Raw genomic sequence first — 57,671 nt, forward strand, 5'->3', positions numbered from 1 at the left:
GACGACACTCCGCTTCATTTAGACCGCCCTCAATCTGCACCGCAATGAACTTGGTTGCGCCCTCAGCGTCCCGCACAATGGCCAAGGCCAAGCTTTTGCAGGCTTCGTTCAGCGCCGCTTGAAACAGCGGCCAATGTTCAGACTCTTGATCCAAAACCAGACCACTTTGCCCCGTGGCCACCAACAGACACGCATCGTTGGTGGAGGTATCGCCATCAACAGTAATGCTGTTAAAAGACGGTTTTACTGCCGTTTGCAAAGCCTGTTGCAGATCCTCCTGAGACACCTCAACATCGGTAGCCAAATAGGCCAGCATGGTGGCCATATTGGGGTGGATCATGCCTGAACCTTTGGCGATACCGGTAATGGTCACCGTCTGGCCGGCCATCTCGAATTGCTCAGAAAACCCTTTAGCGCAGGTGTCGGTGGTCATGATGCCCTGCGCCGCCTCTGCCCAACGATCTTCATGCAGCGCCGTCAGTGCCTGCGGAATGCCCAGCTGAAAACGGCTCATGGGCAACCGTTCACCAATCACACCTGTGGAGAAAGGCAACACCTGTTCCACGACCACACCCGCTTCAGTCGCCAACCAAGCACAGCACTGTTGAGCGTCAGCCAAACCACCTTGCCCCGTACCCGCATTGGCGTTACCGGAATTGATCAACCAGTAACGCGGAGCCTGCTGCGCCAGAAAATCTTTAGCCAGCGTCACGGGCGCGGCACAAAAGGCGTTTTGAGTGAAGACCGCTGCGGTGGTCGAGCCTGTGGCCAACTCCATCAACACCAAATCGTCAACACCGCTCTTTTTGATCCCACAGGCCACGCTGGCCAAACGCACTCCGGCCACCGGATGCAACTCGGGCATCACTGCTGAATTTACTGCCATGATCGTATTCCAATGTTCACTTATTTCAATTTACCGTGGCACTGCTTGAATTTTTTCCCCGAGCCACACCAGCACGGTTCATTGCGTCCCAGTTTAGGCTGTTCACGCACGTAAGGCGTATGAATCTCTTCATCATCAGCCTGCACGTCTTCTTCTGCAACCCCGCTCTGGATTGCTGAATTGGCTTCTGCATGTTGGTAGTTCATCGGTGCCGTCTGGCGCTGACTCTCTTCAAGCCGCTCCGCATCGTCGTTTTGCACCTCCACCCGCGACAGCACCACCACCACCTCTTGTTTCACTTGATCCAAAAGCTGAGTAAACATCTCAAAGGATTCACGTTTGTACTCTTGTTTTGGGTTCTTCTGCGCGTAACCCCGCAAACCGATACTTTGTCGCAAATAATCCATCGCCGCCAAGTGATCTTTCCATTGGGTGTCCAAAACCTGCAACATGACCGCTTTTTCAAAACGACGCAGCGATTCCGCTCCCGCCATATCCTCTTTGGCTTGGTAACGTTCTTCTAAAGTCTGCACAATGCGCGCTCGTAACGCTTCTTCATCCAGCTCTTCGTCCTCTGCCAACCACATAGGCAGATCCATTTTTTCACCCAGCTCGTGCTCCAGCGCATCACGACAGCCTTCCACATCCCACTGTTCATCCAGTGAACCCGGTGGAATGTACTGATCAATAATGCCATTGACCACATCCACTCGGATGGCTTTGATGATCTCCGAGGTGTCCTCGCTCGCCAACAGACTGTTGCGCTGCTCATAAACCACTTTACGCTGATCGTTAGCCACATCGTCGTATTCCAGCAGATTTTTACGCATGTCGAAGTTATGTGCTTCTACTTTACGCTGCGCATTTTCAATCGCTTTCGTGACCCACGGATGTTCAATCGCCTCACCCTCTTCCATGCCCAATTTTTGCATCAAATTGGCGACCCGATCTGAGGCAAAAATGCGCATCAGATTGTCTTCCAATGAGAGATAGAAACGGGTCGAACCCTCATCGCCTTGGCGACCGGAACGCCCGCGTAACTGATTATCAATCCGCCGCGATTCGTGCCGTTCGGTACCGATGATGTGCAGCCCACCGGATTTTAAGACCACGTCATGACGTTGTTGCCACGCCGTTTCCAACTGCTCTTTTTCCGTGCTGCTGATCTCACCCTTCTCTTTTAACTCCACCACCAAGCTGCCACCCAACACAATATCCGTACCCCGACCGGCCATATTCGTAGCGATGGTGACGGCACCAGAGCAACCAGCATTGGCAACAATGCCCGCCTCACGTTCGTGCTGTTTGGCGTTCAATACTTCGTGTTTCAACGCCTTCTTTTTCAACAGCGAAGAGAGGTACTCAGAGGTTTCAATCGAGGTGGTACCCACCAACACCGGTTGCTGACGTTTCACACACTCTTCAATGTCTTCAATAATCGCCTGATATTTCTCTTCTGTGGTCAAAAACACCAGATCCGGCAGATCTTTACGCTGCATTGGCAAGTGAGTTGGCAACACCACCACTTCCAAACCGTAAATCTGTTGGAACTCAAACGCTTCTGTATCCGCCGTCCCAGTCATGCCAGACAGCTTCCCATAGAGGCGAAAGTAGTTTTGAAAGGTGATCGCAGCCAGAGTTTGGTTCTCGTTTTGCACCACCACATCTTCTTTTGCTTCCACCGCTTGATGCAGGCCTTCCGACCAGCGCCGTCCTTCCATGGTGCGACCGGTAAACTCATCCACAATGACGATCTGACCCTCTTTAACAATGTAATCCACATCCTTTTGATAGATCACATGCGCTCTCACAGCGGCATTGATGTGGTGCATCAAGCCAATATGAGCCGCGTCATAAAGACTCTCACCCTCTTGCAACAAGCCTTCTTCGGCTAATAGCCTCTCAACGTTTTCATGACCCGCTTCGGTGAGATAGACCTGTTTGCTTTTCTCCTCGATGCTGTAATCACCGGGACCGTCTTCCTCTTCTTGCAAGGTTAAGTGCGGCACCAATAGATTGATGCGTCGATACAATTCAGCATTATCATTGGCGGGACCAGAGATGATCAATGGGGTGCGCGCTTCATCAATGAGGATCGAATCCACTTCATCGATGATGGCAAAATTCAACTCGCGCTGCACTTTTTCCTCTTCAGAAAAAGCCATGTTGTCACGCAAATAATCAAAGCCAAATTCGTTATTGGTGCCGTAGGTGATGTCCGCTTCATACGCCGCTCGACGTTTTTCTTGATCCATATTGGCAACAATAACGCCGTAACTCAGCCCCAAAAAATGATAGAGCTTGCCCATCCAATCGGAGTCACGATGTGCCAAGTAGTCATTTACCGTCACCACATGCACCCCCTGACCCGACAGCGCATTGAGGTAGACCGCCAAAGTTGCCACCAAGGTTTTACCCTCACCGGTACGCATTTCGGCGATTTTGCCTTCATTCAAGACCATCGCACCAATCAGCTGCTCATCAAAATGACGCATACCTAAAGCGCGTTTTCCCCCTTCACGCACCACTGCAAAGGCCTCTGGCAATAGGTCTTCTAAGGTTTCCCCTGCTTGCAAACGCTGGCGGAACGTTTCAGTTTTGGCTCTTAAATCATCATCGCTCAAGGACTCACAATCGGACTCTAAAGCCGAGATCGCGCCAACCTCTTTTGAGAGCTCTTTAATCACGCGATCATTACGACTGCCAAACACTTTTTTAAATAAATTACTGATCATGAAGTTACGGCCTGTGGAAGTTCAACCATAGAAAAACCATTCAGACATTACAGCTGAATGGCAATCGTTATGTGTCTAAAAAAGGGAGTATGTTAATGCCTGTGGCGCTTGAATCCAACCGGATTAAGTATTGCTTGTCTTGTTAGTCGCTTTTTCGTCGAGATCGAACGAATTTGACCGGGTTAATCTGGCGTCCCTTTTTGAGTAACTCAAAATGCAGATGCGGTCCGGTAGAGCGACCACTGGAACCCATTTTAGCAACCTCCTGCCCCTGACTGACCAGATCACCCTTCTGCACCAGAACTTTGGCACCGTGTGCATAACGGGTACTGTAACCGTTGCCATGCTGAATCTCGACCAACTGACCGTAACCGTGCCGCTTGCCGGCCCAACTCACCACACCACTGGCCACTGCATAAATGCTGCTGCCCATTTTACCAGCGAAATCAATTCCCTTGTGCATCTGTGGTTTGCCCGAAAAAGGGTCGGTTCTGATCCCATAAGCCGAAGACATCCAGCCTTTTTTAATCGGCCGACCTGCGGGCAAAATTTCATTGCGCAAACGGCGTTCAAATAACACCGACTCCAGAATGCTCAATTTTTCTTCACGCAACTGCATCTGCACCTGTAAAGTTTGAGCCATTCGCCCCAAGTCTGACAGCGTGTATTCGGCGATTTGCGCATCGGATACCGGCCCACCCAAAGGAGGCACTTGGCTAAAGTCAAACTCTTGGTCGTCTAATTTTGCCACTTTCACCAAACGCGCTCCTAACGCATCCAAACGGGTCATGTACGCTTGCAGTTGACCTAAATGGCGTGTCAGAGCCGTGACTTCTGATTTTGCCTGCTGTAACTGCTCTTGACTCTCACGCTGCTGACGAATATCAGCGTAATTCAATTCAGGCATTTCATTTGAGTTTTGATGCACACCCAACTGATACCCCCAATAAAGCGGCGTGATCAACAGGGATAAAAACAAAAAACCCAATAGCAAAAACTGCACAGGGGAGTTGATTTGCCGTGAGCGAGCGCCCGACTTACTAAAAATAATAATGTTCATAACAGAACCGCGCTGACAAACAGGGGTGGCCACCACCCTCTTCTGTGGGATACTCTATTCATTATGAGACTCAAACAAAAATCAATTGATTAGATAGACCATGCAAAACCTCTACCTCCTTGTACCCAAAAATGTGGGGCGTAAAGCCTCTCGACTCGCCATATTAACCCAGCGCCTACACCACTGCTTGCCCATCGAGTGCCATTCACACTGCCAAGTCATTGAGCTGGTCGGGAAAAAATTAGAAATTCTTGCAGATTCACCGGCTTGGGCAACACGCATTCGTTTTTATAACAAAGAAATTGTCCATAACCTCAACAAAATTGCCGCCATTCACTTACAGACAATTAAGGTCAAAGTCGGAGCAAAAAAAACAGTTCTACGAAAACCTGCCACGAGCAAAAAACGCTCAGCAATCAAGTCAACCCAAGCCGCCGTTTCACTCCAGCACTTGGCCGAGAGCATCAACGACCCAAAACTAAGTCAATCACTGCAACGTCTGGCAACCCACGTCGGACAAACTGCGAAAAACCAAAAGAACCCTTTTTAAGTCAGCTCTGTCTCAATAAGCGGTTCTATGTAAGAAATAGGCAGATCTGCCACGTCTTCAAATACCACCTCTTCCCAAGCAGACTTATCCTTAAGCAACGACCTTAACAAGCGATTATTCAGGGCATGCCCTGATTTATGGCCAGAAAAAGCCCCAATCAAACTGTAACCCAGCAAGTAAAGATCACCAATCGCATCAAGAATTTTGTGTTTTACAAACTCATCTTCATAACGCAGGCCGTCTTCATTCAAAATACGGCAATCATCCACCACGATGGCATTGTCCAAACTGCCACCCAGAGCCAAATTATTTCGACGTAATTTTTCAATGTCCTTGGCAAAACCAAAGGTGCGGGCGCGACTCACCTCTTTAACAAATGAGGTAGTGGAAAAATCAATCTCGGCTTTTTGATCGACATCCTTAAAGATAGGATGATTAAAGTTAATGGTGAAACTGACCTTAAAACCGTCAAATGGCTCTAACTTCGCCCATTTCTCACCATCTTCAACGATGACCGTCTTTTTTATCCGAATAAATTTTTTCGCCGCATCCTGCTCAACAATGCCAGCAGACTGAATCAAGAAGACAAAAGGACCTGAACTGCCGTCCATAATAGGCACTTCCGGCGCGCTCAAATCAATATAAGCGTTATCAATTCCCAATCCCGCCAAAGCCGACAACAAGTGTTCAACAGTGGAAACCAACACCCCATTATTACTTAAGGTTGTCGATAGCTCCGTGCTACCCACATTTAGGGGATGCGACCTAATCTCAACGTGCGGTTCCAAATCAACACGACGAAAGACAATACCGGTATCAATCGCTGCGGGTCTGAGAGTCAAGTAGACCTTGTCCCCCGTATGCAGCCCAACGCCCGTAGCATGAATTTTATTTTTTAATGTGCGTTGCCTAATCAATGGATGACCTCATTCGCTCAATTTTTCACGTTATCGCAGCGCCTAGCTCCATTATCCTCCCTATCCCACATGGTTCTCAGGAACCAATGACAACGCCGACGGCTGCCGATTCTATCTAATTCAAACCGACATCTCCATAAAAATAACAAGAGGAGAGGCAATGAAACCTCGTTCCTTGCATTAATCGGCCTGTCTACGCAAAAATGCAGGAATATCGAGATACTCTAGATCGATTTCAGACGAACTTTTTTTACGCCCCATATCCGTTGCTTGATGACGAATGACCGTTGGTTTATCGTATTTTCCGTAGTCCATCTCACCGTTGCTGGCGGGTTTCAATGAACGTGCGGGTGTCGTGGCTTCCGAAGCGTTGCCCAATCCGGTTGCCACCACCGTGACTCTCAGCTCTCCCTCCAACTCGGGTTCAATTGAAGTACCGACAACAACCTCAGCCTCTTCGGAAGCAAACTCTTTAACCGTATTACCCACCGTAGCGAACTCTTTCATGGTGAGATCCATACCGGCAGTAACATTAACTAAAATCCCTTTCGCACCGGCCAGGTTGATGTCTTCTAATAGGGGACTCAAAACCGCTTTTTCAGCCGCTTCTTGTGCTCGATTATCGCCGGTGGCCGAGCCAGATCCCATCATTGCCATGCCCATCTCTGACATCACCGTTTTTACGTCAGCAAAATCCACGTTGATCAAACCGGGGTTGGTAATCAATTCCGAAATGCCTTGCACTGCCCCTTTCAAAACATCATTGGCCGCCTTGAACGCATCCAAAAGACTCGTGTTTTCACCCAAAACCGTCAACAGCTTTTCATTCGGAATGGTAATCAGAGAGTCAACGTGCTGCGCCAGCTCTTCAATGCCCGTCATAGCCGCCTTCATCCGCTTTTTACCTTCAAACGGAAACGGTTTGGTCACCACCGCCACGGTCAGAATACCCAGCTCTTTAGCCAACTGAGCAATCACCGGAGCCGCTCCCGTACCGGTACCGCCACCCATGCCCGCAGTAATAAACAACATGTCTGTGCCTTCAATAATCTCTTGAATGCGCTCCCGATCTTCATGCGCCGCCTGACGTCCCGTCTCTGCATTGGCACCCGCCCCCAGACCTTTGGTGATACTCGAACCAATCTGGAAGGTGGTTTTAGATGATAAATTCTTCAACGCCTGCGCATCTGTATTAACACAAATGAATTCCACGCCTTCAATATTGGAACGGACCATATGCTCGACAGCATTCCCGCCGCCACCGCCAACACCGATCACTTTAATCACTGCGTTCTGGACGTAGGAATCTTCTAATTCGAACATGACTCTCTCCTCGTGCTGCTTAGCACATCGCGTAATGCGAAGTTATACTCATAAAATTTAGCTCAAAAATTGCCTTTAAACCAGGATTGCATACGATGCCATATCGTGACCGACTCACCGTCTTCTCCAGATTCTAAACCAACATCCATTCGATTCTGATAGCCAAATTGCAATAATCCCACCCCAGTGGCATGAATTGGATTACTGACCACATCGCTCAACCCCGATACATGTTGCGGCACTCCCAATCTTACCGGCATGTGGAAGACCTCTTCCGCCAGTTCAATCACTCCTTCCATTTTCGAACTTCCACCCGTTAGAACAATGCCTGCCCCAACAATATCCTCGAAACCACTGCGCCGCAACTCCACTTGTACCAAGTTCATCAATTCTTCATAACGAGGCTCAACCACATCGGATAAAGTCTGACGAGCCAAACGCCGCGAAGGGCGATCGCCCACTCCCGAAACATCAATGTTCTCATCTGCCCCAACCAACTGTCTCAGAGCACAGGCGTATTTAATTTTAATGTCTTCCGCATTTTGCGTCGGGGTACGCAAAGCCACGGCAATGTCATTGGTAACCTGATCTCCAGCAATGGGAATCACTGCCGTATGTCGAATGGCACCTTCGTTAAACACCGCAATGTCCGTAGTACCACCACCGATATCAACCAAGCAGACACCCAACTCTTTTTCATCGTCGGTCAAAACAGCATAACTTGAAGCCAACTGCTCCAAAATAATGTCATCAACCTCTAAACCACAGCGGCGCACACATTTAATAATATTTTGTGCCGCACTCACCGCCCCCGTGACCAAATGCACTTTGGCTTCTAAACGCACTCCAGACATGCCAATGGGCTCACGAATGCCATCTTGATTATCGATTATAAACTCTTGTGGTAAAACATGAATAATTCGTTGATCTGCCGGAATCGCAACGGCTTTCGCAGCCTCGATCACGCGACCCACATCAGAAGTACCTACTTCACGATCCTTAATGGCCACAATACCGTGAGAATTCAAACCTTTAATATGGCTGCCAGCAATGCCGGTAAAAACGGACCGCACCTGACAGCCCGCCATCAACTCTGCTTCTTCAACTGCGCGTTTAATGGAGTGTACCGTCGCTTCGATATTGACCACCACACCCTTCTTTAACCCGCGAGAAGGGTGGGTACCAATACCAATAATTTCAATACCGTCGTAACCGGCCTCACCCACAATGGCACTCACCTTTGAAGTGCCAATATCCAAACCAACAATAACGCGCTTTTCACCTACTTTAGACATCTATGCATACGCTCCTAAGATGGCTCCCGCTGCTTAGGCTTCCACTGCACAGAAAAACCGTTTGTATAACGTAAATCCACACTCACAACCCCTAAAAACCGTGGTTTTAATACTTGGTAAGCCCAGACTAAACGTCGCAAACGACTCATCATTTGGCTCCTACCAAGATAAATTTTCATACCGTTATTCAATTCCAATAACCATGAACGACGCTCATTTTGTACAATTCGACGAATTTCGAGACCCATTAGCCTCACAATCGCATTAAACTGGTGAAACCGACCCATCACATTTTGTTGCTGATCCAAAGGCCCAGAAAGCACCGGCAGAGCCGCCAACAGTACATCTTCTTCTGCTAATGACCGAGGTGCAAACAAAACACCTTCGTCGCTCAGCAATTCATCTTCATTCCAATACGCCACCGGCCGATGTTCCGTAACATAAAGGTGCACCGTATCAGGCCAAATTCTACGCACAGAAACGGTTTTAATCCATGACATGCGTTGCAACGCATCATGCAACGCATTCAAATCCAAAACAAAAAAGCTGCGGTTCATAAAACGACTCACCACTCGTTGTAGCTCATCTCGATCCACATGGCTCAATTCTCCTTCCACTTTGATCGAATTGACAGGGAAACGTCGCGCATCATCTGCCACACGGCCCGCCCAAACCATTAAAGAGACCACCAATAAAACCAACAATACTTTCAAAAAAGCACTAAAAAACGAATCTTTGTTCACAATATTCAAACGCAGTACATCAATCAATAGCATAACGTGCCCGAATCATATATTTCTCACTTACAGCACAAAATACTTAAAACCAGCGTATCAAAGTCCAACCCCGCCGCTTTTGCAGCCATCGGCACCAAACTGTGATCTGTCATTCCAGGTACCGTATTCACTTCAATCAGCCATGACCCGCCATCTCCATCACACATAATATCAACCCGCCCCCAACCACGAGCACCGACGCTCTCAAACGCAGACAACGCCAAAAGCTGCATATCCTGCTCTTCTTCTCGTGAAAGACCCGAAGGACAGTGATAAGACGTACTTTGAGAATGATACTTCGCCTCATAATCGTAAAACGAATGGGGTGTCTGCAAACGAATCACCGGCAGCGCTTCAGCGTTTAAAATGGCCACCGTGTACTCTTTACCATCAACAAACTGTTCTGCCATCACCGCGCCAAATTGAGCCGCAGCCGCATAACCCTCACGCAATTCAGTCAATGAAGTCACTTTGCTAATGCCAATACTGGAGCCTTCTAGAGCCGGTTTCACCATCAAAGGCAGGCCCAGAGCCAGTGCCAATTGACAGTCATCCTTGCTGTTTAACGCCATCCAACGAGGCGTTGGCAGACCCAAACCGTTCCACAGTTGCTTGCAACGCTGTTTATCCATCCCCAACGCCGAACCTAAAATACCGCTGCCAGTGTAAGGCAACTGCATAATTTCCAGAGCACCTTGCAGTTGACCGTCCTCACCACCACGACCGTGCATAACCACAAAAACACGATCAAATTCAAGCAACGCCTGCAAACCATCACGCTGAAAATCAACCCCATGAGCATCCACACCCGAACGCAACAAGGCCGCCAACACGGCTTCACCGCTGTGCAGTGAAACCTCCCGCTCTGCCGACCAGCCGCCCATTAAAACAGCAACCCGACCTAAAGCCTTAATCTCTTCCGCCGTTGGCACAACAGAACTCACAACGTCACCCCCACCATGCGTACCTCCGGCTGCAACACCACCCCCTGCTTCTGCCTCACTACCCGCTGCACATGGGCGATCAGTGATTCGATATCAGCCGCCGAAGCTTGATCCTGGTTAATAATAAAATTGGCGTGTTTCTCTGACACCACGGCACCACCGAGACAAAAACCTTTCAAACCCGACAGCTCAATCAAACGCGCAGCGTAATCACCCTCAGGATTGCAAAACACCGAACCGCAACTGGCCAAGCCAATGGGTTGGCTGGCGGAACGTTTGGCCAACAAGGTTTTTATTTCGGTGCGAGAAGATGGGGAATCAACAACAGAAAATTCCATTTCAACAGCCACAAACCACTCCTTTTCAGGCCCGACTAGCTGACGATAAGTAATCCCATACTCCTCCGGAAAACGACAACGCACCTCACCCACACGGTCAATCACATAAACCTTTTTCACCCACTGCCACGTTTCCGCGCCAAAGGCACCGGCGTTCATCGCCAAAGCTCCGCCGATCGTACCGGGAATACCGGCCAAAAATTCACCACCTACCAGACCATGCTGAACGCAAAAGCGCGCGACTTTAGCACAACTTGCCCCCGCGCCCAGCAATAAATTCGTATCTGAAAGAGACTGCAATGAGTTCAACACCCCAGACATCGCAATCACCGTCCCAGCAATACCACCGTCACGCACCAACAGATTACTGCCCAAACCCAACCAGAACAGTGGCTCTTCCGCTGGTAAAGAGGCCAACAGCGCCTGTAAATCCTTTTGATCAGCGGGCTGATAATAACGCTCAGCCGCACCACCCACTCGCCAAGAAGTGTGTTTGGCCATCGACTCATTCAGCGACAAACGACCCCGTAAAACATAATGACTGTTTGCCTGCGGCCAAACATCACTCATGCAAATCGACACTAGCGCACCTGCCAAGCGTCGTTTAAAGACGCTGCCACCGCACCGATATTACCGGCTCCCAAAGTCAATAAAAGATCCCCCTCTTGCAACACCCCCGACAACACCTCTGGCAAGGAAAATACATCATCGACAAAAATCGGATTCACCACACCACGGGAACGCACCGCTTGGCAGAGCGCCCGCCCATCAGCACCGACAATCACACGTTCACCCGCCGCGTAGACCTCACACAGCAACAACACATCCACCGAGACATCACTCAAAACCTGAGCAAAATCATCAAACAGATCATGGGTACGGCTAAAACGGTGCGGCTGAAAGGCCAACACCAAACGCCGCTGTGGCCAACCGGCACGCACCGCCTCAAGAGTGGCGGCAATTTCCGTTGGATGATGGCCGTAATCATCCAATAACAACACCGAACCAGACCCCGATGACAACTCACCGTAAATTTGAAAACGGCGCGAGATACCCTCAAAACCCGCCAAAGCTTTTTGCATCGCCGCCACCGAAACCACCAACTCATTGGCCACCGCAATCGCCGCCAAGGCGTTCAAGACGTTGTGCTTGCCTGGCAAATTAAGCGAAACCGCCTGCATTTTTTTGCCCTCAGGCAACAGCACATCAAAATAACTGAAACCGCCTTCTTGAGTCAGGTTCACCGCCCGCACATCGGCCTCTTTGGAGAAGCCATAGGAAAGCATCGGACGCGAGACCTGCCGAGAAATCTCAGCCACCACCGGATCATCAATGCAGAGCACCGCCAAACCATAAAAAGGCAAATTGTGCAAAAACTCCACAAACGCCCGTTTCAGACGCGAGAAGTCACCCTCATAGGTTGCCAAGTGATCGGCATCAATGTTGGTCACAATGGAGATCATCGGTTGCAGGTGCAAAAAAGAAGCGTCACTCTCATCGGCTTCAGCAACCAAATAGTCGCCGCTGCCCAAACGAGCGTTGCTGGCCGAACTGTTCAGGCGACCACCAATTACATAGGTCGGATCCAAACCACCCTCGGCCAACAGACTGGCAACCAAACTGGTGGTGGTGGTTTTGCCATGAGTACCCGCCACTGCAATGCCGTGGCGAAAACGCATCAACTCCGCCAACATCTCCGCTCGGCGCACCACCGGAATGCGTTGGCACACCGCCGCCACAATCTCAGGATTTTGACGTGGAATCGCGGTAGAAGCCACCACCACATCCACACCCTCAACCTGCTCCGTCGCATGGCCAACAAACACCGTTGCTCCCAAGCTGGTCAAACGCTGAGTCAGGGCATTTTCCCCTTGATCTGAACCACTCACCTCGTAACCCAAATTCAGCAACACCTCAGCAATGCCGCCCATTCCAACACCGCCAATGCCGACAAAATGGATGCGTTTAACACGACGCAAACTGTGGGGTAACGCCATCTGTACATTCATACCTTAAGACTCTCTCCGCTGCGCCAAACACAGCTCTGCCACTTTATCGGTAGCGTCTAATTTTGCCAAACGACGAGCCTGCACCGCCATCTGCAACAACGGTTTTGGTTGCTCCAGCAACCCCTGCAAGTGCTCTGCAAAAACCCCAGCCAATAAATCCTGCTGAGCCACCCGCAACGCCGCACCGGCATCCGACAAATAATGGGCATTCAACGTTTGGTGATCGTCCACCGCCGAGGGCAACGGCACCAGCACCGAAGCCACCCCCACCGCCGCCAGCTCTGCCACGGTCATGGCGCCAGCCCGACAGATCACCAAATCAGCCCATGCGTACTGCTCGGCCATATTGTCCATAAAAGGCACGACTGTAACCGCTAAATCGGTTGTGCTATAAGCCTGCTTGGCAACCTCAACCCCTCGCACACCCGATTGATGGCGAACATCCAACCGACAGCCTGCCGCCAGCGTCACCTTTGCCAACAGCTCTGGCAGATCGCGATTAAAAACCAAGGCTCCCTGACTGCCACCGACAATTAATAAACGCCGAACCGAAGGATCCCGCCCAAAAAAACGCACCTCAGGCAGAGGCACACCCATCACTTCGGCACGCAACGGATTACCCAAACAGAGCGCCTGATGAGAGCGGGGAAAAGCGCCAGGAAAGGCCTCAATGGTTTGGGTGGCCAAACGCGCCAACAGACCATTGGTCAAACCCACTACTGCATTCTGCTCATGAATCAACAGAGGCGTACGCAGCATCCAACTCATCAAACCACCTGGGCCGGAGACAAAACCGCCCATGCCCAACACCACACTGGGACGACGGCGACGCAAAATGCGCCACGCCTGCCAACACGCTTTGAGCAGACGAAAAGGGGCGAACAGCAAAGCCAATTTACCCTGACCACGCAGACCGGTAACGCTGATCCACTCCATCTCAATGCCCGCAGCAGGCACCACGTCTGCCTCTATGCCTTGATGCGTTCCCATCCAGACAATGTTTTGCCCCTGCTCCCGCAGCCGTAAAGCCACCGCCAAAGCCGGAAAAACATGGCCACCGGTACCGCCGGCCATAATTAAAATCGGTTGATCCTTTTTTACCGCAGCCCCCGTTATCACGATGCTTTTTCCTTAGGAGTCGTGATCTCTGACGGCAACTCATGATAAACCCTCAACAACAGACCGATCACCAAACACATTACCAAAGTACTGCTGCCGCCATAACTCATCAACGGCAAGGTCAACCCTTTGGTGGGCAGCACCCCCATATTGACGCCGATATTAACAAACGCCTGCAAGCCAATCCAAATTCCCAAACCGTAAGAAAGATACGCCGCAAAAGGTTGTTCAGCCTGTAGAGACCAGTGAGCCAACTGAAACGCCCGCCAAACCAAAAAAGAGAACAAGACAATCACCATCGACACCCCAATCAGACCCAGCTCTTCAGCTAAAATCGCAAACAGGAAATCCGTATGCGCCTCCGGCAAATAAAACAATTTCTGCACGCTGCCACCCAAGCCTGTTCCCGTCCAAGAGCCACTGCCAATGGCAATCAACGATTGGGTTAACTGAAAACCCTTATCATAAGGATCTGCCCACGGATCCAAAAAAGAGGTGATGCGCGCCAAACGATACTCAGCCGACACCGATAACCATAAAACCACAGCTGCTCCAAGCGCTGAGAGAATACCAAACAACCAAAGACGAGCACCGGCCAAAAACACCACCCCCATCATGGTGGCCAATAACACCACCGCTGCACCAAAATCAGGCTCAATCAACATCAAAATAGCGACTAAAACAAACACCAACAACGGCTTTAGTACCCCCCAAGGTTTCTGACGCACTTCCTCTTGATGGGCCACCATATAACCGGAGAGATAGACCAACATCAACAGCTTAACCAACTCCGAAACCTGAAAACGAAACAGACCAAAATCCAACCAACGGGTGCTGCCATTGACGGTTTTACCCAGACCAGGCACAAACACCAGCAGCAATAAAACCAACGAAATAACCAACATCCACATGCGCATGTTTTGCCAGTTGAGCAGGGAAACACGCCCTACCACCAGAATCAAAAACAGACCCATAAAAGCAAACAAAGATTGTCTGATCAAATAGTGATAAGGGCTGCCAAAAATCCTTTCAGACATGGAAAAAGAGGCTGAACCCACCATCACCACACCCAGCAACATCAAGATCAACGCACAACTGGCCAACAGCCAGTCAACGCGCAAATCAAAACGAAACAGCGCTAAATCTGAGGTCACTGCATCAAACTCCGCACTTCAGCGATAAAACAGTTGCCTCGCTGTTCGTAATCGGCAAACTGATCAAAACTGGCACACGCCGGAGAGAGCAAAACCGCATCGCCTGCGTGTGCCAATTGAGCCGCTCGCTGCACCGCCAGCGACAAACTTTCGGCGTAATACACCGGCACAACTGGCTCTAAAACCGCAGCCATTTTATCCGCATCTCGACCAATCAAAATGACCGCTCGCGCTGATGCTTTTAGTGCCTGACGCAACGGAGTAAAATCAGCCCCCTTACCTTCTCCACCAGCAATCAAAACCAACGTCTGTGGCATTCCTTCAACGGCCGCCAAAGTCGCCCCCACATTGGTGCCTTTAGAATCATTAAACCAACTGACACCGTTAATTTCGGCCACCCACTGAGTACGATGCTCCAAACCGGTAAAGGCTCTCAAAGCAACCAACATCGCCTCCAGAGGCAAATCAACCGCCTCACCCAACGCCAAAGCCGCCAACGCATTGGCCTGATTATGTTGCTCTGGAATTTTCAGTGCTGACACCGGCAACAACGGCTGCTGCCTGTGAGCCAAACAGAGTTCATCCACTTCATTTTCCATAAGGTGATAATCAGCCGCCACACCCTCAGTCAGGCTAAACCCACAACGCATCCCCTCCGTCGGTAAAGCAACAACCACGTCATCATCCAAATTGACCACACAGACGCTTGCCCCTTGATACACCGCCCCTTTGGCCAGAGCGTAATCATCCAAACCACGATAACGATCCATATGATCAGCGGAAATGTTCAACACCACCGATGCAGCAGCACGCAAAGAATAGGTGGTTTCTAATTGAAAACTGGAGAGTTCCAGCACATAAAAATCAGGAATAGGCTGTTGCAGCAATTCCAAAGCAGGAACACCTAAATTACCCCCCAACAGCACCTGCCGTCCCGCCGCCAACCCCATCTCACCTAGCAACGTCGTCACCGTGCTTTTGCCATTGGAGCCGGTGATCGCCACAATCGGCGCTTGAGCGACACGAGCAAACAGTTCGATGTCACCGATCACCTCAACCCCTGCGACCACTGCCGCTTGAATCGCTGGCTCTTGCAGACTCACCCCAGGGCTGACAATCAGCCGTTTAGCACAACTCAACAGCGCAGCGGAAAAGGCTCCGCAATGACAAACAACCTGCGGAAACCGCTGCTGCAATTCACCCAGACCAGGCGGCTGCTCACGGCTGTCCACCACCGTACATTGCCCACCCAAACCGAGCAGATACTCAACACAAGAGAGGCCGGTTTTACCCAGCCCAATAACCACATCTTCCGCGCTATTTTGCATCATCAGGACACTTAACGAAGTTTTAAGGTCGCCAACCCCACCAAAACCAAAATCACAGTGATAATCCAAAAGCGCACAATCACCCGAGGTTCAGGCCAGCCCTTTAGCTCAAAATGATGATGCAACGGAGCCATGCGGAACACACGGCGACCGGTCAATTTATAAGAAGCGACTTGGATGATCACCGATGCGGTCTCCATCACAAACACGCCACCCATAATCAAAAACACCAACTCTTGGCGCACCAGCACCGCCACCACACCCAGCGCCGCACCCAGAGCCAGCGCGCCCACATCGCCCATAAACACCTGTGCAGGATAAGTGTTAAACCACAAGAAACCCAAACCGGCACCGGCCAAGGCCATACAAAAGACCATCAACTCACCCACACCTGGCACATACGGAATCACCAAGTAGCTGGCAAAATAGAGATGGCCGGTTAAATAAGCGATCAAACCCAAAGCACCGGCCACCATCACCGTTGGCATAATCGCCAAACCGTCCAACCCGTCGGTCAAATTCACCGCGTTACTGGCACCGACAATCATCAAATAAACAAACGGCACAAACCACCAACCCATATCCCAGTTAAAGGCTTTAAAAAAAGGGCACGATCAAACTGGTTTCCGCACTGCTCTGCGCCGTGAAAAAGATCACCAACGCCGCCGCCAGCGCAATCACCGACTGCCAAAAATATTTAGATCGAGCCGACAACCCTTTAGAGTTGCCTAAGGCCAATTTTTTATAATCGTCCACCCAACCCACAGCACCAAAAGCAAGCGTCACCAACAGCACAATCCAGAGCTGCTTGCTGGCCAAATCACCCCACAACAGCGTGGTGATGGTCACCGCCATCAAAATCAACGCCCCACCCATCGTAGGCGTACCCGCTTTTGAGTAGTGACTCTCTGGGCCATCGTCCCGCACCACTTGACCAATGTTATTCCGGCTCAAACGCCGAATTACCTTAGGGCCGATCAACAACGCAATACTCAAAGCCGTCAACGCACTTAAAATGGCACGCAGAGTCAAATAACGAAAAACATTAAAGCCATCATGAAACTGAGTCAAATAATCCGCGAGATAGAGCAACATCTAAAAAACATCCTCAATAGAACCTGAGTAACTCCCTGCTTTTAACACCAGTTGATCCACCAACTTATCCAACCGCATACCCCGAGATCCCTTTATCAGTAATACGTTATTTTTACCCAATTGACTCTGCAACGCGGCGCTTAGAACAGAAAGGTCAGCAAAATGCTCCGCACCTTGACCAAAACCAGCACAACTGTGACGGCTCAATTCACCCAAGGCAAACAGACGTTTTACCCCAGCGCGCTTAGCCTGCTGTCCCGCTTGGAAATGAATCGCACTACTCTCCTCACCCAGCTCCAGCATGTCCCCCAACACCAACCAAGGTTCACCATGCTGTTCACAGATCACATTCAGAGCCACGCTCAACGAGGCAAGATTGGCATTATAACTGTCATCAAATAGGAGCGAGCCATTAATTCCCTGCCTCTGCTGCATCCGACCTTTGACCGCCCGCATGGAAAGCAACCCTCGCTTGATCTGCGTCATTCCGACCCCCAAAGCCAAAGCAGCCGAACTGGCCGCCACAGCATTGCGGGCGTTATGCTCCCCCAATAACGGCAAATCCAATTCAATCAATTTGGCTTGATAACGAATCTGCAATCGACTGGGAGCCATCCAACGACCACTAACATCAGCGGCCTCTTGCAAACCAAAGGTCAGTTTTTGATGTTCGTTAGCCAAAGACAACCACAGCGGCGCAAAATCATCGTCCACGTTAATCAGCGCAACACCGTCCTCTGGCAGATCAGCGTAAATCTCCCCCTTGGCGCGTGCCACGCCCTCAAGCGAACCAAACCCCTCCAGATGCGCCGCAGCAGCATTATTAATCATGACCACCTTCGGTTTAGCCAAAGAACAGAGGTAAGCAATCTCCCCTGCATGATTCGCCCCCATCTCCACCACGGCAAATTGATGCTCTGGTTGCAGAGCCAACAACGTCAGTGGCACACCAATTTCATTGTTAAAGTTGCCCTGAGTCGCATGAGTCAAACCCACTTGACTCAAAATCGCCGCCAACATCTCTTTCACCGTGGTTTTACCGTTGCTGCCGGTAATTGCCAGCAACGAAAGAGTCTGCAACGAACGCCAATAAGCCGCCAAGCGACCTAGAGCCAAACGGCTGTCGTCCACCAGCAACTGAGGCGCTGCAACATCTAAAGGCCGCTCCACCATCAAAGCGACCGCGCCCGCATTCAGCACCGATTCAGCAAAGTCATGGGCATCAAAACGATCTCCACGCAAAGCAACGAACAGATCACCGTTCTCCACCTGCCGACTGTCGATGCTGACACGATGAAACAGAACATCTTCGCCCAACACCTTCGCCCCAAGAGCCTTAGCCACTTGCTGCAAACTCAGCTCAAACAAGAGCCTCTCCTTGTAACCCCAGTTGCACCGCATCACGATCACTAAAAGAAAAACGTTGGCTGCCCACCCATTGATAATCTTCATGGCCTTTACCCGCCACCAACACCACATCATCGGCTTGGCTCTGCTGTAAAACCCACTGAATCGCCGCCCCACGATCATGCTCACAATGGGCTTTTTCAGGTGCTTTCATCCCCGCTAAAATGTGCTGCATAATCAACTCCGGCGCTTCAGAACGTGGATTATCATCACTGATTACCACCTGATCGGCCAACTGCTCGGCCACCGTCGCCATTAAAGGCCGTTTGCCCACATCACGGTCACCACCGCAACCAAACAAGCAAAATAGCCGACCTCGGGTATGCAGTCGCAAGGATTTTAAAGCGGCTTTCAGCGCCTGTGGCGTGTGGGCGTAATCCACCACCACCAGCGCTCGATTTTCAGCCTTAAACGACTCCATGCGCCCAACCACCGGTTTCATGCCTTGCAAACGCCGCACGATCTCATCTAAACCAAACCCCAAAGCCAACAAACTCGCTGCCGCCGCCAGCAGATTGCTGACATTAAAACGCCCCAGCAAAGCCGTGCTCAACGGCATGGCCTGACCCTGCCAATGCAAAACAAAACGGACACCCGAGCCATCAAACTGCACTTGATCTGCCCAAAGATAATCCTTGATCTGAACCTTCGAACTCAGGCCGTAAGCGATGACCGAAACGTCTGATCTGCGCTGCCGCATCAATTCACGACCAAATTCGTCATCCAAATTCAACACCCACCCTTTCAGCTCCGGTCGATAAAAAAGCCGCCGCTTAGCCTCACGATACGCTTTCAGAGTGTGATGATAATCAAGATGGTCTCGACCTAGATTGCTCAGCACCGCCAGATCAAATTCAGCACCGGCAATGCGCTGCTGCTGCAAGCCATGCGACGACACCTCCATCACCACTTGCTTCACACCCTGGTGCAACCACGCGGCCAAGGTCTGCTGTAGCTGCAACACATCAACGGTGGTGCGACTGCCCTGCTGCACCGAATCATGGTGTAGCTGATCCACCGTGGTGGCTCCCAAGGTGCCTAAAATACCGCAGGGTGTTTGAGCTGTGTTGAGAGCTTGAGCAATAAAATGACTGACAGACGTTTTACCGTCGGTGCCGGTCACGCCAATCAAAGTCTGCTGGCGGCTGGGGTAATGATAAAAACGTGAAATTAACTGCCCCGACATGTATCGGATCTGTTTTACCGGCAAGTCAACAACATCGGTATTTAGCAGCACAGACTGCTGCTCAGACGTTAACGGCACCTCTTCGGGACGTACAATAGCCACTGCACCCGCAGCAACCACCTCAGCTAAAAAATCAATGCCTTGCCGCACTCCTTCACCAGGTAAAGCCAAAAAAAGAGCGCCCACTTGAACCGCACGACTGTCAATGACAATCGACTCAATCAGACAATCCGCTCTATCGTACTCAACAATCCCTTGCAATAAAGTTGACAAAGGCTGAGCACGACTCATAGGCCGCCTCCAATAGAGGCGTATTCCATTGGCGGTTCTGGCAGGTCATCGGGCAACACATTTAGCAAGCGCAAGGCTCCCGACATCACCTTTGAAAACAGCGGTGCCGCCACCTGCCCACCGTAATATTTTTTCCCTTGAGGCTCATTTACCACCACCACCGCCGCCAAACGTGGGTTACTCACTGGCGCAAACCCCGTGAACAACGCCACATGACGATCTTTAGCGTAACTTCCCGAAGCACTTTTACGCACAGTACCGGTTTTACCTGCCACTCGATAACCCACAACCCGAGCACGCGCACCAGTACCGCCTTTTGCAACCACCGAGGTCAACATTTCACTGATCATATCTGCCGCACGACTGGAAAGCACCCGCTCACCTTCGGGAGCACCTGTCAGTTTTTGAAAGGAGACCGCAGGTAAAATCCCATCGGCGGCCATGGCACTGTAAGCACGCACCAGTTGCAACGGAGTCACAGAAAGCCCGTAACCGTAAGACATCGTGACACGCTTCACCTTGCCCTTTTTACCACTGCGGCTCAGCAAACCAGCTGATTCACCGGGAAAGCCACTGCCACTGCTTCGCCCCAAGCCCAAACGACTGAAGACATCCCAAAGCTGTTCAGGAGCCAAGGAAAGCGCAATTTTACTCACTCCCACATTGCTTGACTTACGAATGATGCCGGTCAGATCCAACAACCCATAATCGTGGCTGTCCTGTACGGTGAGACGTTTCACCATAAACCAACCAGGGGAGGTTTGAATCAACGTATCAGGGCGATACTGCCCCGACTCCAGAGCCGCCACCACCGTCAACGGCTTAATCGTCGAACCCGGCTCCAACACATCGGTTACAGCACGATTGCGTAACGCAGCACTGCGTCGTTCTGAACGTTTATTGGGGTTATATGAGGGTTGATTGACCATCGCCAAGATCTCCCCTGTATGCACATCCATAATCACCACTGAACCGGAATGTGCATGGTATTTCTGCACCGTGGCTTTTAATTCACGATAGGCCAAATATTGCAGCCGTTTATCAATACTCAAGGTCAAATTTTTACCTGGTTGCGCTACCGTCAACTGCTTCAGGTCCCCCACCGGTCGCCCCAAACGATCTTGCACAATCAACTTTCGCCCCGGCACACCGGTCAACCAGCGATCAAAGGCCAACTCCAAACCCTCTTGCCCCTGATCATCAATATTGGTAAAACCCACCACATGGGAGGTCACCTCACCGGCAGGATAATAGCGGTAATATTCACGCTGCAATCCCACCCCCGCAACCTTCAGAGCCATCACCTGCTGCCCCAGAACGGGCGTTACCAAACGCTTTAGGTAGATAAAACCTTTCTGCTGATTATTAAAGACCTTTTTTTGAATGGCAGAGAGAGGCAGATCCAACAAAGCCGCCAATTGTGGCCATAGATCTTGATCTGAAAGGAGTTTTTTCGGGTTAGCCCAAACCGCATCAACGGGCGTACTGACCGCCAGCGCCTCACCATTGCGATCCAACACCATGCCTCGATGAGCCGCAGTGGTGACCACCCGCTGTTGACGCACATCACCTTGATTTTGCAAAAAAGCCTGCCGCAGCACCTGCAAGTCAACCGCCCTTACCAACAACCCCATGGCGATTGCAGCAAACAACAGTAATAAAAATCGGTGTCTTGCGTACTGCATTGAATCATCCCTGCCTTTGCCTTTCATGGCTTAATCATCTCTACCTGAGAAAGAGTCGGCACGCGCATCTGCAAACGCTCGCGTGCCAAACGTTCAATACGCCCATGATCACCCCACGTGCCTTGCTCAAGTTGTAACCGACCCCATTCGAAATCCAACTCATCCAACAGCCGTTGCTGCTGCTGGATCTCCACAAATAGCGTCCGGCTGCGATGTTTACTGTAGATCACCCCAAGAGCCGACCCGACGATCAACACCCCCAGCAGCAACAGGCCAAACCACTTTTCCACCGTCAAATTCGCTCAGCAATTCGCAATACCGCACTGCGCGAGCGCACGTTGGCCGATTTTTCTGCCTCACTGGCAAAAATGGCTTTGCCTCTGTTTTTTAAAGTCGCTTGAAACTCAACCTCTGCCATCGGCAAACCCCGTGGCAAACGTCGATGCAACGGTGAGGACGTTGGAGGCCGCACGCAGGAGCGAATAAAACGCTTCACAATGCGATCTTCCAACGAGTGAAAGCTGATGACCGCCAAACGCCCTTGCGGTTTTAACAGCGTGGGCACCTGTTCCAACGCCTCACTTAAAGAAGCCAGCTCACGGTTGATATGAATTCGAATCGCTTGAAAGGTACGAGTAGCGGGGTGTTTGTGTTTGTCTCGTGGCAAAATTTTCGTAAGCAAGGTTGCCAATTGAGCAGTAGTGGTAAAGGGCTGCTTTTGTCGGTCCATCACAATCGCTTTGGCAATGCGGCGGCTGAGGCGCTCTTCACCGTATTGCCACAATACATCGGCAATTTCATCGGCCTCCGCACGCGCCAACCACTGCGCAGCGGACTCACCAACAGAAGGGTTCATACGCATATCCAGCGGCCCACTGCGCATAAAACTGAACCCTCGCTGCGCATCGTCCAACTGCGGTGAAGAGACGCCCAAATCCATAAAAATGCCATCAAAGCGCACATCACCAACGCGCTCAAACAAAAGGGAGCTGAGTTCAGAAAAATTACCGTGAATGATGCTAAAACGGGGGTCTAAAAAATCACGCTGCGCAACACGAATCGCCTCAGGGTCTTGATCGAACGCGATCAAACGCCCATCCTGACCCAAAGCGTCCAACAACAGACGTGCATGACCACCACGACCAAAGGTCGCATCAAGATAAACTCCATTTTCCTTAATCGCCAAACCGTGCAGCACCTCTTCCCGAAGTACCGATTCATGTGTTAACTCGTACACTGTGCCCCACAAACAGTTGATTTATCATTGATGGTAACTACTAACTATAGGGATCTTCCAACAATCGTGTCAAGAAAAACCCCTAAAAAAACAACAATTATTACTTATAACACAATAAGTTATGCATCATTTTGAAGGTAAAGTAAGAACACTTTTCCAGACTCAAAAAGAAACACTATAGAATCAAAGAGATAGTTGAAAAAAGCAGCAGTGAGAAAATAAGCCGAGCAACAACAACGCTTCATACAATGGCTGTATGACTTTGTTGACAAATAGGACAAAAAAGAAAAAAGGTGGAGTCGGACATAAGCCGGGTTCTGTCGAGGACAGTCATTCATCTGGGACAGACGTCGCCGTCTGCCTCAAGCAACCTACCCGGGAACAGTGCGGGCCGCACCAATGTTCCCCTATTTGGTCTTGCTCCGAGTGGGGTTTACCATGCCACTGAATGTTACCATCAGCGCGGTGCGCTCTTACCGCACCCTTTCACCCTTACCGGCAGTCGAAACTGCTTAGGCGGTCTGCTCTCTGTTGCACTGGCCGTGGGTTCACACCCCCCAGGCGTTACCTGGCACTCTGCCCTATGGAGCCCGGACTTTCCTCCCCGCCCGAAAGCGGAGCGACTGCCTGGCCAACTCCGGCGCGCAGCGTAACACAAAGCGCTTTTTTCACGAACGGTTTTTTAATACCAACGCCACTTGATAGGCTTGGTTTTTCCCCACGCCGACCAGTTTTGCCGCCACGCCAGCGGCTTTTTTGAGCGGCAATTCCGGCAACAGCAACAACAAACAGCGTTGCAACTGCTGCTCACTCTCATCAATAACTTCAGCTTCAACACCCGCCACAATCAAGACAAACTCGCCCTTTTGCTGCATCGGATCGGCCTCCACCCAAGCCAACAATTCTGCCAGCGGCGCACGGCGCACGGTTTCAAAGGTTTTGGTCAACTCTCGTCCCATGGCCACCCAACGCTCAGCACCAAAGACCTCAAGCATGTCCCGCAATGAATCCACAATTCGATGACAGGACTCAAACAGAATCAGCGTATTCTGCTCGCTGGCCAGCTCTTGCAACCGTTTTTTGCGCGAAGCCGAGCGCGCCGGTAAAAACCCCTCAAAAACAAATCGATCCGTTGGCAAACCACTGACCGACAGAGCCGCCATCAACGCCGAGGCTCCTGGAATGGGCGAAACCGTTACCCCCTCCTCGTGCGCCAATTTAATCAGATGATAACCAGGATCACTGATCAGCGGCGTACCGGCATCAGAAATCAGCGCCACGGATTGACCTTCTTTCAACCTCTCCACCACCACCACCGCCTGCTGACGCTCGTTGTGGTCGTGCAACGCCAACATCTTCTTTTTCAACCCTAAGGCGCTCAACAAACGACCGCTGTGACGGGTGTCTTCTGCGGCCACCAAATCCACCTGAGCCAACACCTTCTTGGCGCGCTCCGTAATATCTGCAAGATTACCAATCGGTGTTGCCACCACATACAAGATCCCAAACTGAATTGACACACTTCCCCCCAGCACAGATACTGCGCCACTCAATAACTAACGTTTAAAACCGACTCAGCCAACAGACCCTAAAAACCTATGGCCACCATGCAACCCACCTTTTCTCTCCGCGCTTTGCTGATCTACAGCCTGCTTCTGCTCAGCCTCTCTGCCTGTCAAACCACGCCCAAAGGCCCACCTTTAGAAACCCAGTTTGACCCACAAGCAGTGACAAAAGCAGCACAAATGGTCGCCGAAGACAAAACCCTCGGTGCCGTTCGTCTCTATGAACAGTTGGCTATGAAAGCCGCAACACCGCTGCGTCAGCGTTATCAACTGCTCGCAGCCGAGCTGCTGTTCAACCACGGCTATCCCGAATTGGGCGTCGAGCATCTTAACAAGATCAATGAAAAAGCGTTGACCAAAAACCCCAGCTTACTGCGCAAAAAATTACGTTTGGACGTGCAAGCCGCTTTGGCAGAACAGAACGGCGCACGCGCCTTGGGGTTGCTGTCACGTATGCAAGCCAGCAATGACCAAGAACAAGCCGAGCAATTGTCTCTGCAAGCGAGCGCTTACCAATATTCAGGCGATTGGCGGGAAGCCCTCACTGCTCTGCAACAACGTGAAACCCTACTCAGCGACAATGAAGCCGTCTTGGCAAACCAGCAACAAATTTGGCAACTGCTTTCCGCCCAACCACGCAGCGCCATCAACGAGCTGCGTGCCCACGCACCCAACCCCAACGCCCAAGGCTGGGCCGAGCTAAATTACACCGCCCTCACCCCACGCCTCTCCTTCAGCACCACTTGGCAAGCCATTCAAAACTGGCGCGCACTCTATCCTGAGCACCCCATCAGCAGCGCCTTTTTTCAAGCCCTGCATCAACAACTAACAAACTCCGCAGCTCACCCCAAACAGATCGCCCTACTGCTGCCTCTTACTGGACGCTACCGAGCAGCAGCCACCGCCGTGCGTGATGGTTTTTTAGCCGCTGCCTACCAGCAGTCCGCCAACACCCCCCAACCTGAAATCCGCATCTACGATGTCAGCAACGGCACCACCACTCGCGCCAGCTACCAACACGCCATAAAAGAGGGAGCCAAGTTCATTATCGGCCCGCTCTCCAAAACGGACATCAATCAGTTTCGTCAGCAGGAGAAACTGGCCGTACCCACTCTGAGCCTTAACTACGCCGACATCAACGTAGAAACAGAAACAGAAAACCTGTTCCAATTTGGTCTTCTGCCCGAAGATGAAGCACGCCAAGTGGCGCGCGCGGCCTTTAATTTCGGTTATCGCAATGCCGTCGCCTTGGTACCCAACACCTCTTGGGGCACACGTTTGGTGAACGCCTTTCAAGCAGAGTTTAGCCAGCTGGGAGGTCAACTGTTAGAACACGCCAACTACGGCAACAAGGAGAGCGATTTCACCGCCCCCATCGAACAGCTGATGAAACTCGGTGCCAGCAAACAGCGCAAGCGCAATTTGCAACGCACCATTGGCCTGCAGAGCATCAAATTTGAACCCCGCCGCCGCCAAGATGTGGACATGGTCTTTATCGCTGCCAACCCCGCGCAAGCGCGACTGATCAAACCACAACTCAAGTTTCACCACTCTGGCGATCTGCCCACCTTTGCGACCTCGAAACTCTATCGTGGTGCCTTCAATCGTGATGCGGATAAAGACATGGAGGGCATTATTTTTTGTGGCACGCCTTGGTTGCTGCCCAACAACGATGAAGAATTGAAAACCTATCAACAGTTTCACCAACTGTGGCCAAAGAGCATGCGCCGCTACGCCCAACTCTATGCACTGGGTTACGATGCTTTCCAGATCGCGCCGTACCTAAAACAGATGCACAACCCAGCTGCCCCCCTGTTTCCGGGTAAAACCGGCCTACTCTCGCTCGGTGATGACAACCGGCTGCACCGAGAACTGCGTTGGGCACAGTTCCACAAAGGCACCGCCAAACCCATCAGCATCCCCACCCCGCGTGCTGAAAATCAGTTGGTAAATTAACCGATGCCAAACAGCGTTGAACAGGGGCAGAGCACCGAAACCATGGCGCTGGAATATCTGCAACAACAGGGTTTATCACTGCTCGAACGTAACTTTCGCTGCAAAATGGGTGAGATTGATCTGATCATGACGGACAACGCCGACGGCTTGCTCTTTGTGGAAGTGCGTTATCGTAAAAATAATCTCTTCGGTGGCGCGGCGGCCAGCGTCACCCGGAAGAAACAGCAGAAATTAATCCGTACCGCCCAACTCTATCTGCAGATGAAAAAACTCAGTGAACGCTGTTACAGCCGTTTTGACGTGGTTGCCCTCAGCGGCGCAAAAATGCCTTATCAAATCGAATGGATCAAAGACGCTTTTCAAGCCTACTAAAACCTATGATCAACTCCAGCGACCTTATTCAGCAGCACTTTTCAGCCAGCGTGCAGAGCAAACAGCAGACCCTAAAAAATCTGCTGCTAAAAATTGTTCAAGCCAGCCAACTATTAGTGCAAACCTTGCAGCAGAACGGAAAAATTTTAAGCTGTGGTAACGGCGGTTCGGCAGGCGATGCCAGCCATTTTGCCTCTGAATTGGTTAACCGGTTTGAGCGCGACCGACCGGCCTTAGCAGCGATTGCTTTGACCACCGATGGCGCGTGTCTGACCTCCATTGCCAATGACGACCGTTACGAAAATATCTTCGCTCGCCAGATTCAGGCCTTGGGTCAAAAAGGTGATCTGCTGCTGGCCATCAGCACCAGTGGCAATTCGGCCAATGTGGTCGCCGCGATTAAAACCGCTCATGAACGTGAGATGTCGGTATTGGTTTTAAGCGGTAAAGATGGCGGTGCGGTGGCCGAGCAACTCAAAGCCGATGACATTGAGCTGCGTGTGCCTTCAAATTCCACTGCGCGTATTCAGGAAAATCACCTGCTGCTGATTCACTGCCTATGTGATCTGATTGACCAGCACTTGTTTGGCCGTGAGTAAAGAAGACCCTCACGGCATTGTATTAAGCCGCCTTTCTACGCCTGACTGCCCAAAGTAAAAATAGACCAAACAGCACTTCAGTTCCGCTTAACAAACCACCACTGCTTGTTCCCGTTCCCGTTCCCGTTCCCGTTCCCGTTCCCGTTCCCGTTCCCGTTCCCGTTCCCACTGAAAAGCCTGTGCCGGTTAATGAAAGTGACAAACTCGTTGGTGTACCGTTACTTTCAAAAGTCAACGTACCCACTTGAGTTCCAGCCAACTGCGGGCTAAAACTCACTGCCACAATCAAACTCGCCCCACGAGCCAAACGGGTATTGGTGGCGTTGTGACTAAAACCCTGCCCCGAAAGGACAACATTACTGATATCCACATCCCGATTTCCCTGATTGCTCACCGTGATGTTCAAAACACGTTGCTCACCCAACACCAGCGAACCGAAACTCAACAGCGATTGGTCTAAAGACAATGCGCCAGAAAGCTGGCGCACACCCGCCCGATGCATCAGTGGCGCGGCAACACCAAGCTGATTTAAAACCTCAGCCTGAGTCGCATCCCCCTGCCAGGGCGTGGGTGAATTTGCACCTTGAATTGGAATTCGGATTGCTGAACTGCTCACGCCGGTCGTGGCAGGCAAATTGATTGACATAAAATCATCATTACCCCAAAAGGTGGGCTGTCCCCAAGCAATGCCTGTCGTCTGTTGGGTGTAAATCAAATTGCTACTTTGAGTCTCAAAATCAAGAATTAAAACTTGAGACTGTCGGCTCTGATTTGCCAAGGTTTCAATAAAATCCAACGCGATCACACGATTGCTATTGGAAGCAAACATGGGATAACCCAAATCAACTTCTGGATTTTGAGTTGGAAAAGGAAACGAAAAATCCGGCACCGTTATTGTCGAAGAAGAGAGATCCAAAAAACCAACCGACCAATAATTCAAACCATTTGACAACCCACTCGCTGAATCGGTAGGTAAACCTTGCACACACGAATTATTGGGCAGTGAGGTACACGCCAACATATCAAACACCAGCACACGGCTGCTGTAATCAAAATTCAATGAATCGGCGTAATGCACCAAACCAAGCGACGCTTGGGAGCCATTTTGATAGCTGGGCAATGGCACGCTGTAATCCAAGCGCGAAGGCGGCGTGGTGGAAAAATCCATAATATGAATTTGATCATCACTGGATAAGCTGGTTACATAGGCCAAATAACGACCATCAGGAGAGATGGCAAAACCCCACATATCCGCCGTATTGGTGATTTGCACTTCTTGACGAAGAGAATCCACTTGATACAAGTTTTTATCATCAGCAACAAAAAAAGCATACGTGCCACTGCTGTCGGTGTAAGCCGCAGGACGGGTGTCAAACGCGGCCCGTGAACTCAACTGAAGATCACTGTTTTGATCGTAACCGGTAAACGGATTGGACATTGTCTGAGCAAACAGCTCATGTTGAATCACTGTGCCCACAGTGTCCCTTCTAGGGTAAAGATAGAACATGACATCAGCACCATTGACCACATCGGTGGTCGTAGGAGTCGTGGGCGAAGGTGCCGTTGCACCTGTCGCCCCATCAAACACTTCCACCGCATCCCAAGCGGCTTTAACCGAAGCCACCTCAGCCGCCCCCACGCCATGCAAATCCTCAGCGGCTTGCACTAACGCACGCCTGGCATCAATAAATTGCGCCGAGGCGGTCAAATAAACCGTTAACGCTCGATAATACATCTGCTCCGCTTTTGCCCGCCCAACACTGACCCCCAAACCCTCCACACTCAAACCTTCTGCCAATAGATACGCCGCTCGATTGGGAATGCCACTGTTGACGTGTACCCCACCGTTATCGGTTTGTGGGGTATTCGGCATGTTTTTATATTCACTCATTTTCGTCGGCTGAGGATCCAGTCCCTGAGAGGGGTCTTGCACACTGCGCAAAAAAAACGGTGCTGGGCGAGTACAATCTTCTCCCGCCAACCAATCATCACGATCCACCATCATCGAAAACACATCGGCAAAAGACTCATTCAGTGCCCCACTCTGATTTTCATAGATCAGGTTGGCAGAGCTTTCAATCACACCGTGCGTCATTTCATGGGCGGCCACATCCAAACATTGCGCTAAAGGCTTAAAAATTTGCCCCCCGTCACCGTAAACCATAAACGTACCGTTCCAAAACGCATTATCTAAACCCTGACCAAAATGCACCACCACCATTAAATTTTTATTTTTATCATCTATGCTTTGGCGATTAAAGGTATTTTTATAATAGTCATAAACCACTTTGGTATTGGACATGGCACTGATCGCCGTAGCATCCCAACCGCCATTGGCGCTGCTGTTACTGACAAACGAAAGGTTTGTACCATCGCCGTTATTGGCGGTCAAAATAAACGTATCACCGGTGGCATTAGGGCCATTGGCCACCGGATCGTAACCCGCCGTGACATCAGAGAGCGGCAAGGTCGGATCGACCATTAAATAATCCGTAGAATTTTGCAACCAACTGTTAAAAAACTGCTGTTTACCCAGCAAATCAACCCCCGTAGAGGACTGCACAGAGTGATGAATATTATGAATTTTATGCACCACAAATCCTGTGTGAGCATCAATAAAATAGAGCCAACGATCTGACATGCTCGGTTGAACATCCACTTTATAAACCAGCTTAGGAGCAACCTGATCCATGTAGATCATCAATTCGCTGTTGATCTGCTGCACGTGTGTTAATTTCAGCGCCGTTTTCACCGCCGCCTCTGCATCAGCCGTGCTCAAGGTCGCCTGCGTCGCCAAGGTCAAACTCGGCTGATAACGCCCGTTGGCCAGATAAAGATTGGCCTGTTTATCCAGATGCAGCGTGAGCTGCTGACCCCACAGCGGCAAACCTTGATGCATTTGCTGGTAAAAGAGATGCTGCCGCCCCGCCGAATCGGTCACGGATTTTTGCAGCTGCATTTCATCGGCTGGATTTTTCAGCCGCAACAAAGCACGATTGTTTAACAAAAACCGCTTAGCAGCGGTTTTGTAATCCAATTCACCGTTCAACAAACGCAGCGAAGGCAAAGCGGACAGGTGCGCTTTGATAAAGGTCGGCGTGCCACTGCTCCGATCAAAAGCAACCTGCAAAGCTGTGCTACTGCGATGTTGCAAGGCTCGCAAGCCTTGTTGTTGCTGCTCACTGATCAAAGACTGACCAGAAACAGAACGGGTTTTTTGCCCCAAAGGCAAACTCGATAACTGCTGGAAACGCCGCTCTGCTGCTCCCGCCGAGCGGAAACGTTTATTGATGGGTTTCAGACGTGATGCAAGCCGAGGCTCAACAATGCCCTGCGAAACAGAAAACCCTTGCGGCACAGCACCTTGAAAGGGCTGTTTTAAATGGCCTGTGACCTCAGCATACGCAAACCCACTGAGCAACACCGTGGCCGTGGTTGATAACAACAACAGCCCTTTAGAGATCCCTTTTTTTTCCACCATGTACCACTCCCAACCGCGCTAATAAATTGATGGCGTACCTGCAATGCGTTTGATCAAGCGACCATCGTCAGCATCCAACAACAAAAATTGGCGGATCAAACCACGATGCAACTCCACTTGATACACCAGTTTTTTCCCATTCTGCCACGGTGCGTAAACATAAAGCTTGGCCGATGTCACTTTCCACACATTTAGTCCAGCTGGCATCAACGCAACCGCGTACTGCGCAACCTCATCCACACCCAGTTGCGGCTCTGTCGCCACCGCTGTCAAACCCGCCACACCCTTACCCGTGACCCGATAAACCTCACCAGCACGGTTGATGTGTACCCGCAACACCGCCCGCCAAACCGGCACACCGTTCTGCATTTGCTGAAAAGACAGATGTTGAAACCCCAATAGATCTCTTTTTTGGCGCAGCAAGGTCAATTGCTGCTGAGGGTCGTCGAGCTGAAAACGCATTTTATGCCGCTGTAAATAAGCCAGCGCCGTCTGCTGCTCCAGCGATACCGTTGCTGCACCCACAGAAGAATCGCGCACACCGGAGGAACAGGCCACCGCACCCAGCAACACCCACAACCCCAAAGCAATGCGCTTCATCTTAATTTCTCCTCAAAAACAACACGGTTGACTTATACTCCAACCACCTCAATTAGGACAGACCCTCATGCTCATCGACAGCCATTGCCACTTAGACCGAGTCAAACTTGCTCCCTTTGCAGACAATTTTGAGACCATGTTACAGGCCGCCAAAGAGAATCAGGTTGATGCCTTTCTCAATGTCTGCATTGATCTCGAACATTTCGAAGACGTTTTTCAGCCCACCCAAACACACAACAACATCTGGTGCTCTGTCGGCGTTCACCCCACCGAAAAAGAAGGGCAAGAGCCTGATGTCGAGACTTTAGTTCAACTGGCAAAACGGGACAAGGTAATCGCCATTGGCGAAACCGGCATCGACTACCACTGGGAAAATGAAAACATGGAGTGGCAGCGCGAGCGTTTTCGCGTTCACATTCGTGCTGCCAGACACTGTGGAAAACCCTTAATTATTCACTCTCGCTCCGCCCGTGAAGACACCTTGAAGATCTTCGCTGAAGAAGGTGGCCCTGAAGTCGGTGGTGTGATGCACTGTTTTGCCGAAGATCTACCCACGGCCAACAAGGCAATGGAGTTGGGTTTGTACATCTCTTTTTCCGGTATCGTCACCTTTAAAAGCGCCACCGAAATTCAAGAGGCGGCGCAAAACATCCCCCTAGACCGACTTCTGATTGAGACCGATTCACCTTATCTGGCACCCGTGCCTCATCGCGGCAAAGCCAACCATCCGGCACTGGTGAAACACGTAGCAGAAAAGGTCGCCGAGCTGCGTGGCATCAGCTTTGAAGAGGTCGCTAAAGCCTCCAGTGACAATTTCAGACGGCTGTTTAAGGTTGAGAGCTTGATCTGAAACGAGCAAGATGAAAAAGAGGCCTAAAGTGTCAGAGCCAATCTCGTAATTAAATCACGACTCCAGCGGCAGCAGCTCTTGCAACCCATTGATCTGGGCTATCTGGATCAGCTGCAATGGCAGATTACGAAAGCACACCTTCTGTTGCTGCTCAGCCGCCAAGCGCATCCACTCCAATAGCAGCGCTAAACCGGCGCTGTTGGAGTCACTCACCGCCTGCAGATCAATCACAACGGATGCAGACCAATCAAACTGACGCTCTGAACTTGCCAATAGAGTCACCACACTGTCAAAATCAAGTTGACCGTGTAACGTAAAAAGACCTGCAGAGAGCGGTTCTAAGCGACAATCTAACATTAAGACGGCTCAGCCACAGCGGTCTGTTTATCGGCCAAACGTTGGTTTTTATCTTGCAGCACCTTGATCAGCCCTTGAATGCCATTTTTACTCACTTCACCGGTAAAACTGCTGCGATAATTGGTCACCAAACTGATGCCATCAATGGTGATGTCGTAAATTTTCCACTGCTCTTTTTTCTTGCGTAGACGATAAACCATTGAGATGGAAGCCGCACCCGCTTGCAACACCTGAGAGCGAACTTGGGCGCGATTTTTCCGCGAACTGGTGCGAAAGGGTAAAAATTTGATCTCATGTTTGGCAAATTCAGACAAGGAGTTGGCGTAGGTACTGACCAACAGTTCACGGAATTGAGCTTCCAACTCCCGACGCTGTTTGGCGGTCGCCTTACGCCAGTTTTTACCCACCGCCAGCTTCGTCATGGCATTGAAATCCATATGAGGCAAAATCAGCTCATCCACCTGTTGACGCAAAAAAACCGGATCAGACTGAAGGCGATCCTGCTCTTTTTTCAGCAGTTCAAACAGAGAGTCTGTGGTTTTGATTACCATCTCTTGCGGAGAGTCTGCCAAGGCAAGCGTTGAAAATGCAGATAACAGAGAAAAAGCCAAAAATTTCAATACGGTTTTCATTATTTTTTATCCAATCCAAACGTTGTTTAGAGCCATTTAGTGTTTTTGACACGGACTAAGTTCGCCCATCAGGTTGTACCCAAGAGCGCTTACCAAAAACACCCTCTCAGTCACAAAACTACTCACCACTGGCTTTATCAAACAAAAATTTGCCAATCAGCTCTTCCAACACCATCGCCGACTGGGTCACTTGCAGCTCATCACCTTCGCGTAAAACCACCTCTTCGGCGCCCGGCTCCAAACCAATGTACTGCTCACCCAACAGACCAGCGGTAAAAATACTGGCCGAACTGTCCTCAGGAAACTGAGCGTACTGCGGCTCAATTAACAACGTCACCTCTGCCTGAAATTGCTGCGTATCGTAACGAATCGCACTTACCCTGCCGACCAAAACGCCGCTTGCGGTCACGGGCGCACGCACCTTCAAGCCACCGATGTTGTCAAAATGGGCGGTCAAATGATAGCCCTGACCGCCCTGCAAACCACTGATATTGCTTACTTTCATTGCCAACATAAACAGCGCGGCCAAAGCCAACGCCACAAACAGACCCACCATAATTTCGATATTGCGCTTAGCCATTGCGTTTAACTCCCAAACATCAGTGCGGTTAGCACAAAATCCAACCCTAAAATAGCCAACGAAGCATGCACCACAGTGCGTGTCGTAGCTCGGCTGACCCCTTCCGAGGTCGGTAGCGCATCGTAGCCTTCAAACAGCGCAACCCAAGTGATCACCAGCCCAAAAACCACACTCTTAATTACCCCGTTGAGCACATCTTCAACAAAATCCACTTTAGCGTGCATCTGCGACCAAAAGGCACCTTCATCAATGCCCAACAACGGCACCCCGACCAAATACCCCCCCATCACGCCAATGGCGCTGAACATCAAGGCCAACAACGGTAACGCGATAAAACCGGCCAAAAAACGCGGTGCTAAGATGCGTTTAAACGGATCAACCGCCATCATTTCTAACCCAGAGAGTTGCTCGGTGGCTTTCATCAAGCCAATCTCGGCGGTCAAAGCCGAACCGGCACGACCGGCAAACAACAGACCGGCCACCACCGGCCCCAGTTCCCGCACCAAAGTCAAGGCCACCATCACCCCAAGGGACTCCTCAGCACCAAAATCCACCAGCGTATTGTAGCCTTGCAACCCCAGCACCATGCCGACAAAGAGACCGGCCACCAAGGTAATCAGCAGAGTTAATACCCCAACGGAGTGCAGTTGCTGGATCACCAGAGAAAAACGCCGCAGCAGCATAGGCAAGCTGAGCAACAACTGCCACAAAAACAGATGCCCGCGCCCCAAACGCTCAAAAAAATCCAGCACCGAACGCCCCAAATTTTGCAAATACGTGCTCATCGTCCTCACACCTTTGCCGTTGCCAGCAGATCCTGCTGATAATCAGCCGCCGGATAGTGAAACGGCACCGGCCCATCGGCTCTGCCATCCAAAAACTGTTTCACCCACTCTGACTCTGATTGCCAAAGCTGCTGCGGAGAGCCATGCGCCACCACCTTGCCATTGGAAATCACATAAGCGTAATCGGCAATGGAGAGCGTCTCCGGCACATCATGAGAAACAATGATGCTGGTCAAATTCAACGCATCATTAACGGTACGAATCAACTCCACCAGAACCCCCATTGAGATCGGATCTTGGCCAGTAAACGGCTCATCGTACATAATCATCATCGGATCCATAATCAAAGCGCGCGCCAACGCCACCCGCCGTGCCATGCCACCCGACAACTCAGAGGTCATCAGATCCCGTGCGCCACGCAAGCCCACAGAGTGCAAGCGAGTCAATACCAGAGGCCGAATCAAACGTTCAGGCAGTTGTGTGTGCTCACGCAGCGGAAAAGCGACGTTTTCATAAACGTTCAAATCCGTCAGCAGCGCACCGCTCTGAAACAACATGCCCATTTTTTGTCGCAGTTGATAGAGGCTTTTCTTAGAGATGCAATGCACATCTTGACCATCCACTACGAGTGAACCTTGATCAGGTTGCAGTTGCGCACCAATCAACTTCAACAAGGTAGTTTTACCGGTACCACTGGGTCCCATAATGGCGGTCACTTTACCGCGTGGGATATCCATATTGACACCGTCGAAAATTTTTCGCTCACCACGAGAGAAGTGCAAACCACGAATTTTAATTAAGTTAGCGTTATTTTCCATTGAACCCTGTTCCACTCATTCACCTCGCGTATATGACATTAATCAAGCCAATAAATCCACCAAAATCTGGCACTGACGCAGATACTCTATGGAAGGCGGCTGCCCTTCAAGTACCAACAACAGTTCATCAGACTCAATGGCATCACTGGCTAAAAATAACTGCAACTGAGCCCGCAATTCACGCAGCGGCAGGCTATCATCGAAAAACAGCACCGGTGCACTGGCAACCCTGTCCGGCTGAGCCATCTGCCAACAGAGGTGCCAATCCCGCTGCCTTAACTGTTCCAACTGCTCCTCACTGGGAACACCGTCCAAACAGCGCAGGTAGAGCGACACATTGGCTGGCAGCGGAACATCTTCACTTAACAAATGTACCAGCTGCGACACAGGTAAATCACAAACCACCGCTTGCAAACGCTGTTGCAGCGCCAAGGGCAAAACATTCAGCTCCGAAAAAGCGTCAAATTCAACGCCATACAATAAGACAAAATCAGCATCAAGCTCCTCCAACCACTCAGCAAGAGCTTCATCAGAGAGCAACTTTATATCGTCATGCAACAAAAGCAAGGTGCAAAATTCATTGCTGTAATAACGTAAACGCCACTCTTCGGGCAAACCTTCAGGATAAAAACTCTCATTCCAAGCGGGGTGATTCACACCGCGACTGCCAACACACATCGTTTTATTCATTTTTATCGCTATTTTCAGAAATTTTTTGCTGCACTGACTTAAAATCGCGCCAAGATTGAACGATAACAGACTTCACCCAGTCGCAACACTGGCCTACAATGTGTCCACAAAAACAGCATGACATGCACGTTGAACCAATGAAACCTTATGACCAAGACCAACAAAACAACAATAATATTTTCCCATCATGGGCGCCGCCTGCTCTGCGCACTGCTGCTCAGCAGTACCGTTGGCTGTGCCACCCTGTCAGGGCCTGCCCAAGAGAACGACCCATGGGAATCGTACAATCGATCCATGTACCGCTTTAACGACGGTCTGGATCGCTCACTGATCAAGCCCATTGCCAAAGGTTACCAATTTATTTTACCCAGCTTCGTACAAACAGGAGTCAGTAATTTTTTTGGTAATTTGGATGACTTTATTGTCATCATCAATGATGTTTTGCAACTGAAAGGCCGACAAGGACTGCAAGACAGCGCCCGCGTCCTCACCAACTCCACTCTGGGGCTGCTGGGGCTGATTGACCTTGCCAGCTCTTTTGGGCTGGAAAAGCACAACGAAGATTTTGGTCAAACCCTCGGTTTCTGGGGTGTTCCCAGCGGCCCCTACTTTGTGCTGCCGCTGTTTGGCCCAAGCAGTGTGCGTGACAGTATCGGTATTTATGCCGACGGCCTAATCAACCCACTTTATACCAATATTTCCACGGAGTACGGCAACGCCACCATGTGGAATGCCGTCTCACTCAATCTGGTTAATATTCGTGCACGGCTGCTAAAAACCAGCAGCATCCTCGACACCGCTTCATTAGATCCCTACGCCTACAGCCGCGAAGCCTACCTGCATCGTCGGCAAAATTTGGTTCATGATGGCACAACTCCCAGCAATGAAAATCTCGCCGATGAACTCGATGAACTCGATGAACTCGATGAACTCGATGAACTCGATAACTCGATGAGTTAGATGCACTGGACGAACTGGATGAGCCACCAATCGAGACCGCTGCTGACCCACACCCTACTTAACGCACAAGCAAGGCTTGCAAAATGGGTCTAAGCCGATTTAAATACACCTCCTCATCAAAAGGCTCAAACAGCAATGCTGCCACACACATTCGTCATCCGCAGGCCGTTTGAATAGCATGAATCAAAAAAAGCTCCAACAATTGGGTTTGGCAGTAATCAAAACCGAACGCGCCGCACTGCAAGAACTTGAGTCACGCATTGACCAGCAGTTTGTCCACGCCTGTGAATTGATCCTAGAGTGCCAAGGTCGAGTGGTGGTCACCGGCATGGGTAAGTCAGGCCACATTGGCGGCAAAATCGCCGCCACCTTGGCCAGCACCGGCAGCCCCGCTTTTTTTGTTCACCCAGGCGAAGCCAGCCACGGCGATTTAGGGATGATTACCGCTCAAGACGTGGTGCTGGCGCTCTCCAATTCCGGTGAGACCCAAGAACTTCTGACCATTATCCCGATCATCAAACGCCTTGGCATTCCTCTGATCACTCTGACCGGCAACCCCAGCTCCACTATGGCCAAAGCCGCCAACGCCAACCTGAATGTCAGCGTCAGTCATGAAGCCTGTCCATTGGGTTTAGCGCCAACCGCCAGCACCACCGCTACCTTAGTAATGGGTGATGCCTTAGCGGTAGCGCTGTTGGAGAGCCGTAATTTTACTGCCGAAGATTTTGCTCGCTCTCACCCGGGTGGCACTCTCGGTCGTCGTCTGCTGCTGCATGTGGGGGACATCATGCACACGGGCGATGGCATTCCCCGTGTGTTGCACAACGCCAGCCTCAGCGAGGCATTAATGGAAATGACCCAAAAAGGTCTTGGCATGACGGCCATCGTTGATGCACAAGGCACCATGCTCGGCATTTACACTGATGGCGATCTGCGCCGCACTCTGGATGCAGAGATCAATCTGCATCAGACCACCATCGCCGAGGTCATGAACAGCAAATGCAAAACCATTGCTGCCGATATGCTGGCCGCTGAAGCACTGCAACGCATGGATCAGTACAAAATTAATGCCCTACTGGTGACCGATGAGCAACAACGGCTCGTGGGCGCACTCAATATGCACGACCTGCTTCGAGCAGGCGTGGTCTAACCCAAACAGAGAAATTTATGCACTCCATCCAGCAAAAAGCCGCTCAAATCCGCTTGGTCATTTTTGATATTGACGGTGTCCTCACCAGCGGCGCGCTGTTTATCGGTGACGATGGTCAAGAGTACAAAGCCTTTCACTCCCGTGACGGTCACGGCCTGCGCATGTTGCAAGACTCCGGCGTGCAGGTGGCTATTATTACCGGTCGCAGCTCCAAAGTGGTACAGCACCGTGCCAAGGATCTGGGCATCCAGCACGTCTACCAAGGCCGCCGAGAAAAACTGCCTGCCTTTGAAGAGCTGTTGCAAGCCACCGGTTTCTCAGTAGAGCAGGTCGCCTACGTGGGTGACGACGTCATGGATCTGCCCATTATGATCCGCACTGGTTTGGCGATTGCGGTGCAAGACGCGCACAGTTTGGTGAAAAAACACGCGCATTGGCTCACCCCCAGTAACGGTGGCATGGGCGCTGGGCGGGATGTCTGTGAGCTGATTATGGAAGCTCAAGGTACGCTGGAACCGGCTTTAGCGACCTACTTGGTCAAATAAACTCAGCTCAATGAACAGCATCCGTATTTTTATCGTGTTACTGATGGTGCTGGCCGCCACCGCGTCTTGGTGGCTCAATAAACACCCAGATCGGCTCTCCAGCAGACCTCAGCCCAGCACGGAACATTACGCCGATTTTTTTCTGCGCAACTTTAGCATTCATCAATTTAACTCAGACGGCTCAAAACAGCGCCTCTTGCAAGGCAGCCACCTAGAACACTATCCCAACGATGATTCAACTCAAGTTCGGATTGCACACATCAAACTCCAAACGCCCGCACAAGCCACTTGGATTATTGATGCACAGCGCGCTCACCTCAGTCGCAACGGTGAACAAATTGTGTTGAACGATAACGTGGTTATGCAACGGCTTGCCTTTAAACAACTCGAAGCACTGAAACTCGAAACTCAAACCCTCCATCTCGACAGCATTGAAAATCGAGCAAAAAGCGATCAAGCGGTACAACTCAGCTCAGAAAATGGGCTCTGGAATGCCATCGGCATGACCGCTGAGTTAAATGAGAATAAACTGACCCTACTCTCCCAAGTCAAAGGCCATCATGCAGTACCAACCCCTTAAATTTCTCCTACCCTTACTGCTGCTCGTTTCACCACTGGGCTGGAGCATGCAGAGTGACCGTCAACAACCGGCTACCATTGAAGCCGATCGAGTCGAATTTGATGACCAACAAAAACTCAGTGTTTACAAAGGCAATGTCATCTTCATTCAAGGCAGCACCAAGATCCATGCCGAACAGATGACGCTCTACAACAGAGACGGTCAATTGAATCGGCTGCGCATCGAAGGTAAACCGGCCAAATTCAGCCAGTTGGACGACGATGGCAACCCCGTCGATGCCAGCAGCGCTTTGATGCACTACCACACCGACAGCGGCTTACTGAAACTGCGCGGCAATGCACAACTGACCCGTCCAGGCGAGAGCATTCAAAGCGAACAGATTGACTACAACAGCAAAGACAAAACCGTGCTGGCCAATTCAGGCAATAAAGAAGGCCAGAAAAACCGTCGCGTTAAAATCATTTTATTACCCAATAAAACCAACACCCCAAGCACACCATGAAACAGCTGCAAGCCCGTAATATTTACAAAAAATTTGGCAAACGCCAAATTCTCAATGGCGTTTCACTACAGGTCAACAGCGGTGAAGTAGTCGGCCTACTCGGCCCCAATGGCGCAGGGAAAACCACCTGTTTTTACAGCGTAGTGGGTTTGATTAAACCAGACAAAGGTCAAATTTGGCTGGATAATCAAGACATTTCACAACTTCCGATGCACGCCCGCGCTCGACTGGGCATCGGTTACCTGCCCCAAGAAGCCTCAATCTTTCGCAAACTGAGCGTTGCCAATAACATCATGGCCATCTTGGAAGTACGTGAAGAACTGACCTCCGTACAACGTCAACAGCGGCTGGAAGAGCTGCTGGAAGAGCTGCAAATCACCCACATACGCGACAACGAAGGCATCAGTCTCTCCGGTGGAGAGCGACGGCGGGTGGAAATTGCCCGCGCCCTCGCTGCCGAACCGCATTTTATTTTATTGGATGAACCTTTTGCCGGTGTTGACCCTCTATCCGTCATTGAGATCCAACGCATCGTAACGCATTTAGTACAACGCGGCATTGGTGTGCTGATTACCGACCATAATGTGCGTGAGACCCTTGGAATTTGCCAACGTGCCTATATCTTAAGTGACGGTAAGGTCATCGCCGAAGGCAGCTCCGAGACCATTTTGGCTAATCAAGAAGTCAGACAGGTTTATTTAGGCAGTGACTTTCGTTTATAAAGGGACGGATGTTGCTTTACTTTAGCCGTGACAAAGCCTATGTTTAACACGAAGCCGTTTCATCTCTGGCTCTGAAATCACTCTAGAATACAATTCTGATCGAAGGAGAACATACACTAAGATGCTCATCACAACTCTCTCGAAGACAGTAGCCAGAAAAGCCCCACTCCAACCTGACTCGCTTATGGGATCTATTTAGACACTCTCCTATGAAACACTCTCTGCAGCTACGCATCGGTCAACAACTCACCATGACACCGCAGTTGCAACAGGCCATCCGCTTGTTGCAACTCTCCACTTTAGAATTACAAACCGAAATTCAAGAAGCACTCGAATCCAACCCCATGTTAGAAATGGAGGAGGAGCAGGCGGAAAAAAACAACAACGCCGACGAAAACAGCGAAACAGCCAATCAAACGGCTGACGGAGAAAACAGCGAAACCCCCATCGAAGAAAGCCCCATAGAAGATCTCAACAGCGAGAACATTCCCGAAGAGTTACCGGTGGACAGTGTCTGGGATGACATCTACGAGCCCTCTTACAGCAGCGGCAGTGCCTCCAGTGAAGAGAATCCCGATTTTTTGGAATTTCAAAGTAACGACATCGACAATCTACGCGACCACTTGTTTGAGCAGATGCACCTCAGCGCTCTGAGTGGTAACGATAAAACCATCACCGCCGCCATTATTGACTCCATTGACGAAAACGGCTACCTGACCGACAGCCTAGAGAACATTTTGGAAGGCATTCTCAAAGAAGAATCCGACATTGAGCTGCAAGAGCTGCAAACCAGCCTAAATTGGGTTCAACATCTCGACCCCCCAGGCGTCGGGGCGCGCAACCCCAAAGAATGTTTACAGCTGCAACTGCAACAGTTTGCCAGCGACACCCCCGGATTGGCAGACGCACAGCGCCTACTGGAGCACCACCTCGAACTGCTGGCAGCCCATGATTTTATTCGCCTGCGCCGAGTGATGAAAGTCAGCGAAAAAGAGCTGCTCACCGCAGTCGAGCTGATTCAATCTCTCTCGCCCCGCCCTGGTTCACAGATCGCCAGCAACAACACCGCCTACATCGTACCCGATGTGTTTGTCAGCAAACAGAAAGGCAAGTGGCGGGTGGAACTTAACCCCGACATTGCACCTCGTTTGCGCATCAACAACCTCTACTCTGGGCTGGTACGCCGTGCCGACAAAAGCGAGCAGAACAATTTCTTGCGTAATCATCTGCAAGAGGCTCGGTGGTTTATCAAAAGTTTGCAGAGCCGCAACGAAACCCTACTCAAAGTGGCCACCGCTATCGTCACTCGTCAGCGCGGATTTTTGGAGTACGGCGATGAAGCGATGAAACCTATGGTTTTACGCGACATTGCCGAACAATTGGAGATGCACGAATCCACCATCTCACGGGTCACCACGCATAAATACATGCACACACCCCGTGGCATTTTTGAATTCAAACACTTTTTTTCCAGCCACGTCTCCACCGCCAGCGGCGGAGAGTGTTCTGCCACGGCAATTCGTGCCATGATCCGTAAATTGATCGCAGCTGAGCCACACAACAAACCCTTGAGTGACAACAAAATTGCGAATATCCTCGTAGAGGAAGGCATCCAAGTTGCTCGTCGAACCATTGCAAAATATCGGGAGGCCATGACCATTCCGCCCTCAAATGAGCGCAAACGTCTGGCCTAATACTTCACCAGCAAGGAGAAATCCATGAATCTAACGGTTACCGGTCATCACGTCGAAGTTACTGACGCATTAAGAAGCTCAGTAACGGATAAGCTAGGGCGTGTTGAACGCCATTTTGATAATGTAACGGACATTCGCGTTATTCTTAGCGTGGAGAAACTGCGTCAAAAAGCAGAGGCCACCGTCAACGTCAGTGGCGGTACTCTGTTTGCCGAGGCCATTGAAAGCGACATGTACGCCGCCATTGACCAATTGGCCGACAAACTGGATCGTCAAGTGATCAAACACAAAGAGAAAAAGAAAAATCACAAACACGAGAAAATTCAAATTGAAACCTAACGCATAACGTAATTTAACCTCACCAAGGCTGTTACGATTACTCCAACTTGGATCTAGCGTAGCAGCCAACTCATCTGCGCAATCTTACTCAATACAAGAATCTAACTTCAAATACCCCAGCATACAAACAGCACACATTTAACCCTATCGAATCGCTCATGGGCATGGCACACTACGCGCGATTGCTTTTGACTCTGGCTAATTCGCCATGGAACAAGACTCATGACCACACTGAAACAACTGCTCTCCCCCAGCCGCATTGTGCATCAAGCACCTGCCAGCAGCAGCAAAAAAGCACTGGAAACCCTCAGCCACTTGCTCTCCTCTGCGACCCCTAATTTAAGCCAAGCGGAAATTTTCAACGCCCTACTGAGTCGAGAACGCCTCGGCAGTACCGGTTTGGGACACGGCATGGCTCTGCCTCATGGGCGCATGACTTCACTGGAACATCCCGTTGGCGCGATGATACTGTTAAAGTCAGGCATAGACTTTGATGCTCCCGATCGCCAACCGGTTGATATTCTCTTTTCCCTACTGGTTCCCGACAGCTGTACCGAAGACCATCTGCACATTTTGGCCAAACTGGCTGAAATGTTCAGCGACCCAAACTTTCGACAGACACTTCGCCACAGCAAGGACGCACCACAACTTTTTCAGCTATTGGAACAGTACTCCGATAAAAACACCTAAACTTACCTAGTGGGTCATTTTTTAAGGAAAGAGCCGTGAGCAATAACAAACTCTCCATCCAACAGCTGTTTGAGTCGATGCAAGACCATCTTTATTTGGTTTGGCATGCGGGTCTCAATGGCGCGGAACGGCTGCTGTTCCACGAACCTGACTCTGCTAGCCACCCCTCTCTAGTAGGACATCTCAACCTCATTCAACCCAATCGCATTCAAGTTTTGGGTAAAAACGAACTGCTTTATCTGCAAAACAAGCAACAAGAACACGTTGAAAACCCCACTCTTAAGCAGCTCTATCAAAACGATTGCCACGCCATCATTATCGCTGACGATCAAGAAATCCCTGAAAATTTATTGATTTTAGCCGATCAACAAAAAATCGCTCTGTTCGGCTCCGCCCTCTCCAGCCACGAACTAATTGATAAGCTGCGCGATTACCTCGCCAAAACCTTAGCCAAACGGGTCACCATTCACGGTGTTTTTATGGAAGTCATCGGCATTGGTCTGCTCATTACTGGGGAGAGCAGCATTGGCAAAAGCGAACTGGCACTGGAACTGATCAGCCGTGGACAGCGTTTGATTGCCGATGATGCCCCCGAATTTATTCGCATCAGCCATGACATTATCGAAGGCGTCTGTCCCGAACTGCTGCGTGATTTTTTTAGAAGTACGTGGGCTGGGCATTCTGAATATTCGCGCCATGTACGGCGCTGCCACCATTAAACAACGCAAGTATCTCAAGTTGATCATTCACCTCAAACACCAATCCCAACACGACAGCCTCCCCCATGGCATGGAACGCATTATTGGCAACAGCCGCAGCCGTCGCGTGCTGGGAATCGACATTACCGAAATCACCCTGCCCGTCGCACCTGGGCGCAACCTCGCCGTCTTAGTCGAGACGGCAGTACGCAACTTTTTTACTGTCTGAAAACGGTTACAACGCAGCCAGTGATATGGTTGCTCGGCAGAGTAAGATGCTAAATGACAACAGCTAACAACAAAATGAGACTGGTCATTCTCAGTGGCCTCTCCGGCTCCGGCAAGAGCATTGCCCTCAATACGCTTGAGGATCAAGGTTTTTACTGCATCGACAATTTACCCACTGGGCTGTTATTACCCTTAATTGAAAACCTAAAACAGGCTCGCCTCAAACTCTATAATCATGTGGCGGTTGGCATTGATGCGCGCAGCGACGCCAATGAGTTGCAAAATTTTCCCAGTACGGTAGAGACACTCAAAACCCTTGGGGTGCAAGTAGAGGTTGTCTTCCTACACTCTGAAGTCAAAACCCTACTCCTGCGCTTCAGTGAAACACGACGCAAACACCCTCTCTCACAGCGTGGTATTCCATTATTGGAGGCCGTCGAAGTCGAGAACGTCGTACTAGGAAAAATACGTCTAATGGCCGATCTCATCATCGATTCCAGCAGCCTCTCCCTTTATCAACTGCGTAATTTAATTGTGCAGCGTCTGTTGCCCAAAACCGATAACAATCTCTCTTTACTGGTGCAGTCTTTTGGCTTTAAAAAAGGCGTGCCTGCCGACAGCGATTTCGTCTACGATGTACGCTGTTTGCCCAACCCTTACTGGGAACCGCTGCTGCGTGAAAGTACCGGCAGAGACCAGAATGTCGCAGACTATTTATCGCAATTTGATGAGGTCAATCAGATGTTTGAGCAGATTCGTTGCTTCTTAGAAAGTTGGATCCCCTGCTTTCAAAGAGACAAACGCTCCTATCTAACCGTCTCCATCGGCTGCACCGGCGGCCAACACCGTTCCGTCTTTCTCAGCGAAAAACTCTACTTACATTTTCGTAAAGAGATCAAACACGTTGCTTTACGCCATCGAGAGTTAGAGTAAGAAAATCCCCCTATGGAGGCTGCCCATGAGCATTGGATTATTAACCATCACACATAACAACATCGGCCATGAAGTACTGGCTGCGGCTCAGCTTATCGTTGCCAAGAAGCCACTGAAAAGCGAATCAATCGGAGTCAAAAGCAGCGACGATCCCACTCGCCTGCTGGAAAAAACAGAACGGCTGCTCGAACAGTTGGATTCAGGCGATGGGGTATTAATTTTAACCGACATTTTCGGCTCCACTCCCTGCAATATCGCCAAACAGCTGAGCCATAAACACCAGCTACAGGTGCTTGGCGGCCTAAACCTCGCCATGATGGTGCGTATTTTTAACTACGCCCATCTGCCTCTTGATCAACTGACAGAAAAAGCCATTGAAGGGGCTCACAACGGCATTATGCAATGTTAAAGCCTTTCATCCACTTCAAACCACACGGAGATAATCATGCTCAGCAGTGACGTCGAAATCATTAACCGGCTCGGCTTACACGCCCGAGCCGCAGCCAAATTTGTCAATATCGCCTCGGGGTTTCACAGCCACGTCGAACTGGAAAACAACGGCCGCAGCGTCAATGGCAAAAGTATTATGGGGGTGATGATGTTGGCGGCCAGTCGCGGTACCACACTGCGCCTGCTGGTGGACGGTGACGACGAGAGCGAAGCCAGCCAACAGTTGATCGAGCTGATCAACGACCGTTTTGGTGAAGGTGAATAGGCGTGAGCCTGCTCTTCAACGGCATCGGTGTTTCACGCGGTTTTGCCATTGGCAAAGTACACCTGTTGCAGCGCGACCAGTTGGACATTTCTCAGCAACAACTCGAACAACAGCAGATCAATGCAGAGATTGAACGCTTCTTATCGGCGGTTGACCTTGCCCTGCAACAGCTGCGTTCGGTACGTGACAACATACCGCACAACACCCCTGTAGAGATTAGCGAATTTATCGACACTCATCTGCTGATGTTGGACGATCCCATGCTCAAAGAGGCTCCCACCCGCATTATTGTCGAGCAGCAGTGCAATGCCGAATGGGCGTTAAAACTGCAAAGAGATGCCGTTGTCGAGGTCTTTGAACGTATGGATGACCCCTACCTTCGCACCCGCAAAGACGACATTGATCACGTCGTGCAACGAATCCAACGAATCTTACTAAAAAAAGAGCCGCTTGAAGAGCCGGAGAATATCAGCTTCTTACACGGCTCCATCGTGATCGCCGATGACCTGACCCCTGCCGACATGATCGTTATGCAACATCAAGGCATTGTCGGTTTTATCACCGAGTCAGGCGGTCCCCTATCACACACCGCCATTTTAGCGCGCAGTTTAGGCATTCCTGCCATCGTCGGTGTCCATCAAGCTAGACATTACATAAAAGACGGCGAAGAGGTGATTTTAAACGGCTACAGCGGCCTCATATTGGCCACACCCGACGACAAAGCCATCACTCATTTTCGCAGCCAACAACAAGCACAAGAGCAGCAGCGCCTGCAACTCAACGACCTCAAAGACGCCGACACCATTACCTTAGACGGCACTCCGGTTATTTTGCACGCCAATATCGAGAGCGCCCACGACATCGACGCTCTGCATGCCGTCAAGGCTCACGGCGTCGGTCTCTATCGCACCGAGTTTCTCTATCTGAATCGCAACGACATCCCCAGCGAAGAGGAGCACTACCAAAACTATCTGAACATTGTCACCGCTTTACAGGGCGCACCCTTGACCATTCGCACCGTGGATCTTGGCGCGGATAAAGAGATTCAAAGCGATAACGAACGCCCACTGGCACACAACCCTGCACTGGGGTTGCGAGGCATTCGGCGTTGTTTAAATGAACCCGCGCTGTTTATGCCCCAACTGCGCGCTATTTTACGTGCCTCCGCCAAGGGACCGGTCAAAATTTTGCTGCCAATGATCAGCAACCTGAGTGAAATTCACCAAAGTTTGGAGCTGCTGGAAGTCAGCAAACAGTCACTGCAATACAGTGGTCTGCCCTTCGACCCACAGATTGAAGTGGGAGCCATGATCGAAGTCCCCGCTGCCGCCATCTCAGCGCACGATTTTGCCCAAGCGGTGGATTTTCTCTCCATCGGCACCAACGACCTGATTCAATACACTTTAGCGATGGATCGCATCGACGACGAAGTTAACTACCTCTACGACCCATTGCACCCAGCGGTGCTAACCTTAATCAACCACGTTATTGAAGCGGGTAAAAGCGCCAAAATCCCCGTCTCTATGTGCGGTGAGATGGCGGGTGATCCTCGTTATGTGCGCCTGTTATTGAGCCTCGGCTTAAGAACATTCAGTATGCCACCCAACTCGGTGCTGGAGGTAAAACAAGTCATCAATAACAGTCACCTGGACAACCTAAAAGAGTCCGCGCAAGCAATACTGCATTGCAGTGAACCATTGCAACAAGCAACGCTGCTGCAACAACTGAATCTGGGCATTGAACCGCAAAGCTTTTACAGCCAAGCCGCACGCTAAACACACGCTTTTTTTCCTTATTTCTCGAACAGAACTCATTTTTTTAATAACAGTACTGCTAGACTATTTAAAAGTGCAATCACACCCCTCCAACGTCCATAACTCAAATCGAACTCATGCCTGACACACAGAGCCAACAGAGCAACCAGCGTCTTACGGATCTAAGCGAAATTTTGCACAGTTGCAGTCTGCAACAGGCACAACGCACCATGAACGCCCTACATCCGGCGGAAATTGCCAGTTTGCTGGAGTCGTTGCCACTGCAACAACGTGAACTGTTATGGAAAATGGTTGACCCTAATCTCGGTGGCCAAGTCTTAATGAAGGTCGGTGACGAGGTTCGCTCAACTCTGCTGCAAGACATGGAAACCACCGAAATTCTGGCCGCCACGGAAAAACTGGAGCTGGACGATCTGGCGGATTTCCTCCAGTCGCTGCCCAACACCCTGATTCAAGAAACCCTGCAAGGAATGGATAAACAGAACCGTCACCGACTGGAGACGGTGCTCTCCTTTGAAGAGGACAGCGCGGGCGGTCTAATGGATCTGGACGCCATCACCGTGCGCGCCGATGTGACGCTGGATGTGGTGCTGCGTTACCTGCGTCTAAAAGGCAATCTACCCCGCCACACCGACCGCCTGTTTGTGGTCAATCGTTACGACACCTACCTCGGTGTGTTATCCATTCGTAAACTGCTCACCAACGACCCCGACTTAATGGTCGCCGACATCATGAAAACCGATGTGGAAGCCATTCATGCCAACCGGCCCGCCACGGAAGTGGCACGACTGTTTGAAGACCACGACCTGATCTCCGCACCGGTGGTGGATCTGGACAATAAGCTGATCGGTCGAATTACCGTCGATGATGTGATGGATGTGATTCGTGAGGAGGCGGAACACACCCTCATGAGTCGCGCAGGTCTCAACAATGAAAGCGATCTGTTTGCCCCCGTAATCAAAAGCAGTCAACAACGTGCCATCTGGCTCGGCCTCAATCTCATGACCGCGTTTCTCGCCTCTTGGGTTATTAGCCTATTTGAAGCGACTCTCGATCAGATCGTCGCCTTGGCCATCTTAATGCCCATTGTTGCCAGCATGGGCGGCATTGCCGGTTCTCAAACCCTGACACTGGTAATTCGCGGTCAAGCTTTAGGCCATCTAGGCAAAAACAACACCCGCTCACTGTTGGCCAAAGAGGTGGCGGTCAGTCTGCTCAATGGCTGCATTTGGGCGGTGGTGGTGGCCGCCATCACCTTTTTTTGGTTTCAAGACCTAAGCATTGGCTTAACCATTGCCGCCGCCTTGATCTTCAATATGTTCACCTCAGCATTGGCGGGGGTCAGCATCCCCATCTTGCTCAGCCGTTTTGGTATTGACCCCGCTCTGGCGGGCAGCGTCATTCTTACCACCATCACTGATGTGATTGGTTTTATGGCATTTCTCGGCTTGGCAACGCTGTTTTTACTGCCCTAAACACGACCAGACAACGCCTACAGATGAACCACCTTCATCACCGGCTGATTTAACTGTGGGTCATCACTGAAACCGGCCACAAACAGCACGGTATTGCCATCACCCTCTAGCAGATAGGTGTTCGCGATCAACTCACGCAACTGCGACCAATCTTCACACTGCGCATCGCTGGCCAACATCGGCACCACCCCCCACAACAAACTCAAGCGCCGCTGCTGAATTGCACTGCTACAAACCCCCATCAAGGGTGCCGTAGGACGTTCAGCGGCCAAAACACGGGCTGTGGTGCCACTTTGAGTTGGAATCACCAAACCCTGTAACTTCAAATCTTCAGCCAAAGAGACCACCGCATGCGCCACTGCGGTACGCAAAGGAAAATGTTGCTCATCACTGACGTTATTCAAACCAGGGCCAAATTGACGACTCTGCCATTGATGACGCTCGGTCTCACGCAACACCCGATCCATGGTCTGCACCGCTTGCAACGGGTATTTTCCCATCGCCGTCTCCCCTGAAAGCATCACCGCATCCGCCGACGACATCGCCGCGCTGGCCACATCGCTCACTTCTGCTCGGGTGGCACGCGCTGAGGTAATCATCGACTCCAACATCTGTGTGGCAACGATCACCGGCTTGTAGTGGCTGCGTGCCTGATAAATCAGCTCTTGTTGAATCAGAGGGATGCGTTCAGCAGGCAGCTCAATACCCAAGTCACCACGGGCGATCATAATGCCGTCACTGTGCTGCAAAATGGCCAATATGTTCTCCACCGCTTCCGGCTTCTCAATCTTGGCAATCACTGGAATATCCGCTTTAAGGCGCTTGAGATGGTTTTTAAGATGAACCACATCGCTGCACTCGCGCACAAAACTAAGCGCCACATAATCCGCCCCCAACTCCGCTGCCAAAGCGGCATCAAGACGGTCTTTACGCGTAAACGCCGGTACGCTCAATTCTGAATCGGGCAAGTTCATGCCTTTACGATCCTTTAAAACACCGCCATAAATAACCCGACAAAAAATATCCTGCGCTTCAATTCGCTCAACGTGCAACTCCAACTTGCCATCGTCAAGTAAAATGCGCTCGCCAACGGCCACCTCCTGATGCAATTTTGCGTACGAAGCGGGAATCAAACCCGACTCACCACACACCTTGCGCGTGGTGATCCTCACACTCTCTCCCTCATGCAGCTCAATGCTGCCTTCGGAAAATGTCCCAACCCGAATTTTAGGCCCACACAAATCCATTAAAATGGCCACCGGCTGCATCAGTCGCGCTGCCACCTGCCGCACTCGTTTGAACAGAACACGGTGCTGATCATGATCACCGTGGGACATATTCAAACGCACCACATTCACTCCCAAAGCCAAGAGTTCGGTCACACTCTGCTCTGAATTGCTTGCAGGGCCTAAGGTGGCAATAATTTTGGTTCGCCGCCAATGCAGTAAGGCATTTTTTTTCACCACAACACTCCTGTTCCATTCTCTGTACTGTTAACCATAGCAGGAACCAACTTCTATGCCACAGCTCTAAACAGCAACTTAAAGCAGGGGAAAACCCCTATCAGTCGCAAAAAAACAACACTAAAAAGCACTTTAACCACAAAAAAACGACTCGCATCACGCTAAAAGATTACAACTCCGCACGTATCTGCGCTAAACTTCGCAGAAATCGACGAGATAGAGAGAAAATGCTTCTTTCTCACTTAAGCGTCACTCAAGGTTTGTTCCAAATAGACAACACCCAAACTTATGGCAAAAATTCTGCTTCTGCACGGCCCGAACCTAAACCTCCTCGGTCAGCGTGAACCCGGCCACTACGGATCCACCGGATTGGAAACCATCAATAAACGCCTCACTGACCTCGCTCAGCAGGCAAATGTTGTGTTGTCTGCCTTTCAAAGCAACAGCGAAGAGAAGCTGATCAACCGAATTCACGCCGCAGGAAAGGAAAAAGTGGACTTTATCCTCTTTAATCCTGCCGCCTACACCCACACCAGTGTGGCACTGCGCGACGCACTGCTGGCTATCGATGTTCCCTTTATCGAAATCCACCTCTCCAACGTCTACAAACGAGAGGCCTTTCGACACCACTCCTATTTCTCCGACATCGCGGTCGGGGTTATTTCAGGTCTGGGCGTCATCGGCTACGAATGCGCGCTAAACGCTGCCCTAGAGCAGCTCTCTAAACCAAAGAATTAAACACCAAGGTCATATCAATGGACATACGCAAAGTAAAAAAACTCATTGAACTGCTGGAAGAATCCGGCATTGCGGAGATCGAAATCAAAGAGGGCGAAGAGTCCGTTCGCATCAGCCGTCAGGTAAACAACATGATGGCCGCTCCCATGCAAATGGCCGCACCCGTTGCCGCCGCACCCGTTGCCGCCGCACCCGTTGCCGCCGCACCTGCTGCCGTAGCAACCGAAGCAGAAAGCAGCCCCGCGCTGCCTTCCGGCCACGCCGTTGAATCCCCCATGGTCGGCACCTTTTACCGCTCCTCTTCTCCCACCTCCAAAGCATTCGTGGAAGTGGGCCAACAGGTCAGCGTTGGTGAAACCGTCTGCATTATTGAGGCAATGAAAATCCTCAATCAGATTGAAGCGGACAAAGCCGGTACCGTTAAAGCCATTTTGATTGAAAATGGCGAGCCGGTTGAATTTGGCGAACCCCTCATCATCATCGAATAATTCGAATAAGCAGACTCCTATGATTGAAAAAGTCCTAATCGCCAACCGTGGCGAAATCGCGCTGCGAATTTTGCGTGCCTGCCGCGAACTCGGCATCCGCACCGTTGCGGTCTATTCCACTGCCGACCGCGACCTCAAGCACGTGCGCCTCGCCGACGAAGCGGTCTGCATCGGCCCACCCAAATCTATGGACAGCTATTTGAATGTCCCTGCGATCATCAGCGCAGCGGAAGTAACGGACAGCGTCGCCATTCACCCAGGTTACGGTTTTCTCTCAGAAAACGCCGATTTTGCCGAGCGCGTCACCTCCAGCGGCTTTAAATTCATCGGCCCCTCACCTGAAGTGATCCGCATTATGGGTGACAAAGTGGCGGCGATTCGGCAGATGAAAGAAGCGGGCGTTCCCTGTGTGCCAGGTTCCGATGGCCCCCTGGGTGAAGACGGCGATGAAAACCTGCGCATGGCACGTCAAATCGGCTATCCCGTCATCATCAAAGCCTCTGGCGGTGGCGGCGGTCGTGGTATGAGGGTCGTTCACAGCGAAGGCTCGCTGCTCAACTCCATCGCCCTGACCAAAAGCGAAGCGGCTGCGGCGTTCAATAACGACATCGTCTATATGGAGAAATTCCTCGAACACCCCCGCCATGTGGAATTCCAAGTGCTCTCCGATCAACACGGCAACGCCATTCACCTCTGCGAACGGGACTGCTCCATGCAGCGTCGCCACCAGAAAGTGATCGAAGAAGCCCCCGCACCGGGCATCACCCCCGAGATGCGCGCCAAAATTGGCGAACGCTGCGCCGAAGCCTGCCGCACCATCGGTTATGAAGGCGCAGGCACCTTTGAGTTTCTCTACGAAAACGGCGAATTTTTCTTTATCGAGATGAACACCCGCATACAAGTAGAACATCCGGTCACCGAGATGATCACCGGCATCGACATCATAAAAGAGCAGCTCTACATCGCCAGCGGTGAACCCCTGCGGATCAAACAAGACGAGGTCAAAATCAACGGCCACGCTTTTGAATGCCGCATCAACGCCGAAGATCCGAAAACCTTTATGCCCTCACCAGGCACCATAAAACAGTACCATGCCCCCGGCGGGCCTGGGGTGCGTGTCGATTCCCACCTCTACAACGGCTACACCGTCCCACCGCACTACGACTCCATGATCGGCAAACTGATCGTTCACGGTGAAACCCGTGAAACGGCACTGGCTCGCATGTGTGGCGCACTCAGCGAAGTGGTGATCGATGGCATCAAAACCAACATCCCTCTGCACCGCGACATCGTGCAAGATTCGGCTTTCCGTGCCGGTGGCACCGACATTCATTATCTGGAAGAGAAACTGCGCCGCTAATGGCTTGGTTACAGATCGCCCTCGAGCTGGAGAAACAACAGCTGGAACAGCACGAAGATGCTCTGCTCAATGCAGGCGCACTCTCCATCACCTACACCGATGCAGCGGATCAACCGCTGCTGGAACCGGCTCCTGGTGAAACCCCCATCTGGCAACAGGTGCGCCTGTTTGGTCTGTTCAACGACGACACCTTACCCGAACGGATTTTATTGCAGCTGTGTGTTGAGCTGAATCTGGCGCGTCCACCGGCACATCAATTTGAACTGCTGGAAGATCGCAACTGGGTGCGTGCGTGGATGGACGATTACCAACCGATGCAGTTTGGCGCTCAACTGTGGGTCTGCCCCACCACATTGCAACCGCCCAACCCGAATGCGGTCAATCTACGCCTCGATCCAGGTCTGGCCTTTGGTACCGGCACTCATCCCACTACCGCCCTCTGTTTAAGCTGGTTAGCCAACGCGGATTTAGAAGGCAAAAGTGTAATTGATTACGGCTGCGGTTCTGGCATTTTAGCCATTGCCGCGCTGCTATTGGGAGCCAAACAGGCTCAGGCCACCGACATCGACCCCCAAGCGCTGCTGGCCACGCAGAGCAACGCCGAGTTAAACAACGTTGACTCACGCCTCACCTGTTGTTTGGTGGAAGACTTTGAAGCGCCAAAAAGTGATCTGGTGATGGCCAATATTTTAGCCGGGCCACTGACCGAATTGGCTCCCCGTTTAGCTGCTCTGTGTACCTCAGGTGGCCAAATCATTCTCTCGGGGCTTTTGGCTGAACAAGCAGAAGAGGTACGAAGCGTCTACCAACCGTGGTTTGAACTCTCTCCCACCCAACAACAAGGGGAGTGGATCTTGCTGCACGGTCTGCGTCACCACGCTTAGGTCTTAATTATGTTTGTTCGCTGCTCCAGCTGCCACACACTGTTTCGCATCACCCTCGACCAATTGGAAGCGGCGGAGGGTCGGGTGCGCTGTGGCTCCTGTTTAACCGTGTTTGATGCCCACGAAACCTTGCAGGTGTTTGACGATGAGCCAACACAAAAAAGCGCAGAAGTGGACTCCAAGATAAAAAAACACGCGCGTAAAACAAAACATCAACCCGAAATCTTGCAAGATCGTGCCGATATTCCCAGCATTTTACGCGACGATCTCCAAAAACAAGAACAACAGCGCAGCCTTGGCCGTCGTCTGTTGCGTTTCAGTCTCACTCTGCTTTTGCTGCTCGTCTTGCTGCTGGCACTGGCCACACAACTGTTCTACTTTGAACGTGAGCAACTGGCACAACGTCCCGAACTGCGCCCCCTGTTAGAGCAACTTTGCCACATTCTAGAGTGCCAACTGCCACCGCAACGCGACCTCAGCAAAATCGAACTGCTGGAGCGCAACGTTTACTCTCACCCCAATATCAAAGGGGCATTAATCATCAATGCCACTTTAATTAACAACGCCAACTACCCCCAACCCTACCCTAAGCTGGCCATCAGCATGGCCAATTTACGTGGCCAAACTCTGGTTGGGCGAGTGTTCAAACCCACTGAATACCTCCCCGACCAACAGCCCGATAAGATGCCCGCTGGAGTCGAAATCAACATTGTCTTAGAGGTCGAAGATCCTGGCCAAAATGCGCTCACCTTCGAGTTGGATTTTCTGTAAACGCTACTTTCAGCGCCATTTTGTTGTTTTTTTAAAACAAAAAAAGCCTAACTAGACTGAAAAATCCTAAAATTTCCAACACAAATACGACAAACAAGTGGCGTAAAGACGACAAAATCAGTACACTTAAGCCAGCTTTAATCAGTGACCATCAACGATAAGAGTGATGGCAATGGATCGCAAAACATTACAAAGGGACCCTTGTTGGTCTTTTTTTCATTTCTGATGCAAAAATCTTAGTTATGCAGATTGGCAATTACACACTGAAAAACAATCTGATCTTGGCTCCCATGGCCGGTGTCACAGATCGCCCCTTTCGACAGCTCTGCCGCCGTTTTGGAGCAGGTCTGGCGGTGTCAGAAATGACCTCCGCCAACGCTTTGTTGTGGAACAGTAAAAAAACCCTACAACGCATCGATTTTCAGGGCGAAGAAGCACCATGCAGCGTGCAAATTGCTGGGGGTGAACCTGAAATGATGGCCGCTGCGGCGCGTTTTAATGCCGAACATGGCGCACAGATCATCGACATCAATATGGGCTGCCCAGCGAAAAAAGTTTGCAATAAACAAGCAGGATCCGCTCTGCTGCAAAACGAACCACTGGTAGAAGAAATTATTAAAGCCGTCGTCAAAGCAGTGGATATTCCTGTCACGCTCAAAATTCGCACCGGCTGGGATCAAGAACACCGCAACGCCCTCACCATCGCCCGCATCGCTGAGCAAAATGGCATTCAAGCTCTGGCCATTCATGGCCGCACCCGCGCCGATGCCTATCGAGGCGAAGCCGAATACGACACCATTGCCGCCGTTAAACAAGCAATATCAATCCCCGTGATTGCCAACGGCGACATTCGCAGCCCCGAACAAGCCAAAATGGTGCTGGAAAAAACCCAAGCGGACGCCATTATGATCGGTCGCGCTGCACAAGGCCGACCTTGGATTTTTGCGGAAATCGAGCATTTTTTAAAAACAGGTCAAACCTTGGCACCTCGCAGCGATGCGGAAATCAGTGCCATTTTTATTGAGCACCTGCAACAGTTGTACGCGTTTTATGGCGAACATCAGGGGGTTCGCGTGGCGCGAAAACACATCAGCTGGTACTGCAAACACAAACCCGACAGTGCTGCGTTTCGAAAAAACATATATAAAATAGAAGAGAGTCAATGTCAGATCGAGCAGGTAAAACGTTTTTTTTCAGAGCCAACTCGCAACCCTCAGGTAACCGCATGAATGATGCAGACAATCCCAATCAAGCTCCCATAGAATCCATCACCCCATTAAAAGTCTGCCTGCAAGCAGAACTGGAACACTACTTCAATGCTCTGGGTGATCAACACCCCAGTGATCTCTATAAAATGGTCATTGGTGAAGCAGAACAAGCGCTGTTGGGCATCGTCATGCAACGTACTCGCAATAACCAAAGCAAAGCCGCTGAGATCCTCAACATCAACCGTGGCACCTTGCGCAAAAAACTAAAAATGTACGGCTTAGAACGTTAATTTAACGCCCCACCTCTTCAGAGTCTCCTGTCCATCTAGCTTAATCATCACGTCAAACAGCGATGATCTTGCAAAAAAACAGATACGTTTTAGCCAAGAACATCACTGGAAAACAACCTCCCAGCCCATTTTTAGAAAAAAATACCGTACAACCGCTATTCTAGCCAAAATTCATGTTGTTTTACCTGACAGTACAGACTCTTTCTTAATCAAGAGTTTACAAATAAAACAGGTCAAAATACAGAATATAACTCAACATAACAAGGCAGACACTGGCTTATCACGGATCTGCTTTTTAGCTGCAAACAGATCGTTTACAAGGACGTTTTTATGACCCACCCTCAGCATCATGTGCGGACTCTTTCTCTCTCTATTTTCACCCTATTAGCACTCTCACCACTCACGTCCGCAAACACAGAAAAAGATCAAGGCTCTAACTGGTCGATCAGCGCTTTGGGTGGCATCAGCCTTCTTTCACCCTACAAAAACAGCACCCAGCTAAATGTTGATAATAATCAAAACGTAGGTTTCTCTCTGTCACTGGATTACCTCTGGAACAAACATTTACTCTTAAGTGGATTTTATCTTGATGCGGGTGGCGTCGATGTCTCTGATAACAGTGGCTTATTGGGACAACTGAATTATAAATATTACGGCGGCAGCCTCTCTTGGATGCCTTTTTCAGCCCGTAACACCGTCTCACCTTATTTAAAAGGCGGCTTACACAGTGTTAAAAACAGCGCCTCCGACACACGTATTCTCTTTAGTCAAAGTTCCAGTGTTGGCACTCACCTCGGAGCGGGAGCCATCTGGAAGTTCTCTCCCGATTGGCGATTAATTGTT

Annotated in this window: 57 protein-coding genes, 1 other RNA gene and 1 pseudogene (2 of these 59 cut by a window edge); 29 read left to right on the forward strand and 30 right to left on the reverse strand. The window is 50.7% G+C overall.

The window, feature by feature from the left end:
* From argJ to Q9O24_12815, 3 genes are all read right to left on the reverse strand, one after another.
* Positions 1-886, reverse strand: the 5' portion of a protein-coding gene (gene argJ / locus Q9O24_12805; protein MDQ7075993.1) for a bifunctional glutamate N-acetyltransferase/amino-acid acetyltransferase ArgJ. The gene continues 329 nt to the left of window position 1, outside the view; the window shows 886 of its 1,215 coding nt (coding positions 1-886); its start codon is at positions 884-886; its stop codon lies off the left edge, out of view.
* A gap of 20 nt (positions 887-906) precedes the next feature.
* Complete coding sequence (gene secA / locus Q9O24_12810; protein MDQ7075994.1) at positions 907-3,621, reverse strand: preprotein translocase subunit SecA; 2,715 nt, start codon at positions 3,619-3,621, stop codon at positions 907-909.
* Positions 3,622-3,763: 142 nt separating this feature from the next.
* Complete coding sequence (locus Q9O24_12815) at positions 3,764-4,681, reverse strand: M23 family metallopeptidase (GenBank protein MDQ7075995.1); 918 nt, start codon at positions 4,679-4,681, stop codon at positions 3,764-3,766.
* Positions 4,682-4,781: 100 nt separating this feature from the next.
* Here Q9O24_12815 and Q9O24_12820 point away from each other — a divergent pair, with 100 nt between their 5' ends.
* Entirely contained in the window at positions 4,782-5,231 is a 450-nt protein-coding gene (locus Q9O24_12820) for a DUF721 domain-containing protein (GenBank protein MDQ7075996.1), read from the forward strand.
* Here Q9O24_12820 and lpxC read toward each other — a convergent pair.
* The 18 genes and pseudogenes from lpxC to rsmI all read right to left on the reverse strand — a co-directional run bounded on the left by lpxC (position 5,228) and on the right by rsmI (position 24,855).
* The gene (lpxC, locus tag Q9O24_12825; protein MDQ7075997.1) at positions 5,228-6,148 is read right to left on the reverse strand and encodes a UDP-3-O-acyl-N-acetylglucosamine deacetylase; all 921 of its coding nucleotides are present in this window, start codon (positions 6,146-6,148) and stop codon (positions 5,228-5,230) included. The two genes, Q9O24_12820 and lpxC, sit on opposite strands and share 4 nt — an antisense overlap.
* Before the next feature lie 180 nt (positions 6,149-6,328).
* Entirely contained in the window at positions 6,329-7,471 is a 1,143-nt protein-coding gene (gene ftsZ / locus Q9O24_12830) for a cell division protein FtsZ (protein ID MDQ7075998.1), read from the reverse strand.
* A gap of 62 nt (positions 7,472-7,533) precedes the next feature.
* Complete coding sequence (gene ftsA / locus Q9O24_12835) at positions 7,534-8,766, reverse strand: cell division protein FtsA (protein ID MDQ7075999.1); 1,233 nt, start codon at positions 8,764-8,766, stop codon at positions 7,534-7,536.
* 14 nt (positions 8,767-8,780) lie between these two features.
* On the reverse strand, positions 8,781-9,542 hold the full coding sequence (locus tag Q9O24_12840) for a cell division protein FtsQ/DivIB (GenBank protein MDQ7076000.1): 762 nt from the start codon (positions 9,540-9,542) through the stop codon (positions 8,781-8,783).
* 23 nt (positions 9,543-9,565) lie between these two features.
* Positions 9,566-10,486: a D-alanine--D-alanine ligase gene (locus Q9O24_12845; protein MDQ7076001.1), complete on the reverse strand. Its 921-nt coding sequence runs from the start codon at positions 10,484-10,486 to the stop codon at positions 9,566-9,568.
* Positions 10,483-11,394, reverse strand: coding sequence for a UDP-N-acetylmuramate dehydrogenase (gene murB / locus Q9O24_12850; protein MDQ7076002.1), 912 nt, complete (start codon positions 11,392-11,394; stop codon positions 10,483-10,485). Before murB ends, Q9O24_12845 begins: the two co-directional genes overlap by 4 nt.
* 11 nt (positions 11,395-11,405) lie before the next feature.
* A complete protein-coding gene (gene murC / locus Q9O24_12855; GenBank protein MDQ7076003.1) occupies positions 11,406-12,833 on the reverse strand; it encodes a UDP-N-acetylmuramate--L-alanine ligase in 1,428 nt (475 codons plus the stop codon).
* Between the two features lie 3 nt (positions 12,834-12,836).
* Complete coding sequence (murG, locus tag Q9O24_12860; protein MDQ7076004.1) at positions 12,837-13,952, reverse strand: undecaprenyldiphospho-muramoylpentapeptide beta-N-acetylglucosaminyltransferase; 1,116 nt, start codon at positions 13,950-13,952, stop codon at positions 12,837-12,839.
* Positions 13,949-15,106, reverse strand: coding sequence for a putative lipid II flippase FtsW (gene ftsW, locus Q9O24_12865; protein MDQ7076005.1), 1,158 nt, complete (start codon positions 15,104-15,106; stop codon positions 13,949-13,951). Before ftsW ends, murG begins: the two co-directional genes overlap by 4 nt.
* On the reverse strand, positions 15,103-16,434 hold the full coding sequence (gene murD, locus Q9O24_12870; GenBank protein ID MDQ7076006.1) for a UDP-N-acetylmuramoyl-L-alanine--D-glutamate ligase: 1,332 nt from the start codon (positions 16,432-16,434) through the stop codon (positions 15,103-15,105). Before murD ends, ftsW begins: the two co-directional genes overlap by 4 nt.
* 11 nt (positions 16,435-16,445) lie before the next feature.
* Positions 16,446-17,529, reverse strand: a pseudogene (gene mraY / locus Q9O24_12875) (phospho-N-acetylmuramoyl-pentapeptide-transferase).
* Positions 17,530-18,897: a UDP-N-acetylmuramoyl-tripeptide--D-alanyl-D-alanine ligase gene (gene murF / locus Q9O24_12880; GenBank protein ID MDQ7076007.1), complete on the reverse strand. Its 1,368-nt coding sequence runs from the start codon at positions 18,895-18,897 to the stop codon at positions 17,530-17,532.
* Positions 18,890-20,413 (reverse strand): UDP-N-acetylmuramoyl-L-alanyl-D-glutamate--2,6-diaminopimelate ligase, encoded by a 1,524-nt coding sequence (locus tag Q9O24_12885; protein ID MDQ7076008.1) that lies wholly within the window; start codon positions 20,411-20,413, stop codon positions 18,890-18,892. The genes murF and Q9O24_12885 overlap by 8 nt, the downstream gene beginning before the upstream one ends.
* Positions 20,410-22,098, reverse strand: coding sequence for a penicillin-binding transpeptidase domain-containing protein (locus Q9O24_12890; protein MDQ7076009.1), 1,689 nt, complete (start codon positions 22,096-22,098; stop codon positions 20,410-20,412). The genes Q9O24_12885 and Q9O24_12890 overlap by 4 nt, the downstream gene beginning before the upstream one ends.
* A gap of 23 nt (positions 22,099-22,121) precedes the next feature.
* Positions 22,122-22,388 (reverse strand): cell division protein FtsL, encoded by a 267-nt coding sequence (ftsL, locus tag Q9O24_12895; protein MDQ7076010.1) that lies wholly within the window; start codon positions 22,386-22,388, stop codon positions 22,122-22,124.
* A 2-nt stretch (positions 22,389-22,390) separates the two neighbouring features.
* Positions 22,391-23,335 carry a 16S rRNA (cytosine(1402)-N(4))-methyltransferase RsmH gene (rsmH, locus tag Q9O24_12900; protein MDQ7076011.1) on the reverse strand — a complete coding sequence of 315 codons (945 nt, stop codon included), beginning with the start codon at positions 23,333-23,335 and terminating at the stop codon, positions 22,391-22,393.
* A gap of 291 nt (positions 23,336-23,626) precedes the next feature.
* An RNA gene (gene rnpB / locus Q9O24_12905) (RNase P RNA component class A) lies at positions 23,627-23,974 on the reverse strand.
* Positions 23,975-24,003: 29 nt separating this feature from the next.
* Complete coding sequence (rsmI, locus tag Q9O24_12910; GenBank protein ID MDQ7076012.1) at positions 24,004-24,855, reverse strand: 16S rRNA (cytidine(1402)-2'-O)-methyltransferase; 852 nt, start codon at positions 24,853-24,855, stop codon at positions 24,004-24,006.
* A 78-nt stretch (positions 24,856-24,933) separates the two neighbouring features.
* On the opposite strand from rsmI, the gene Q9O24_12915 reads away from it, so the two are divergent.
* Genes Q9O24_12915 through Q9O24_12925 form a run of 3 tightly spaced genes read left to right on the forward strand, consistent with a single transcriptional unit; the run spans position 24,934 to position 27,827 of the window.
* A complete protein-coding gene (locus tag Q9O24_12915) occupies positions 24,934-26,856 on the forward strand; it encodes a penicillin-binding protein activator (protein MDQ7076013.1) in 1,923 nt (640 codons plus the stop codon).
* A gap of 3 nt (positions 26,857-26,859) precedes the next feature.
* Entirely contained in the window at positions 26,860-27,228 is a 369-nt protein-coding gene (locus tag Q9O24_12920) for a YraN family protein (protein ID MDQ7076014.1), read from the forward strand.
* A 5-nt stretch (positions 27,229-27,233) separates the two neighbouring features.
* Positions 27,234-27,827: a phosphoheptose isomerase gene (locus Q9O24_12925; protein MDQ7076015.1), complete on the forward strand. Its 594-nt coding sequence runs from the start codon at positions 27,234-27,236 to the stop codon at positions 27,825-27,827.
* Between the two features lie 22 nt (positions 27,828-27,849).
* Here Q9O24_12925 and Q9O24_12930 read toward each other — a convergent pair whose 3' ends face one another.
* Positions 27,850-31,308: a M4 family metallopeptidase gene (locus tag Q9O24_12930; GenBank protein MDQ7076016.1), complete on the reverse strand. Its 3,459-nt coding sequence runs from the start codon at positions 31,306-31,308 to the stop codon at positions 27,850-27,852.
* An 18-nt stretch (positions 31,309-31,326) separates the two neighbouring features.
* Positions 31,327-31,908: a hypothetical protein gene (locus tag Q9O24_12935; GenBank protein MDQ7076017.1), complete on the reverse strand. Its 582-nt coding sequence runs from the start codon at positions 31,906-31,908 to the stop codon at positions 31,327-31,329.
* A gap of 67 nt (positions 31,909-31,975) precedes the next feature.
* On the opposite strand from Q9O24_12935, the gene Q9O24_12940 reads away from it, so the two are divergent.
* Entirely contained in the window at positions 31,976-32,758 is a 783-nt protein-coding gene (locus Q9O24_12940) for a TatD family hydrolase (protein ID MDQ7076018.1), read from the forward strand.
* A 54-nt stretch (positions 32,759-32,812) separates the two neighbouring features.
* On the opposite strand, the gene Q9O24_12945 is transcribed toward Q9O24_12940, so the two are convergent.
* From Q9O24_12945 to Q9O24_12970, 6 genes are all read right to left on the reverse strand, one after another.
* Positions 32,813-33,115, reverse strand: a complete 303-nt coding sequence (locus Q9O24_12945; protein MDQ7076019.1) for an STAS domain-containing protein — start codon at positions 33,113-33,115, stop codon at positions 32,813-32,815.
* Positions 33,115-33,747: an ABC transporter substrate-binding protein gene (locus Q9O24_12950; protein ID MDQ7076020.1), complete on the reverse strand. Its 633-nt coding sequence runs from the start codon at positions 33,745-33,747 to the stop codon at positions 33,115-33,117. The genes Q9O24_12945 and Q9O24_12950 overlap by 1 nt, the downstream gene beginning before the upstream one ends.
* A 118-nt stretch (positions 33,748-33,865) precedes the next feature.
* Complete coding sequence (gene mlaD / locus Q9O24_12955) at positions 33,866-34,327, reverse strand: outer membrane lipid asymmetry maintenance protein MlaD (protein ID MDQ7076021.1); 462 nt, start codon at positions 34,325-34,327, stop codon at positions 33,866-33,868.
* A 5-nt stretch (positions 34,328-34,332) separates the two neighbouring features.
* A complete protein-coding gene (gene mlaE / locus Q9O24_12960) occupies positions 34,333-35,112 on the reverse strand; it encodes a lipid asymmetry maintenance ABC transporter permease subunit MlaE (protein MDQ7076022.1) in 780 nt (259 codons plus the stop codon).
* Between the two features lie 5 nt (positions 35,113-35,117).
* A complete protein-coding gene (locus Q9O24_12965) occupies positions 35,118-35,930 on the reverse strand; it encodes an ATP-binding cassette domain-containing protein (protein ID MDQ7076023.1) in 813 nt (270 codons plus the stop codon).
* 42 nt (positions 35,931-35,972) lie between these two features.
* On the reverse strand, positions 35,973-36,620 hold the full coding sequence (locus Q9O24_12970; GenBank protein ID MDQ7076024.1) for a hypothetical protein: 648 nt from the start codon (positions 36,618-36,620) through the stop codon (positions 35,973-35,975).
* A gap of 147 nt (positions 36,621-36,767) precedes the next feature.
* On the opposite strand from Q9O24_12970, the gene Q9O24_12975 reads away from it, so the two are divergent.
* The 16 genes from Q9O24_12975 (at position 36,768) to mgtE (ending at position 49,626) form a co-directional block, all read left to right on the forward strand.
* Complete coding sequence (locus tag Q9O24_12975) at positions 36,768-37,580, forward strand: VacJ family lipoprotein (protein ID MDQ7076025.1); 813 nt, start codon at positions 36,768-36,770, stop codon at positions 37,578-37,580.
* Between the two features lie 178 nt (positions 37,581-37,758).
* The gene (locus tag Q9O24_12980) at positions 37,759-38,730 is read left to right on the forward strand and encodes a KpsF/GutQ family sugar-phosphate isomerase (GenBank protein MDQ7076026.1); all 972 of its coding nucleotides are present in this window, start codon (positions 37,759-37,761) and stop codon (positions 38,728-38,730) included.
* Positions 38,731-38,747: 17 nt separating this feature from the next.
* Complete coding sequence (gene kdsC, locus Q9O24_12985) at positions 38,748-39,275, forward strand: 3-deoxy-manno-octulosonate-8-phosphatase KdsC (GenBank protein MDQ7076027.1); 528 nt, start codon at positions 38,748-38,750, stop codon at positions 39,273-39,275.
* A 10-nt stretch (positions 39,276-39,285) separates the two neighbouring features.
* Positions 39,286-39,855: an LPS export ABC transporter periplasmic protein LptC gene (gene lptC / locus Q9O24_12990; protein MDQ7076028.1), complete on the forward strand. Its 570-nt coding sequence runs from the start codon at positions 39,286-39,288 to the stop codon at positions 39,853-39,855.
* A gap of 46 nt (positions 39,856-39,901) precedes the next feature.
* Entirely contained in the window at positions 39,902-40,357 is a 456-nt protein-coding gene (gene lptA / locus Q9O24_12995; GenBank protein ID MDQ7076029.1) for a lipopolysaccharide transport periplasmic protein LptA, read from the forward strand.
* Complete coding sequence (lptB, locus tag Q9O24_13000) at positions 40,354-41,079, forward strand: LPS export ABC transporter ATP-binding protein (GenBank protein MDQ7076030.1); 726 nt, start codon at positions 40,354-40,356, stop codon at positions 41,077-41,079. The genes lptA and lptB overlap by 4 nt, the downstream gene beginning before the upstream one ends.
* Positions 41,080-41,288: 209 nt before the next feature.
* Positions 41,289-42,773, forward strand: coding sequence for an RNA polymerase factor sigma-54 (locus Q9O24_13005; protein MDQ7076031.1), 1,485 nt, complete (start codon positions 41,289-41,291; stop codon positions 42,771-42,773).
* Between the two features lie 24 nt (positions 42,774-42,797).
* Positions 42,798-43,112 carry a ribosome-associated translation inhibitor RaiA gene (raiA, locus tag Q9O24_13010; GenBank protein ID MDQ7076032.1) on the forward strand — a complete coding sequence of 105 codons (315 nt, stop codon included), beginning with the start codon at positions 42,798-42,800 and terminating at the stop codon, positions 43,110-43,112.
* Between the two features lie 222 nt (positions 43,113-43,334).
* Positions 43,335-43,802, forward strand: coding sequence for a PTS sugar transporter subunit IIA (locus Q9O24_13015; protein ID MDQ7076033.1), 468 nt, complete (start codon positions 43,335-43,337; stop codon positions 43,800-43,802).
* A 35-nt stretch (positions 43,803-43,837) separates the two neighbouring features.
* Entirely contained in the window at positions 43,838-44,521 is a 684-nt protein-coding gene (locus Q9O24_13020) for a hypothetical protein (protein ID MDQ7076034.1), read from the forward strand.
* Complete coding sequence (locus Q9O24_13025) at positions 44,415-44,729, forward strand: hypothetical protein (GenBank protein MDQ7076035.1); 315 nt, start codon at positions 44,415-44,417, stop codon at positions 44,727-44,729. Before Q9O24_13020 ends, Q9O24_13025 begins: the two co-directional genes overlap by 107 nt.
* A 53-nt stretch (positions 44,730-44,782) precedes the next feature.
* Positions 44,783-45,661: an RNase adapter RapZ gene (gene rapZ / locus Q9O24_13030; GenBank protein MDQ7076036.1), complete on the forward strand. Its 879-nt coding sequence runs from the start codon at positions 44,783-44,785 to the stop codon at positions 45,659-45,661.
* Between the two features lie 25 nt (positions 45,662-45,686).
* Positions 45,687-46,070, forward strand: a complete 384-nt coding sequence (locus Q9O24_13035) for a PTS fructose transporter subunit IIA (GenBank protein MDQ7076037.1) — start codon at positions 45,687-45,689, stop codon at positions 46,068-46,070.
* 36 nt (positions 46,071-46,106) lie between these two features.
* A complete protein-coding gene (locus Q9O24_13040) occupies positions 46,107-46,376 on the forward strand; it encodes an HPr family phosphocarrier protein (protein MDQ7076038.1) in 270 nt (89 codons plus the stop codon).
* Between the two features lie 2 nt (positions 46,377-46,378).
* A complete protein-coding gene (gene ptsP / locus Q9O24_13045) occupies positions 46,379-48,151 on the forward strand; it encodes a phosphoenolpyruvate--protein phosphotransferase (protein ID MDQ7076039.1) in 1,773 nt (590 codons plus the stop codon).
* Between the two features lie 116 nt (positions 48,152-48,267).
* Positions 48,268-49,626 (forward strand): magnesium transporter, encoded by a 1,359-nt coding sequence (mgtE, locus tag Q9O24_13050; GenBank protein ID MDQ7076040.1) that lies wholly within the window; start codon positions 48,268-48,270, stop codon positions 49,624-49,626.
* 17 nt (positions 49,627-49,643) lie between these two features.
* Here mgtE and pyk read toward each other — a convergent pair whose 3' ends face one another.
* On the reverse strand, positions 49,644-51,089 hold the full coding sequence (gene pyk / locus Q9O24_13055) for a pyruvate kinase (protein MDQ7076041.1): 1,446 nt from the start codon (positions 51,087-51,089) through the stop codon (positions 49,644-49,646).
* A 288-nt stretch (positions 51,090-51,377) separates the two neighbouring features.
* On the opposite strand from pyk, the gene aroQ reads away from it, so the two are divergent.
* From aroQ to Q9O24_13095, 8 genes are all read left to right on the forward strand, one after another.
* Positions 51,378-51,827, forward strand: coding sequence for a type II 3-dehydroquinate dehydratase (aroQ, locus tag Q9O24_13060; protein ID MDQ7076042.1), 450 nt, complete (start codon positions 51,378-51,380; stop codon positions 51,825-51,827).
* Between the two features lie 17 nt (positions 51,828-51,844).
* Positions 51,845-52,315, forward strand: a complete 471-nt coding sequence (accB, locus tag Q9O24_13065; GenBank protein ID MDQ7076043.1) for an acetyl-CoA carboxylase biotin carboxyl carrier protein — start codon at positions 51,845-51,847, stop codon at positions 52,313-52,315.
* A gap of 19 nt (positions 52,316-52,334) precedes the next feature.
* Entirely contained in the window at positions 52,335-53,675 is a 1,341-nt protein-coding gene (gene accC / locus Q9O24_13070; GenBank protein ID MDQ7076044.1) for an acetyl-CoA carboxylase biotin carboxylase subunit, read from the forward strand.
* Positions 53,675-54,559: a 50S ribosomal protein L11 methyltransferase gene (gene prmA, locus Q9O24_13075; protein MDQ7076045.1), complete on the forward strand. Its 885-nt coding sequence runs from the start codon at positions 53,675-53,677 to the stop codon at positions 54,557-54,559. The genes accC and prmA overlap by 1 nt, the downstream gene beginning before the upstream one ends.
* A gap of 9 nt (positions 54,560-54,568) precedes the next feature.
* Positions 54,569-55,330, forward strand: coding sequence for a DUF3426 domain-containing protein (locus Q9O24_13080; protein MDQ7076046.1), 762 nt, complete (start codon positions 54,569-54,571; stop codon positions 55,328-55,330).
* A 233-nt stretch (positions 55,331-55,563) separates the two neighbouring features.
* Positions 55,564-56,559, forward strand: coding sequence for a tRNA dihydrouridine synthase DusB (gene dusB, locus Q9O24_13085; protein ID MDQ7076047.1), 996 nt, complete (start codon positions 55,564-55,566; stop codon positions 56,557-56,559).
* Positions 56,556-56,828, forward strand: a complete 273-nt coding sequence (locus Q9O24_13090; GenBank protein ID MDQ7076048.1) for a helix-turn-helix domain-containing protein — start codon at positions 56,556-56,558, stop codon at positions 56,826-56,828. The genes dusB and Q9O24_13090 overlap by 4 nt, the downstream gene beginning before the upstream one ends.
* 330 nt (positions 56,829-57,158) lie before the next feature.
* A protein-coding gene (locus Q9O24_13095; GenBank protein MDQ7076049.1) for an outer membrane beta-barrel protein crosses the window boundary here: on the forward strand, positions 57,159-57,671 show its 5' portion. The gene runs 498 nt beyond the window's last position; only the first 513 of its 1,011 coding nucleotides appear in the window; the start codon lies at positions 57,159-57,161; its stop codon lies off the right edge, out of view.

Source organism: Gammaproteobacteria bacterium (assembly GCA_030949385.1).
GTDB lineage: Bacteria > Pseudomonadota > Gammaproteobacteria > JAUZRS01 > JAUZRS01 > JAUZRS01.

Excerpts from the sequence above, each read along its gene's own strand:
- secA (MDQ7075994.1), bottom strand. The coding sequence starts at position 3,621 with ATGATCAGTAATTTATTTAAAAAAGTGTTTGGCAGTCGTAATGATCGC.
- Q9O24_12815 (MDQ7075995.1), bottom strand. The coding sequence starts at position 4,681 with ATGAACATTATTATTTTTAGTAAGTCGGGCGCTCGCTCACGGCAAATC.
- Q9O24_12820 (MDQ7075996.1), top strand. The coding sequence starts at position 4,782 with ATGCAAAACCTCTACCTCCTTGTACCCAAAAATGTGGGGCGTAAAGCC.
- ftsZ (MDQ7075998.1), bottom strand. The coding sequence starts at position 7,471 with ATGTTCGAATTAGAAGATTCCTACGTCCAGAACGCAGTGATTAAAGTG.
- ftsA (MDQ7075999.1), bottom strand. The coding sequence starts at position 8,766 with ATGTCTAAAGTAGGTGAAAAGCGCGTTATTGTTGGTTTGGATATTGGC.
- Q9O24_12840 (MDQ7076000.1), bottom strand. The coding sequence starts at position 9,542 with ATGCTATTGATTGATGTACTGCGTTTGAATATTGTGAACAAAGATTCG.
- murB (MDQ7076002.1), bottom strand. The coding sequence starts at position 11,394 with ATGAGTGATGTTTGGCCGCAGGCAAACAGTCATTATGTTTTACGGGGT.
- murC (MDQ7076003.1), bottom strand. The coding sequence starts at position 12,833 with ATGAATGTACAGATGGCGTTACCCCACAGTTTGCGTCGTGTTAAACGC.
- murD (MDQ7076006.1), bottom strand. The coding sequence starts at position 16,434 with ATGCAAAATAGCGCGGAAGATGTGGTTATTGGGCTGGGTAAAACCGGC.
- Q9O24_12885 (MDQ7076008.1), bottom strand. The coding sequence starts at position 20,413 with ATGAGTCGTGCTCAGCCTTTGTCAACTTTATTGCAAGGGATTGTTGAG.
- Q9O24_12890 (MDQ7076009.1), bottom strand. The coding sequence starts at position 22,098 with ATGCAGTACGCAAGACACCGATTTTTATTACTGTTGTTTGCTGCAATC.
- Q9O24_12915 (MDQ7076013.1), top strand. The coding sequence starts at position 24,934 with ATGGCCACCATGCAACCCACCTTTTCTCTCCGCGCTTTGCTGATCTAC.
- Q9O24_12920 (MDQ7076014.1), top strand. The coding sequence starts at position 26,860 with ATGCCAAACAGCGTTGAACAGGGGCAGAGCACCGAAACCATGGCGCTG.
- Q9O24_12925 (MDQ7076015.1), top strand. The coding sequence starts at position 27,234 with ATGATCAACTCCAGCGACCTTATTCAGCAGCACTTTTCAGCCAGCGTG.
- Q9O24_12930 (MDQ7076016.1), bottom strand. The coding sequence starts at position 31,308 with ATGGTGGAAAAAAAAGGGATCTCTAAAGGGCTGTTGTTGTTATCAACC.
- Q9O24_12935 (MDQ7076017.1), bottom strand. The coding sequence starts at position 31,908 with ATGAAGCGCATTGCTTTGGGGTTGTGGGTGTTGCTGGGTGCGGTGGCC.
- Q9O24_12940 (MDQ7076018.1), top strand. The coding sequence starts at position 31,976 with ATGCTCATCGACAGCCATTGCCACTTAGACCGAGTCAAACTTGCTCCC.
- Q9O24_12945 (MDQ7076019.1), bottom strand. The coding sequence starts at position 33,115 with ATGTTAGATTGTCGCTTAGAACCGCTCTCTGCAGGTCTTTTTACGTTA.
- Q9O24_12950 (MDQ7076020.1), bottom strand. The coding sequence starts at position 33,747 with ATGAAAACCGTATTGAAATTTTTGGCTTTTTCTCTGTTATCTGCATTT.
- mlaD (MDQ7076021.1), bottom strand. The coding sequence starts at position 34,327 with ATGGCTAAGCGCAATATCGAAATTATGGTGGGTCTGTTTGTGGCGTTG.
- mlaE (MDQ7076022.1), bottom strand. The coding sequence starts at position 35,112 with ATGAGCACGTATTTGCAAAATTTGGGGCGTTCGGTGCTGGATTTTTTT.
- Q9O24_12965 (MDQ7076023.1), bottom strand. The coding sequence starts at position 35,930 with ATGGAAAATAACGCTAACTTAATTAAAATTCGTGGTTTGCACTTCTCT.
- Q9O24_12970 (MDQ7076024.1), bottom strand. The coding sequence starts at position 36,620 with ATGAATAAAACGATGTGTGTTGGCAGTCGCGGTGTGAATCACCCCGCT.
- Q9O24_12975 (MDQ7076025.1), top strand. The coding sequence starts at position 36,768 with ATGACCAAGACCAACAAAACAACAATAATATTTTCCCATCATGGGCGC.
- Q9O24_12980 (MDQ7076026.1), top strand. The coding sequence starts at position 37,759 with ATGAATCAAAAAAAGCTCCAACAATTGGGTTTGGCAGTAATCAAAACC.
- kdsC (MDQ7076027.1), top strand. The coding sequence starts at position 38,748 with ATGCACTCCATCCAGCAAAAAGCCGCTCAAATCCGCTTGGTCATTTTT.
- lptC (MDQ7076028.1), top strand. The coding sequence starts at position 39,286 with ATGAACAGCATCCGTATTTTTATCGTGTTACTGATGGTGCTGGCCGCC.
- lptA (MDQ7076029.1), top strand. The coding sequence starts at position 39,902 with ATGCAGAGTGACCGTCAACAACCGGCTACCATTGAAGCCGATCGAGTC.
- lptB (MDQ7076030.1), top strand. The coding sequence starts at position 40,354 with ATGAAACAGCTGCAAGCCCGTAATATTTACAAAAAATTTGGCAAACGC.
- Q9O24_13005 (MDQ7076031.1), top strand. The coding sequence starts at position 41,289 with ATGAAACACTCTCTGCAGCTACGCATCGGTCAACAACTCACCATGACA.
- raiA (MDQ7076032.1), top strand. The coding sequence starts at position 42,798 with ATGAATCTAACGGTTACCGGTCATCACGTCGAAGTTACTGACGCATTA.
- Q9O24_13015 (MDQ7076033.1), top strand. The coding sequence starts at position 43,335 with ATGACCACACTGAAACAACTGCTCTCCCCCAGCCGCATTGTGCATCAA.
- Q9O24_13025 (MDQ7076035.1), top strand. The coding sequence starts at position 44,415 with ATGACATTATCGAAGGCGTCTGTCCCGAACTGCTGCGTGATTTTTTTA.
- rapZ (MDQ7076036.1), top strand. The coding sequence starts at position 44,783 with ATGACAACAGCTAACAACAAAATGAGACTGGTCATTCTCAGTGGCCTC.
- Q9O24_13035 (MDQ7076037.1), top strand. The coding sequence starts at position 45,687 with ATGAGCATTGGATTATTAACCATCACACATAACAACATCGGCCATGAA.
- Q9O24_13040 (MDQ7076038.1), top strand. The coding sequence starts at position 46,107 with ATGCTCAGCAGTGACGTCGAAATCATTAACCGGCTCGGCTTACACGCC.
- mgtE (MDQ7076040.1), top strand. The coding sequence starts at position 48,268 with ATGCCTGACACACAGAGCCAACAGAGCAACCAGCGTCTTACGGATCTA.
- aroQ (MDQ7076042.1), top strand. The coding sequence starts at position 51,378 with ATGGCAAAAATTCTGCTTCTGCACGGCCCGAACCTAAACCTCCTCGGT.
- accB (MDQ7076043.1), top strand. The coding sequence starts at position 51,845 with ATGGACATACGCAAAGTAAAAAAACTCATTGAACTGCTGGAAGAATCC.
- accC (MDQ7076044.1), top strand. The coding sequence starts at position 52,335 with ATGATTGAAAAAGTCCTAATCGCCAACCGTGGCGAAATCGCGCTGCGA.
- prmA (MDQ7076045.1), top strand. The coding sequence starts at position 53,675 with ATGGCTTGGTTACAGATCGCCCTCGAGCTGGAGAAACAACAGCTGGAA.
- Q9O24_13080 (MDQ7076046.1), top strand. The coding sequence starts at position 54,569 with ATGTTTGTTCGCTGCTCCAGCTGCCACACACTGTTTCGCATCACCCTC.
- Q9O24_13090 (MDQ7076048.1), top strand. The coding sequence starts at position 56,556 with ATGAATGATGCAGACAATCCCAATCAAGCTCCCATAGAATCCATCACC.